At 72.3% G+C, this 56489-nt stretch carries 50 protein-coding genes and 1 tRNA gene (2 of these 51 running past the window's edge); 36 read left to right on the forward strand and 15 right to left on the reverse strand.

What is annotated here, in order from left to right:
- From MQN93_RS38680 to MQN93_RS38730, 11 genes are all read left to right on the forward strand, one after another.
- Positions 1–516 carry the 3' portion of a maleylacetate reductase gene (locus MQN93_RS38680; protein ID WP_242713158.1) on the forward strand. Its footprint begins 567 nt before the window's first position, so the window shows 516 of its 1083 coding nt (coding positions 568–1083); the start codon falls outside the window, past its left edge; its stop codon occupies positions 514–516.
- A 159-nt stretch (positions 517–675) separates the two neighbouring features.
- A complete protein-coding gene (locus MQN93_RS38685) occupies positions 676–1326 on the forward strand; it encodes a GntR family transcriptional regulator (protein ID WP_016431190.1) in 651 nt (216 codons plus the stop codon).
- Between the two features lie 61 nt (positions 1327–1387).
- Entirely contained in the window at positions 1388–2173 is a 786-nt protein-coding gene (locus MQN93_RS38690) for a PIG-L deacetylase family protein (protein ID WP_242713159.1), read from the forward strand.
- Complete coding sequence (locus MQN93_RS38695; protein ID WP_242713160.1) at positions 2170–2874, forward strand: 4-carboxy-4-hydroxy-2-oxoadipate aldolase/oxaloacetate decarboxylase; 705 nt, start codon at positions 2170–2172, stop codon at positions 2872–2874. The genes MQN93_RS38690 and MQN93_RS38695 overlap by 4 nt, the downstream gene beginning before the upstream one ends.
- Complete coding sequence (locus MQN93_RS38700) at positions 2871–3983, forward strand: 4-oxalomesaconate tautomerase (RefSeq protein ID WP_308404514.1); 1113 nt, start codon at positions 2871–2873, stop codon at positions 3981–3983. The genes MQN93_RS38695 and MQN93_RS38700 overlap by 4 nt, the downstream gene beginning before the upstream one ends.
- The gene (locus MQN93_RS38705; RefSeq protein ID WP_242713161.1) at positions 3980–4930 is read left to right on the forward strand and encodes a catechol 2,3-dioxygenase; all 951 of its coding nucleotides are present in this window, start codon (positions 3980–3982) and stop codon (positions 4928–4930) included. The genes MQN93_RS38700 and MQN93_RS38705 overlap by 4 nt, the downstream gene beginning before the upstream one ends.
- Before the next feature lie 153 nt (positions 4931–5083).
- The gene (locus MQN93_RS38710) at positions 5084–6406 is read left to right on the forward strand and encodes an MFS transporter (RefSeq protein WP_016431185.1); all 1323 of its coding nucleotides are present in this window, start codon (positions 5084–5086) and stop codon (positions 6404–6406) included.
- Between the two features lie 120 nt (positions 6407–6526).
- Positions 6527–7270: an ABC transporter ATP-binding protein gene (locus tag MQN93_RS38715; protein WP_016431184.1), complete on the forward strand. Its 744-nt coding sequence runs from the start codon at positions 6527–6529 to the stop codon at positions 7268–7270.
- Positions 7267–8064: an ABC transporter permease gene (locus tag MQN93_RS38720; protein WP_242713162.1), complete on the forward strand. Its 798-nt coding sequence runs from the start codon at positions 7267–7269 to the stop codon at positions 8062–8064. The genes MQN93_RS38715 and MQN93_RS38720 overlap by 4 nt, the downstream gene beginning before the upstream one ends.
- 53 nt (positions 8065–8117) lie before the next feature.
- Positions 8118–9455 carry a sensor histidine kinase gene (locus tag MQN93_RS38725; RefSeq protein WP_242713163.1) on the forward strand — a complete coding sequence of 446 codons (1338 nt, stop codon included), beginning with the start codon at positions 8118–8120 and terminating at the stop codon, positions 9453–9455.
- A gap of 39 nt (positions 9456–9494) precedes the next feature.
- Positions 9495–10139 (forward strand): response regulator transcription factor, encoded by a 645-nt coding sequence (locus MQN93_RS38730; protein ID WP_242713164.1) that lies wholly within the window; start codon positions 9495–9497, stop codon positions 10137–10139.
- A gap of 33 nt (positions 10140–10172) precedes the next feature.
- On the opposite strand, the gene MQN93_RS38735 is transcribed toward MQN93_RS38730, so the two are convergent.
- Entirely contained in the window at positions 10173–10748 is a 576-nt protein-coding gene (locus tag MQN93_RS38735) for a TetR/AcrR family transcriptional regulator (protein WP_016431180.1), read from the reverse strand.
- A 250-nt stretch (positions 10749–10998) separates the two neighbouring features.
- On the opposite strand from MQN93_RS38735, the gene MQN93_RS38740 reads away from it, so the two are divergent.
- The 3 genes from MQN93_RS38740 (at position 10999) to MQN93_RS38750 (ending at position 13700) form a co-directional block, all read left to right on the forward strand.
- Complete coding sequence (locus MQN93_RS38740; RefSeq protein WP_242713165.1) at positions 10999–12450, forward strand: MFS transporter; 1452 nt, start codon at positions 10999–11001, stop codon at positions 12448–12450.
- 125 nt (positions 12451–12575) lie between these two features.
- Positions 12576–12649: transfer RNA gene (locus MQN93_RS38745), tRNA-Pro, on the forward strand.
- 145 nt (positions 12650–12794) lie between these two features.
- Positions 12795–13700 (forward strand): Sco1979 family transcriptional regulator, encoded by a 906-nt coding sequence (locus MQN93_RS38750; RefSeq protein ID WP_016431178.1) that lies wholly within the window; start codon positions 12795–12797, stop codon positions 13698–13700.
- A gap of 42 nt (positions 13701–13742) precedes the next feature.
- On the opposite strand, the gene MQN93_RS38755 is transcribed toward MQN93_RS38750, so the two are convergent.
- Positions 13743–14558, reverse strand: a complete 816-nt coding sequence (locus tag MQN93_RS38755; RefSeq protein ID WP_016431177.1) for an SAM-dependent methyltransferase — start codon at positions 14556–14558, stop codon at positions 13743–13745.
- Positions 14559–14712: 154 nt separating this feature from the next.
- A complete protein-coding gene (locus MQN93_RS38760; protein WP_242713166.1) occupies positions 14713–16434 on the reverse strand; it encodes a PucR family transcriptional regulator in 1722 nt (573 codons plus the stop codon).
- Positions 16435–16588: 154 nt separating this feature from the next.
- Between MQN93_RS38760 and MQN93_RS38765 the strand changes: the two genes are divergently transcribed.
- Both MQN93_RS38765 and MQN93_RS38770 read left to right on the forward strand, forming a co-directional pair.
- Entirely contained in the window at positions 16589–17848 is a 1260-nt protein-coding gene (locus tag MQN93_RS38765; RefSeq protein ID WP_242713167.1) for an aspartate aminotransferase family protein, read from the forward strand.
- 85 nt (positions 17849–17933) lie between these two features.
- Positions 17934–19373: an NAD-dependent succinate-semialdehyde dehydrogenase gene (locus tag MQN93_RS38770; protein ID WP_242713168.1), complete on the forward strand. Its 1440-nt coding sequence runs from the start codon at positions 17934–17936 to the stop codon at positions 19371–19373.
- 34 nt (positions 19374–19407) lie between these two features.
- On the opposite strand, the gene MQN93_RS38775 is transcribed toward MQN93_RS38770, so the two are convergent.
- Positions 19408–20187 carry an SDR family NAD(P)-dependent oxidoreductase gene (locus MQN93_RS38775; protein WP_242713169.1) on the reverse strand — a complete coding sequence of 260 codons (780 nt, stop codon included), beginning with the start codon at positions 20185–20187 and terminating at the stop codon, positions 19408–19410.
- A 141-nt stretch (positions 20188–20328) separates the two neighbouring features.
- Between MQN93_RS38775 and MQN93_RS38780 the strand changes: the two genes are divergently transcribed.
- On the forward strand, positions 20329–21216 hold the full coding sequence (locus MQN93_RS38780; RefSeq protein ID WP_242713170.1) for a fumarylacetoacetate hydrolase family protein: 888 nt from the start codon (positions 20329–20331) through the stop codon (positions 21214–21216).
- Positions 21217–21312: 96 nt separating this feature from the next.
- Here the strand turns inward: MQN93_RS38780 and MQN93_RS38785 are convergent, their stop codons facing one another.
- Positions 21313–22590 (reverse strand): hypothetical protein, encoded by a 1278-nt coding sequence (locus MQN93_RS38785; RefSeq protein ID WP_016431171.1) that lies wholly within the window; start codon positions 22588–22590, stop codon positions 21313–21315.
- A 235-nt stretch (positions 22591–22825) separates the two neighbouring features.
- Here MQN93_RS38785 and MQN93_RS44460 point away from each other — a divergent pair, with 235 nt between their 5' ends.
- The 5 genes from MQN93_RS44460 to MQN93_RS38800 all read left to right on the forward strand — a co-directional run bounded on the left by MQN93_RS44460 (position 22826) and on the right by MQN93_RS38800 (position 26701).
- Positions 22826–22936: a putative leader peptide gene (locus MQN93_RS44460; protein ID WP_324604363.1), complete on the forward strand. Its 111-nt coding sequence runs from the start codon at positions 22826–22828 to the stop codon at positions 22934–22936.
- 57 nt (positions 22937–22993) lie between these two features.
- Positions 22994–23857, forward strand: a complete 864-nt coding sequence (locus MQN93_RS38790; RefSeq protein ID WP_242713171.1) for a glutathione S-transferase C-terminal domain-containing protein — start codon at positions 22994–22996, stop codon at positions 23855–23857.
- A gap of 91 nt (positions 23858–23948) precedes the next feature.
- Positions 23949–24017 carry a putative leader peptide gene (locus MQN93_RS44465; RefSeq protein WP_363183319.1) on the forward strand — a complete coding sequence of 23 codons (69 nt, stop codon included), beginning with the start codon at positions 23949–23951 and terminating at the stop codon, positions 24015–24017.
- 81 nt (positions 24018–24098) lie between these two features.
- Positions 24099–25295 carry an LLM class flavin-dependent oxidoreductase gene (locus MQN93_RS38795; protein WP_242713172.1) on the forward strand — a complete coding sequence of 399 codons (1197 nt, stop codon included), beginning with the start codon at positions 24099–24101 and terminating at the stop codon, positions 25293–25295.
- Between the two features lie 26 nt (positions 25296–25321).
- Complete coding sequence (locus MQN93_RS38800; protein ID WP_242713173.1) at positions 25322–26701, forward strand: NtaA/DmoA family FMN-dependent monooxygenase; 1380 nt, start codon at positions 25322–25324, stop codon at positions 26699–26701.
- A gap of 15 nt (positions 26702–26716) precedes the next feature.
- Here the strand turns inward: MQN93_RS38800 and MQN93_RS38805 are convergent, their stop codons facing one another.
- Positions 26717–28219, reverse strand: a complete 1503-nt coding sequence (locus MQN93_RS38805) for an FAD-binding protein (RefSeq protein ID WP_242713174.1) — start codon at positions 28217–28219, stop codon at positions 26717–26719.
- 138 nt (positions 28220–28357) lie between these two features.
- Positions 28358–29443 (reverse strand): beta-glucuronidase AbsR1, encoded by a 1086-nt coding sequence (gene absR1, locus MQN93_RS38810; RefSeq protein WP_016431166.1) that lies wholly within the window; start codon positions 29441–29443, stop codon positions 28358–28360.
- A 95-nt stretch (positions 29444–29538) separates the two neighbouring features.
- Between absR1 and MQN93_RS38815 the strand changes: the two genes are divergently transcribed.
- The gene (locus MQN93_RS38815) at positions 29539–31476 is read left to right on the forward strand and encodes a helix-turn-helix transcriptional regulator (protein WP_242713175.1); all 1938 of its coding nucleotides are present in this window, start codon (positions 29539–29541) and stop codon (positions 31474–31476) included.
- 195 nt (positions 31477–31671) lie between these two features.
- On the opposite strand, the gene MQN93_RS38820 is transcribed toward MQN93_RS38815, so the two are convergent.
- Entirely contained in the window at positions 31672–34236 is a 2565-nt protein-coding gene (locus MQN93_RS38820; RefSeq protein WP_242713196.1) for a CHAT domain-containing protein, read from the reverse strand.
- A 148-nt stretch (positions 34237–34384) separates the two neighbouring features.
- On the opposite strand from MQN93_RS38820, the gene MQN93_RS38825 reads away from it, so the two are divergent.
- Genes MQN93_RS38825 through MQN93_RS38835 form a run of 3 tightly spaced genes read left to right on the forward strand, consistent with a single transcriptional unit; the run spans position 34385 to position 36965 of the window.
- The gene (locus MQN93_RS38825; RefSeq protein ID WP_242713176.1) at positions 34385–35821 is read left to right on the forward strand and encodes a S8/S53 family peptidase; all 1437 of its coding nucleotides are present in this window, start codon (positions 34385–34387) and stop codon (positions 35819–35821) included.
- A gap of 35 nt (positions 35822–35856) precedes the next feature.
- On the forward strand, positions 35857–36456 hold the full coding sequence (locus MQN93_RS38830; protein WP_242713177.1) for an RNA polymerase sigma factor: 600 nt from the start codon (positions 35857–35859) through the stop codon (positions 36454–36456).
- Positions 36457–36461: 5 nt separating this feature from the next.
- Complete coding sequence (locus MQN93_RS38835) at positions 36462–36965, forward strand: hypothetical protein (RefSeq protein ID WP_242713178.1); 504 nt, start codon at positions 36462–36464, stop codon at positions 36963–36965.
- A gap of 69 nt (positions 36966–37034) precedes the next feature.
- Here the strand turns inward: MQN93_RS38835 and MQN93_RS38840 are convergent, their stop codons facing one another.
- From MQN93_RS38840 to MQN93_RS38860, 5 genes are all read right to left on the reverse strand, one after another.
- Positions 37035–38255 carry a cytochrome P450 gene (locus tag MQN93_RS38840; protein ID WP_242713179.1) on the reverse strand — a complete coding sequence of 407 codons (1221 nt, stop codon included), beginning with the start codon at positions 38253–38255 and terminating at the stop codon, positions 37035–37037.
- Positions 38256–38314: 59 nt separating this feature from the next.
- Positions 38315–39112, reverse strand: coding sequence for an N-formylglutamate amidohydrolase (locus MQN93_RS38845; protein WP_242713180.1), 798 nt, complete (start codon positions 39110–39112; stop codon positions 38315–38317).
- An 85-nt stretch (positions 39113–39197) separates the two neighbouring features.
- Complete coding sequence (locus MQN93_RS38850; protein ID WP_242713181.1) at positions 39198–39518, reverse strand: DUF6191 domain-containing protein; 321 nt, start codon at positions 39516–39518, stop codon at positions 39198–39200.
- Between the two features lie 218 nt (positions 39519–39736).
- A complete protein-coding gene (locus tag MQN93_RS38855; RefSeq protein WP_242713182.1) occupies positions 39737–41956 on the reverse strand; it encodes an NADP-dependent isocitrate dehydrogenase in 2220 nt (739 codons plus the stop codon).
- A 1339-nt stretch (positions 41957–43295) separates the two neighbouring features.
- On the reverse strand, positions 43296–44438 hold the full coding sequence (locus tag MQN93_RS38860; protein WP_242713183.1) for a mechanosensitive ion channel family protein: 1143 nt from the start codon (positions 44436–44438) through the stop codon (positions 43296–43298).
- A gap of 360 nt (positions 44439–44798) precedes the next feature.
- On the opposite strand from MQN93_RS38860, the gene MQN93_RS38865 reads away from it, so the two are divergent.
- From MQN93_RS38865 to MQN93_RS38875, 4 genes are all read left to right on the forward strand, one after another.
- Positions 44799–46229 (forward strand): FGGY family carbohydrate kinase, encoded by a 1431-nt coding sequence (locus tag MQN93_RS38865; protein WP_242713184.1) that lies wholly within the window; start codon positions 44799–44801, stop codon positions 46227–46229.
- 70 nt (positions 46230–46299) lie between these two features.
- On the forward strand, positions 46300–46425 hold the full coding sequence (locus MQN93_RS44075) for a hypothetical protein (protein WP_016431153.1): 126 nt from the start codon (positions 46300–46302) through the stop codon (positions 46423–46425).
- Between the two features lie 70 nt (positions 46426–46495).
- Positions 46496–47914 carry an FAD-dependent oxidoreductase gene (locus MQN93_RS38870; protein ID WP_016431152.1) on the forward strand — a complete coding sequence of 473 codons (1419 nt, stop codon included), beginning with the start codon at positions 46496–46498 and terminating at the stop codon, positions 47912–47914.
- Complete coding sequence (locus MQN93_RS38875; protein WP_242713185.1) at positions 47911–49131, forward strand: NAD(P)/FAD-dependent oxidoreductase; 1221 nt, start codon at positions 47911–47913, stop codon at positions 49129–49131. The genes MQN93_RS38870 and MQN93_RS38875 overlap by 4 nt, the downstream gene beginning before the upstream one ends.
- A 73-nt stretch (positions 49132–49204) precedes the next feature.
- Here the strand turns inward: MQN93_RS38875 and MQN93_RS38880 are convergent, their stop codons facing one another.
- Positions 49205–49969: a crotonase/enoyl-CoA hydratase family protein gene (locus tag MQN93_RS38880; protein WP_242713186.1), complete on the reverse strand. Its 765-nt coding sequence runs from the start codon at positions 49967–49969 to the stop codon at positions 49205–49207.
- A 56-nt stretch (positions 49970–50025) separates the two neighbouring features.
- On the opposite strand from MQN93_RS38880, the gene MQN93_RS38885 reads away from it, so the two are divergent.
- On the forward strand, positions 50026–50739 hold the full coding sequence (locus MQN93_RS38885; RefSeq protein ID WP_242713187.1) for an SDR family oxidoreductase: 714 nt from the start codon (positions 50026–50028) through the stop codon (positions 50737–50739).
- A 74-nt stretch (positions 50740–50813) separates the two neighbouring features.
- On the opposite strand, the gene MQN93_RS38890 is transcribed toward MQN93_RS38885, so the two are convergent.
- A complete protein-coding gene (locus tag MQN93_RS38890; protein WP_242713188.1) occupies positions 50814–51791 on the reverse strand; it encodes a lysylphosphatidylglycerol synthase transmembrane domain-containing protein in 978 nt (325 codons plus the stop codon).
- Between the two features lie 231 nt (positions 51792–52022).
- Here MQN93_RS38890 and MQN93_RS38895 point away from each other — a divergent pair, with 231 nt between their 5' ends.
- The 5 genes from MQN93_RS38895 to MQN93_RS38915 form a co-directional block, all read left to right on the forward strand.
- Complete coding sequence (locus MQN93_RS38895) at positions 52023–53924, forward strand: ABC transporter ATP-binding protein (RefSeq protein ID WP_242713197.1); 1902 nt, start codon at positions 52023–52025, stop codon at positions 53922–53924.
- A gap of 175 nt (positions 53925–54099) precedes the next feature.
- Positions 54100–54519, forward strand: a complete 420-nt coding sequence (panD, locus tag MQN93_RS38900; RefSeq protein WP_242713189.1) for an aspartate 1-decarboxylase — start codon at positions 54100–54102, stop codon at positions 54517–54519.
- Positions 54520–54550: 31 nt separating this feature from the next.
- Positions 54551–54904: a GNAT family N-acetyltransferase gene (locus MQN93_RS38905; protein WP_242713190.1), complete on the forward strand. Its 354-nt coding sequence runs from the start codon at positions 54551–54553 to the stop codon at positions 54902–54904.
- 145 nt (positions 54905–55049) lie between these two features.
- Positions 55050–55508: a universal stress protein gene (locus tag MQN93_RS38910; RefSeq protein ID WP_016431144.1), complete on the forward strand. Its 459-nt coding sequence runs from the start codon at positions 55050–55052 to the stop codon at positions 55506–55508.
- A gap of 236 nt (positions 55509–55744) precedes the next feature.
- Positions 55745–56489, forward strand: the 5' portion of a protein-coding gene (locus MQN93_RS38915) for an NAD(P)-dependent alcohol dehydrogenase (RefSeq protein ID WP_016431143.1). It continues 305 nt past the right edge of the window; the window shows 745 of its 1050 coding nt (coding positions 1–745); its start codon is at positions 55745–55747; its stop codon lies beyond the right edge, outside the window.

Consider the following 56489-nt stretch of genomic DNA (forward strand, 5'->3'; position numbering starts at 1 on the left):
CCGCTGATCGACCTGATCGCCGAGGAGGGCGTACGGGCCATGGCGGGCGCGCTGCCCGCGGTGGCCGCCGACCCGGAGTCCAAGGAGGCCCGCGGTCGCGCCCTGTACGGCGCCTGGCTGTGCGGCTCCTGCCTCGGCGCCACCACCATGGGCCTGCACCACAAGCTGTGCCACGTCCTGGGCGGCACCTTCAATCTGCCGCACGCCGAGACGCACACGGTGGTCCTGCCCTACACCCTCGCCTACAACGCGCTCGCGGCCCCGGACGCGTCCGCCGCCGTGGCCCGTGCCCTGGACGCGACGGACGCCCCACGCGCCCTCAAGGCCCTGGCCGAACGTCTCGGCGCCCCGCGCACACTGGCCGAACTGGGCCTGAAGGAAGCCGACTTGGCGGAGGCGGCCGCCCAGACCGCGGGTCAGGCGTACGCCAATCCACGGTCGGTCACGGCGGCGGACGCACTCGCGGTGCTCCGGGCGGCGTACGAGGGCGGCCCGCCGGAGTTCCCGGCGGCCTGAGCCACTGGAATTCCCGGCGGCCTGCCCTCCGCCCACGCCATCCGTGAACCCTGAGTGCGTCGCGCCCATCAGTGTGCGTGCAATACGGCAGACAAAATTGTTGACAATCTTGTTTGGCTAGATTTACGTTCGACACGCACTCACTCAGGGAGGGCAGCGATGCCGAACCAAGCCCGTCCGAGCACCGGAGAGCAGGCCAAACAGCATGCGTTCACGCAGCTGCGGCAGGCGATCCTGCACGGCGAGATGGCACCGGCGCAGCGGCTGGTGGAGAACGAACTCGCCGAGCAGTTCGGTGTGACACGGGCCAGCATCCGGGCGGCACTCATCGACCTGGAGGCCCAGGGCCTGGTCGAGCGGATCCGCAACCGCGGCTCGCGGGTGCGGGTGGTGACCGTCGAGGAGGCGGTCGCCATCACCGAGTGCCGCATGGTCCTCGAAGGGCTGTGCGCGGCCAAGGCGGCCACGCTGGCCAGTGACGAACAGCTCGCCGAGCTGACCGAACTGGGCACGGCGATGACCAAGGCCGTGGCCGACGGCGAGCCGGTGACCTACTCCGAGCTCAACCAGGAGCTGCACGCCAAGGTCCGGGACCTGTCCGGGCAGCGTACGGCGGTGGATCTGCTGGAGCGGCTCAACGCCCAACTGGTGCGCCACCGCTTCCAGTTGGCGCTTCGGCCGGGCCGCCCGCAGCACTCCCTGAACGAGCATCTGGCGATGATCGAGGCGATCAGGGCCAGGGATCCGCAGGCGGCCGAGGCGGCCGTCCGCGCCCACCTCACCAGCGTGATCGAGGCGCTGCGCGACTGACGCGACCGCGCCGGACGCGGGGGAGGCGGGCGCCCCACCCGTCCACCAAGGAGATTCGAGCATGACCCAGGCCAACGCGCCCGCCTCCCCGCCACCCGACGGCGCCGGCGCGGGGAGAACACCCGCACGCTCCACCCTGGTCGTCACCGCGCACGCCGGGGACTTCGTGTGGCGGGCCGGCGGCGCCATCGCCCTGGCCGCCTCGCGCGGGGAGAAGGTCACCATCGCCTGTCTGACCTTCGGCGAGCGCGGCGAGTCCGCCAAGGCGTGGCGCGAGGGCTGGAAGCTCGACGAGATCAAGGCGATACGCAGGGACGAGGCCGAGCGTGCCGCGGCCACCCTCGGCGCCGAGGTCCGCTTCTTCGACGCCGGTGACTATCCCCTGGTGGAGAGCGCCGAGTTGACGGACCGGCTCGTGACCGCCTACCGCGAGACCCAGCCCGACGTCGTGCTCACCCACCCGGCCGAGGACCCCTACAACGGCGACCACCCGGCCGCCCACCGCATGGCCCTGCAGGCCCGCATCCTCGCCCAGGCGATCGGCTACCCGGGCGAGGGCGACATCATCGGTGCCCCGCCGGTCTTCTACTTCGAGCCGCACCAGCCCGAGATGTGCGGCTTCACGCCCCAGGTGCTGCTCGACATCACCGAGGTCTGGGACACCAAGCGCAAGGCGATGGAGTGCCTCGCGGCCCAGCAGCACCTGTGGGACTACTACACGGACCTCGCCGTGCGCCGGGGCGTCCAGCTCAGGCGCAACGCCGGACCGAACCTCGGTCTGGCCCACAGGACCATGGCCGAGGCGTACATGCGTCCCTACCCCCAGATCGCGAAGGAGCTCGCATGAGCGGCGTCATCGTCACCAACCCCCCGAAGGCCGACGCCAAGGACGTCGAGGCGCTGGCCGGCTTCGGAGTGGCCACGGTCAGCGAGGCGATGGGGCGCACGGGCCTGCTGGGGCCCGGGATCCGGCCCATCCAGCAGGGCGTACGCGTCGCGGGCACCGCGGTGACCGTCCTGAGCTGGCCCGGCGACAACCTCATGATCCACGCGGCCGTGGAGCAGTGCGGCGAGGGCGACTTCCTCGTCGTCACCACCACCTCCCCCTCCACCGACGGCATGTTCGGCGAGCTGTTCGCGACCGCGCTGCACCGGCGGGGAGTGCGGGGACTGATCATCAACGCCGGCATCCGGGACACCCAGGAGCTGCGCGAGATGGGCTTTGCCGCCTGGTCCCGGGCGGTCTCCGCCCAGGGCACCGTCAAGGCCACCGGCGGTTCCGTCAACGTCCCCGTCGCCGTGGACGGTCAGGTGATCCGCCCCGGCGACGTGATCCTCGCCGACGACGACGGCGTGGTGGTCGTACCGCGCGAACGCGCACGGGAGGCGGCCGAGAGGTCGGAGGCCCGCGAGGCCAAGGAGGCCAAGTCCCGCGCCGCCTTCCTCGATGGCCAACTCGGGCTCGACCGCTACGGGTTGCGCGAGAAGCTGAAGGAACTCGGGGTCGAGTACAAGACGTTCGAGGAGTACGAGGGGGAGCGGCCGTGACCGAGGAACTGCCCTGTCTGCTGATGCGCGGCGGCACCTCCAAGGGTGCCTACTTCCTCGCCGACGACCTGCCGGCCGAACCCGCCCTGCGCGACGCCCTGTTGCTGCGCGTGATGGGCAGCCCGGACGAGCGCCAGATCGACGGCCTGGGCGGTGCGCACCCGCTCACCAGCAAGGTGGCCGTGGTCTCGCCGTCGGCCGATCCGCAGGCCGACGTCGACTACCTCTTCCTCCAGGTCGTGGTCGACCGGCCCGAGGTGAGCGACCGTCAGAACTGCGGGAACCTCCTGGCCGGCATCGGGCCGTTCGCCGTCGAGCGCGGACTCGTCCCGGCAGGGCAGGAGCACACCTCCGTCCGTATCCGCATGGTCAACAGCGGTGACTACGCGACGGCGACCTTCCCGACCCCGGGCGGCCGGGTCGACTACACGGGCGACGCCGAGATCTCCGGCGTGCCCGGGACGGCCGCCGCCGTGGTGATCGAGTTCCCGCCGAGCGTGAACCCGCTGCTGCCCACCGGCCGTGTCCGCGACGAGATCCAGGGCGTGCCCGTGACCTGCGTGGACAACGGCATGCCGACCGTGCTCATCGCGGCCTCGTCCCTGAAGGTCACCGGCTACGAGTCGCCCGAGGAACTGGAGAAGGACGGCGCGCTCGCCGACCGGCTGCGCGAGATCCGGCTGGAGGCCGGCCGGCTGATGGGCCTCGGCGACGTCTCCGGCACCACCGTGCCCAAGCTGACACTGCTCGCCCCGCCCCGGGACGGCGGCGCGGTCACCACCCGCACCTTCATCCCGATCCGCTGCCACACGTCGATCGGCGTGCTCGGCGCCGCCAGTGTGGCCGCCGGGCTGCGGATCGAGGGCAGCGTGGGCGCGGACCTCGCGCGCGTCGACCCGGGCGAGGACCGCGTCCGTATCGAACACCCCACGGGATTCCTGGACATCGAGAGCAGCCTCACCGCCCCGCCCGGGGAACTGCCCACCGCCCGCCGCACCGCCGTGGTGCGCACCGCCCGCAAGATCTTCGACGGCACCGTCTTCCCGCGGTCCGCCGACACGGCACCCCTCCCCACTAACGACCCGCAGGACCAAGGAGGTCAGCGATGACACCGCCGCTCGGCGACATCGCCCACGTCGGCCATGCCCAGCTGTTCACCCCCGATCTGGACGCCAGCGTCGCCTTCTTCACCGACTTCCTCGGCCTGACGGTCAACGGCGAGGACGGCGACACGGTCTACCTGCGGACCTTCGACGACTACGAGCACCACAGCCTGGTCCTCACCGCCCGCGAGCAGCCCGGCCTCGGCCGGCTCGCCCTGCGCAGCTCCAGCGAGGAGGCACTGCACCGCCGTGTCGAGGCCGTCGAGGCGGCGGGCGGCAGCGGCAAGTGGGTCGAGGACGAACCCGGCCTCGGCAGGCTGTACCTGACCACGGACCCCGACGGCCACGAGCACGCCCTGTACTGGGAGAGCGAGCACTACCAGGCTCCCGAGGAACTCAGGCCCGCGCTGAAGAACCAGCCGCAGGCCAAGCCCAACCGGGGCGTGGGCGTGCGCCGTCTGGACCACATCAACTTCCTCGCCGCGGACGTGCTCGCCAACGCCGAGTTCCAGCAACAGGTGCTGGGCGCCCGGCCGACCGAGCAGATCCGGCTCGACTCCGGGCGGATCGCGGCGCGTTGGCTGACGTACACGAACAAGTCGTACGACGTCGTCTACACCGAGGACTGGACCGGCTCCGAGGGCCGGCTGCACCACATCGCCTTCGCCACCGACACCCGCGAGGACGTGCTGCGTGCCGCCGATCTCGCCATCGACAGCGGCGTGTTCATCGAGACGGGCCCGCACAAGCACGCCATCCAGCAGACGTTCTTCCTCTACGTCTACGAACCGGGCGGCAACCGCATCGAGCTGTGCAACCCGCTCACCCGGCTCGTCCTCGCGCCGGACTGGCCGCTGATCACCTGGACGGAGGAGGAGCGCAAGAAGGGGCAGGCCTGGGGCCTGAAGACCATCGAGTCCTTCCATACGCACGGGACGCCTCCGGTCGCGTAGCAGGTCGCTGGCGGGACCCGGCCCGGATCGCCCACAGAGCCACGGCTCGACCGTCAGCCGGCTTGATTGTCGATGAGATTGTTGACAAAAACGTTGACTGTTGAGTCGTGGCTCCCTAGCGTCTAGCCACCCCGCACGAGAGGAAGAACAACGATGTCCCGCCTCGCCCCATCCGCCCGCGGCAGCCGGTTGGCCCTTCTGGTCGTCGGACTGTGCTGGCTCGCCGTGCTCTTCGACGGCCTCGACATGTTCATCTACGGCTCGGTGCTGCCGCACCTGCTGGAGACGAAGACCTTCGGCATCACCGCCGACCAGGCGGGCGACCTGGGCAGCTACGCCACCTTCGGCATGCTGGTCGGCGCCCTGACCGCGGGGACCGTCGCGGACCGGATCGGCCGCAAGAGGCTGATGATCGGCTGTGTGACGCTGTTCTCGCTGGCCTCCGGGATCTGCGCCCTCTCCGGCAGCGTCGCCGTCTTCGGCCTCGGCCGGACCCTGGCGGGCGTCGGCCTCGGGGGCCTGCTGCCCACCGCCATCAGCATGGTCTCCGACTACGCGCCGCGCGGCCGCGGCGCCCTCGTCATCGGCCTGCTGATGACCGCGCACCACGCGGGCGGCATCCTCTCGGCGTACGTGGCCAAGTGGCTGGTGGACCCGGTCGGCTGGCGCGCCGCCTTCTGGGTCTGCGTCGTCCCGCTCGCCTTCGCCCCGGTGCTGGTCAAGCTCCTGCCCGAGTCGCTGAGCTTCCTCGTCGCCAAGGGCCGCACCGACGAGGCGCACGCACTGGCCGCCCGCTACGACGTCGAACTGCCCGCCGCCGACGGCAAGAAGAGTGCCGCCGACCGCTGGGACGCGCTGCTCGCCCTCTTCCGCGGCCGCGAGTGGATCCAGACCCTGCTGTACTGGCTGGCCTCCTTCGGCGGCCTGCTCCTGGTCTACGGCGTCGCCACCTGGCTGCCCACCCTGATGCGCACCGAGGGCTACGAACTCGCCAGCGCGCTGACCTTCGTCGTCGTCTTCAACCTCGGCGGCATCGTGGGCATGCTGGTCGCGGGCCGGGCCGCCGACACCTTCGGCGCCCCGCGCATCTCGGCGATCTGGTTCGCGCTCACCGCGGCCGGTGTCTACCTGCTCAGCGTCCACCTGCCGATGGGCGTCACCACCCTGGTCGTCTTCCTCACCGGCGTCTTCCTCAACAGCGCCCAGACGATGATCTACGCCACCGTCTCGATCCGCTCCACCCCGGACAACCGCGCCACCGCCGTCGGCTGGACCTCCGGCATGGGCCGCTTCGGCGCCGTCTTCGGCCCGTGGCTCGGCGGCCAACTGCTCGCCGCGGGCCACGGCGACTGGGGCTTCACCGCCTTCGCACTCGCCGGCCTGTCGTCCATGGTCTTCATCGGCATCGCCGCCCTGCGCACCGCCCGTCCGGGCGCCCGCGCCGGCGTCGACCAGGAACTGGTCACCGCCCACTGACCTGCGCAAGGCGTACGGCTGGGGGAAATCCCCCAGACGAACACGGAGGTCAGCCGCGTTCCGGGGGCCGGGCCGCGCGCATAGCTTCGGTGGCATGAGCACAGCCACCAAGGAGCACCGATGATCGAAGCGCGCGGTCTCAGCAAACGGTACGGCCCGACCCTCGCCGTGGACGGCCTCGGCTTCGACGTCCGGCCGGGCGCCGTCACCGGCTTCCTCGGCCCCAACGGGTCCGGGAAATCCACCACCATGCGCCTGATCATGGGCCTGGACCGCCCCGACGCGGGCACCGTCCGCATCGACGGCCGGGCCTACCACCAGCTGCGCCGACCCCTGTGCGAGGTCGGCGCACTGCTGGAGGCCCGCACCTACCACCCGGGCCGCAGCGCCGAGAAGCACCTGGCGGCACTCGCCGCCGCCAACGGCATCGCCCGCTCCCGGGTGGCCGCCGTCCTGGACACCGTCGGCCTGACCGACGTGGCCCGCAAGCGGGCCGGCGGCTTCTCGCTCGGCATGGCCCAACGGCTCGGCATCGCCGCCGCGTTGCTCGGCGACCCGGCCGTGCTGCTCTTCGACGAGCCGGTCAACGGGCTCGACCCGCAGGGCGTGCGCTGGATCCGCGAACTGATGAAGTCCCTGGCGGCCGAGGGGCGCACCGTCCTGCTCTCCAGCCACCTCATCAGCGAAATGGCCCTGACCGCCGACCACTTGATCGTGATCGGGCAGGGGCGGCTGCTCGCCGACACCAGCGTCGCCGAACTGACCGCGGGCGGGCGGACGTTGGAGGAGGCCTTCTTCGCGATCACCGGGAGCAGTGCCGAGTACCGGGGCGTCGCCCCCGCCGAGCACAGGAGGCAGCCGTGAGCGCCGTACGGACGGGACTTCCCGTGGGCCACCACCGCTTCACGTTCACGCATGCCGCACGCATGGAGTGGATCAAACTGAGCAGCCTGCGCTCGACGCTGTGGGCGCTGCTCGCCACCGTGGCTGGGATGATCGCCATCGGGGTGGTCACGATGGCCAACACCAAGGCGCCGGGCGCGGACCACGTGGACACCTTCGACCCGGTCAACAACGTGCTGGCCGGGATCGCCCTCGGCCAGATGATCGTCGGCGTGCTGGGCGTGCTCGTGATGACGGGCGAGTACGCGTCCGGCGCGATCAGATCCACCCTCGCCGCGGTCCCCGACCGGCCGGTCCTGCTCGCCGCCAAGGCCGGTGTCCTCGGCCTGCTCACGCTGATGGTCGGCGAGATCGTCACCTTCGCCACCTTCCTGGCCGGGCGGCTCGCACTGACCGACGCGGTGCCCCGGCCGGGGATCGGCGATCCCGGGGTGCTGCGGGCACTCGTCCTGTCGGGCGCCTACCTCGCGATGGTCGGCCTGCTCGGCCTCGCGCTGGGCACGGTGGTGCGGCACACCGCCCTGGCCGTCGGACTGCTGGTCGGGGTGCTGTACGTCGTCCCCGCGGTGTTCTCCGGACTGACCGGGATGACCGTCGCGAAGTTCTTCCCGACCATGATCGCGGCGAACTCCCTGGCCGTGAGCAAGTCAGTCGCGGGATGTCTGTCGCCGTGGGCGGGGTTCGCGGTGCTGTGTCTCTACGTGGCGGTCGCGCTCGGGGTGGGCGGACGGCTGCTGGTACGCCGTGACGCGTAGCCACGTCCTGCCTGACCGGCGCGGACGACGAGCGGGAACGGGACACTGGGACCATGCGTGACACACAGACGGGGGCGGCACGGCTGCGGGGCGTGCTGCGGGCTCCGTTCACCCGGCGGGCCTGGTGCGAGGCCGCGTACTGCCTGGCCGGCTTTCCGGTCGCCCTCGTGGGGTTCGTGCTCGTCCTCGTGCTGCTCGCCCTCGGTGCCGGGCTCACCGTCTCGCTCGTCGGCGCCGTACTGGGGCTGCTCTTCGTGGTCGTCGCGACCGCGCTGGGCCGGGCGTTCGCCGGGGTGCACCGCACACTGGCGGTCGGCCTGCTGGGGGAGCGGGTGGCCGCACCGCCGCGACTGCGGCCCACGGGGCGGATGTTCGCGCGGCTCGACACACGGCTGCGGGACGCCGCGGGATGGCGCTCGGTGGCGTACGTCCTCGTCAAGCTGCCCGTCGCCGCCGTCCAGTGGTACGCGCTGACCTGGTGGGTCACCGGCCTGGTCAATCTGTCCGCGCCGCTGCGCTGGGCGGCCTTCGGACAGCGCCCGCACCCCGGCCAGGAGGGCATGGCGACCATCACACCGATCCCGGCCGGCGGCGGCGCCCCGCACAGCACCTCCTTCGCGGGGACCTTCGTGGCCGCCGCGATCGGCGCCGCCACCCTGCTCGCGGCGCCGTGGGTCACCCGCGGCATCGTCGCCGTGGACCGCTGGCTGGTCCGCGCGCTGCTGGGCCCGAGCGAACTCGCCCAGCGCGTACGGAACCTGGAGGAGACCCGGGCGCTCGCCGTCGACGACTCCGCGGCCCTGCTGCGCCGGCTGGAGCGGGATCTGCACGACGGCGCGCAGGTACGGCTCGTCGCGCTGGCGATGAGCCTCGACATGGCGAAGGAGCGACTGGGCGCCGAGGGCGAACCGGTCGCCGACCCCGAGCGGCTGCGCCGGCTGATCGAGACCGCCCACACCAATGCCACCGAGGCCCTCACCGAGCTGCGCGACCTGTCCCGCGGCATCCATCCGCCCGTCCTGGACGACGGTCTGCCCGACGCCCTCGCGACGCTCGCGGCGCGCAGCACCGTACCCGTGGAGCTGGCCGTGGACCTCCCCGAGCGGCCCACCCCGGCGATCGAGACCATCGCGTACTTCTGCGCCGCCGAGCTGCTGACGAACGTCATCAAGCACAGCGGCGCCCGCCGGGTGGTCCTGCGCGTGGACCAGGAGGAGGGACTGCTGCGGCTGCGCGTCACCGACGACGGGCAGGGCGGGGCGACGGTCGGGGCGGGCAGCGGTCTGACGGGGCTGCTGCAGCGGGTGCGCACGGTCGACGGCACCCTGGACATCAGCAGCCCGCAGGGCGGGCCCACGGCGGTGACCGTGTCGCTGCCGCCGCACGCGTGAACGCCGGTCAGGAGCCGAGGTCGTGAGAGAGTGCCCCGTATGCGCGTCGTGATCGCCGAAGATGCTGCGGTGCTGCGGGAGTTGCTGGCACTGATGCTCACCGACCGCGGCCATGAGGTGTGCGCCGCCGTCGGTGACGCGGACGCGCTCACGGCGGCCGTGACCGAGCACCGGCCGGACGTCGCCGTCGTCGACATCCGGATGCCGCCCACCCACACCGACGAGGGCCTGCGCGCCGCCATCGACATCCGGCGGGCGCATCCCGGCACCGGGGTGCTGCTGTTCTCCCAGTACATCGAGACGAAGTACGCGCGCAGGCTGCTGGCCGCGGGCTCGGCGGGCGTCGGCTATCTGCTCAAGGACCGGGTCGCGAACGTCGCCGAGTTCACCGAGGCCCTAAACCGAGTGGCGGACGGCGGCACCGCCCTCGACCCCGAGGTCGTCACCCAGCTCGCGGGCGCGGCCCGCCGCACCGAGGACCTCGACACACTCACCGCACGCGAGCGCCAGGTCCTCGCCCTGATGGCCGAAGGCCGGTCGAACGCCGCGATCGCCCAGGCCCTCGTGGTGTCCGCCGGCACGGTGGAGAAGCATGTGGCCGCCGTCTTCGGCAAGTTGGGCGTGCCGGCGTCGGAGGACGCCAACCGGCGGGTGCTGGCGGTGCTGCGCTACCTGGGGGCGTGAGCCGCGGGGCGCCGGAGCATCAGCGCGTGCGCCTCAGCGGGTGCGGACCCCGTCCAGGGCGATGGACAGCACCCGGTCCCGCTGGGCGTCGTCGGTGAAGACCGTGGCGGTGATGCCCGCGACCATGCGCATGAGGTCGCCGAAGTCCATGTCCGTGCGGGCCACGCCAGCCTGCTGCGCCCGCTCGAACAGCGGGCCGCCCGCGGCGTACATCGACTCGCGGCAGGCGTCGAAGATCTCGGACTGCTCGTCGAGCGCCTCGCGCACCGCCCGCTTGGTCACCATGTAGCCCGCGAAGCGGGCGAACCACGCGGTCAGCGCCTCCCACGGCTCCCGGTCGGCGACCTCCTCGGCGACCCGTACGAGCTCGTTGACGTCGTTCGCGTACACGCTCTCGAACAGCTCGCGGCGGGAGGGGAAGTTGCGGTAGAGGGTGCCGATGCCCACCCCCGCGCGGCGGGCGATGTCCTCCAGGGAGGCATCGGCGCCGTGCTCGGCGAAGGCCTCGCGCGCGGCGTCCAGCAGGGCGTCGTAGTTGCGCGCGGCGTCCTTGCGGTGCGGGCGCCGGGACGCCACGAGCTCACGGACGGGGTACTGCTGGGCCGACACTGCTGCCTCCCGGGCGGGACGAGGTTGAACCGGAGGTGTACCTCCGCTACAGTGGAGGGGTACCTCCACTTTACCAGTGCGGGTGCGATCGCCGTGGATGCGTGCGGCCGCACGCATCACGCCCCTACCTTTCCGCGACCGCTCACCCCGGCCGTCGGCGTGCCCTGCGCGGCTCATCCCGCGCTCCGGGCCCGCACGACCGTGGCCAGAGAACCTCGGCCGCACCCCGTTCGTTCGGAGAGGCACCTTCATGCCCCGCAAGTCCACCCGTCTCACCTTCGCGGTCCTCGCGACCGGCGCCGGTGTGTTCGCCATGCTGCAGTCGCTGATAGCGCCCGCGCTGCCGACCGTGCAGCACGCGCTGCACACCTCGCAGTCCACGGCGACGTGGGTGATGACGGCCTATCTTCTGTCCGCCTCCGTCTTCACCCCGATCCTCGGCCGCGTCGGCGACCTGATCGGCAAGAAGCGCACCCTCGTCGCCGTCCTGCTGGTGGTGCTGCTCGGCTGTCTGCTGGCCGCGCTCGCCCCCAGCATCGGCGTCCTGATCGTCGCCCGGGTCGTCCAGGGCGTCGGCGGCGCGCTCTTCCCGCTCTCCTTCGGGATCATCCGGGACGAGTTCGACCCGTCCCGGGTCCCCGGCAGCATCAGCAACCTGTCCGCGGTGATCGCCGCGGGCGGCGGTGTCGGCATCGTCGCCGCCGGTCCGATCGTGTCCGCACTCGACTACCGCTGGCTGTTCTGGATCCCCGTGGCCGTCGTCGCGGTCACTGTGCTGATCGCCCTGCGCTACGTCCCCGAGTCGCCCAACCGGGCCGAGGGCAGCGTCAGTTGGCTCGGTGCAGGGCTGCTGTCGGCCTGGCTGGTGGCGCTGTTGCTGCCGCTGAGCCAGGCGGGCGTGTGGGGCTGGGGCTCGATCAAGGTGATCGGCCTGTTCGCCGCTGCCGCCGTCCTGTTCACCGCGTGGCTGCTGGCCGAGGCCCGCTCCCGCACCCCGCTGATCGACCTGCGCGTCATGCGGCTGCCCGCCGTGTGGACCACCAACACCGTGGCCCTGCTGTTCGGCGCCGGCATGTACGCCCTGTGGTCCTTCCTGCCCGGCTTCGTGCAGACGCCGAGCTCCGCGGGCTACGGCTTCGGCGCCAGTGTCACGGCGTCCGGACTGCTGATGCTGCCCATGCTGGTGACCATGTTCTTCTCGGGCATCCTCAGCGGCCGGCTGGGACCGGTCGTGGGCGCCAAGCGCCTGCTGACCACCGGGTCCGCGCTCGGCGCCCTGGCCCTCGGCATGCTCGCCGTCTGGCACGACCAGCAGTGGCAAGTCGCCCTGGTCTCCGGGGTGTTCGGCCTCGGCATCGGCCTGGCCTTCGCCTCGATGGCCAACCTGATCGTCGGCAGCGTCCCGGCCTCCCAGACCGGCGCCGCGACCGGCATGAACGCCAACATCCGCACCATCGGCGGCTCCATCGGCGCAGCCGTCACCAGCGTCCTGGTCACCGGCCGGCTCCAGCCCTCGGGCCTGCCCTACGGCTCCGGCTACACGCACGGCTTCGCCCTGCTCGCGGTGCTGTGCCTGGCCGCCGCCCTCGCGGCACTGCTGGTGCCGGTCGCCCGCACCGGACGCATGAACCCCTCGGCGCAGTCCGCGGACGATCCGGCGGGCACCCGGTCCGAGGAGGCCACGGCCGCGGGCCGCGGCTGACCACGAGGCCGGCCCGGACCCCCGGGCCGGCCTCCACAGAGCGCCCACCGGCCCCGGCGAGAACTGCTCTGCACGTGCGGTAAGGTCGACATGCGCGATCGCGCGGTCCACCGCGCGCAACGCACCGGGACGTGGCGCAGCTTGGTAGCGCACTTGACTGGGGGTCAAGGGGTCGCAGGTTCAAATCCTGTCGTCCCGACGGTGCGAAGGGTCTTCGCGGGCGAGAGTCCGCGGGGGCCCTTTTCCATGCTTCTCCTTTCGTGCCCCCGACGGCGCAAAACCCCTACGATGGCTGCCCTCAGCGCTTGTCTGTGTGCAGACTTGGGCCCGGCAAGGAGACCCCTGTGGGACGTGAACAAGAGTTACGAACGCCGTCTCGCGGCGCACTCCTGGACAGGACCGGCGCGGGCCCCGTGGTGCCGCGTCTCGTGCTGGGCGCACGACTGCGCGCCCTGCGGGAGGAGCGGCGGATCACCCGGGAGGCGGCCGGGGAGGCCATCCGCGGCTCCCGGTTCAAGATCAGCCGGCTGGAGGCCGGCCGGCACGGGTTCAAACAGCGTGACGTGTCGGATCTGCTCACGCTCTACGGGGTCACCGACGAGGCCGAGCGCGCCACCTTGCTGGCACTGGCCGAAGAGGCCAACGCCCCCGCCTGGTGGCAGTACTACACCGACGTGGTGCCCGCCTGGATGCAGACCCATCTCGGCGCCGAACAGGCGGCGAGCGTCGTGCGCTGCTTCGAGGTGCAGCGCGTGCCAGAGCTGCTGCAGACCCCCGACTACGCCCGCGCCGCCATCCGGCTCACCCACGCGGGCGCGTCCGCGCAGGAGATCGAGCGGCGCGTGATGCTGCGCACGACCCGGCAGCGGATCCTGCACCGGCGGCCCCCGGCCCAGCTCTGGGCCGTGATCGACGAGGCCGCGCTGCGCCGCGCGGTGGGCGGCGCTGCGACCATGCGCGCCCAGCTGCGGCACCTCATCGAGATGTGCCGGCACCCGCACGTCACCGTCCAGATCCTGCCGTTCACGGCCGGCGGCCATGCCGCGGAGGGCGGGCCCATGACCATCCTGCGGCTGCCCGGAGGGCAGTTGCCCGACGTCGTCTGCCTCCAGCAGCTCACCACGGCCCTGTATCCCGACCGGCCCGCCGAGATCGAGCGCTACTGGGACGTGATGAACCGCCTGGTGGTCGAGGCGGAATCGCCGGACGAGACGCCGACGATCCTCCACCGCATCCTTCAGGAGACCTGAACGAGAGACCTGAACAAGAGATCTGAACCGGGCCCGCGGGCCTCAGCGCTTGAGGGCCACCCCGCCGTACTGGTGCACCTGCTCGGGCAGACCCCACGCCTCGGCGTCGGGACGCCAGCGCGAGCACGAGGCCACGCCCGGTTCGAGCAGCTCCAGGCCGTCGAAGAAGCGGGCGATCTGCTCGGGGCTGCGCAGGATGTAGGGGAGCGAACCGCCCTCGTTGTACTGCCGGATGGCGTCGACGTAGGCCTCGCTGGTGTTCGTGCTGTCGTACTGCACGAGGTAGCTGCCCGACGGCAGTGCGTCCACCAGCCGGCGCACGATGGAGCGCGCCTCGTCGAAGTCCTCGATGTGGCCCAGGATGCCCATCAGCATGAGACCGATCGGCTGGTCGAAGTCCAGCGTCCGCTTCGCCTCCCGCACGATGGCGTCCGGGTCGCGCAGATCGGCGTCGACGTAGTTGGTGACGCCCTCCGGGGTGCTGGTGAGCAGGGCGCGGGCGTGTGCCAGGACCAGCGGGTCGTTGTCGACGTAGACGATGCGGCAGTCGGGAGCCACCCGCTGGGCGATCTCATGGGTGTTGTCCACGTTGGGCAGCCCGGTGCCGATGTCCAGGAACTGGCGGATGCCCTCCTCGGCCGCCAGATGGCGCACGGCGCGGGCGAGGAAGTAGCGCGCGGCGCGGGCTCCGGTCTCGATACCGGGGAAGATCGCGCGGAAGGCGTCACCGGCCACCCGGTCGACCTCGTAGTTGTCCTTCCCTCCCAGCCAGTAGTTCCAGATCCGGGCCGACTGCGGCACGGAGGTGTCGATCTTGGAGAGTTCCTCCTGCGCGGAGTTGTCCGCCTCTTGGGACATGGGCGCTCCCTGCGTCTACGTGGTGCGAGAACACTGAACCGTCGAACACCGGTCGTACACGCCCACGTTATTCCCTCAACTCCGCACACGGGCGGATCATCAGCCCCAACCAGCCTGACTCGGCCGCCGGTTGGCTTGAATGACACCCCTCGTCTCAGCGCGTCCGCAGGACGTCGAGCGCGGTGAGCGCCACATGCAGCTCGGTGCGCCGGGCGCCCGACTCCAGGTCGCAGTCCAGCAGCCGCTCGATGGTCCGCAGCCGCTGGTAGACCGTCTCCCGGGAGAGGTTGCCGCGGCGGGCCGCCACCGTCTTGTTGCCGGCCGCGTCGAGATAGTGGCGCAGGGTCGCGAGCAGATCCGTGCCGTGCCGCAGATCGTGGTCGACGAGCCGGCCGAGCAGGCGCTCGGCGTACTCCTGGACGCGCACGTCCTCGCGCAGCGCGTACAGCAGCCGGCGCAGCCCGATGTCGGACAGCTCGTGGAAGGACCGGCCCTCGGGCGGCGGCTCGCCGGGCAGCGCCGCTTCGGCCACGCGGCCGGCCTCACGGAAGGAACGGGCCACGTCGGACAGGCCGGTGACCTCCGAGCCGACGCTCACCACCGCCTGCGGGTCGAGGGCGAGCGCGGCGCCGCTCAGCCGCTCGACCGCCGGCCGCCAGGGCTGCCCGGCACGCAGGGCGAGGAGGACGCCGAGCCGGCCGGGGGCCAGCACGCCGACGAGGGCCGGGACCCCGGCGGTCCGCAGCTCCTCCGACAGCCGGCTCTCCGCCTCCGCGTCGTCGCCCCCGGCCCGCGGGTCCGCTCGTACGGCGATCCGTACGGCGCGTACGGCCACCTGCACGGCGACGAAGGAGCAGTCCTCGACGGGCAGGCCCAGGGCGGCGATCCGGGCGCGGGCGTCCGCGGGGGAGTGGTGGCGCTGCTCGGCGAGATCGCGCAGGGCGCCCCGGTGCGCGGTGCGTTCCCAGGGCGTGGCATGGATGAGACGGGCGACGGTCAGCGCCGTCGCCGTCCGCTCCAGGACCGTGACGTCCTCGGGCCCGAAGGCGGCGGGACCGGTGCGGGCCGCGGCCGGGAGCATGGCCGCGCGGCCCCAGCGCTCGCCCTGGTACTCCACCGGCACGACGAGCCAGCCCTCGGGACCGCGCACCTCGGCGCGGTCGCCGGACGGCACCGCTCGGGAGCGCCGCTCCCAGCCGCTGAGCGCCTCCTCGACCGTGCAGCCCGAGGGCTCGCAGACCAGCGCCCGGTGCACCAGGTTCTCCAGGACGACCGTACGGCCGCTCATCTCCGCCGCCGCCCGCACCACCTCCTCGGGACCCGCACCCCGCAGCGTCAGCGCGCCGAACGCCTCGTGGATCCGCTGCGTCCGGCGCATCGCGTCCGCCTGACTGCCCAGCAGCAGCGCGTGCACGACCTGGGTGACCTCCAGGAAGTTGACGTCGGCGGCCAGCGTGACCAGCGGCAGACCGCGCGCCCGGCAGGCGTCCACGAGCGCGGACGGCGGGCGGTGGTAGCGCCGTACCAGCTCGATGACCAGGGCCGCCGCTCCGACGTCGGCGAGCTCGTCCACGTATCTGCGCACGCCCGCCGGTTCGTCGGGCAGCGGCATGCCGGTGGTCAGGACGAGTTCACCGCCCTTGAGGAAGGACGCCGGGTCCGTCAGCTCGGTGATGTGCACCCAGCGGACCGGCCGGTCGAGGCGCTCCACCCCGGTGACGACCTGCGGCTGCCCGGCGGCCAGGACGGGCAGCGCCAGTGCGTCGGCGACGGTCAGCGGGCGGGGCGGGGGGTCGATGGTGCGGCGGAGGGGGGACCGGTCCTCGCGCAGGGCGGCGGACCTGTCCTGGCCGGCTGCGGACTCGTTCTCGCGCATAGGGCGTACCTGCCCGCGCAGGGAGGCTGACACAACGTCCGAACACCGCCGTCCGGCTGGACGGTTCAGGCGTTGTCGGCGGCCGCGGGGGCCGGGACGCTCGAAGGGACGAAGCATCCCGTACGAAGTAGCCCGTACGGCCCAGGAGGCCACCATGACCGCACTGTCGCCGCACCTTCGCCAGGCCACGCCCGTACTGGCCGTCCGGGGCGAGGGCGTCCACCTCTACGACGAGGACGGCCGCCGCTATCTCGACTTCACCGCCGGCATCGGTGTCACCAGCACCGGCCACTGCCACCCCAGGGTCGTGGCGGCGGCCCAGGAGCAGGTGGGCACCCTGGTGCACGGGCAGTACACGACCGTGCTGCACCGGCCGCTGCGCCGGCTCGTCGACAAGCTCGGCGAGGTGCTGCCGGCCGGCCTGGACAGCCTGTTCTTCAGCAACTCCGGCAGCGAGGCCGTCGAGGCCGCACTGCGGCTGGCCCGGCAGGCCACCGGCCGGCCCAACGTCCTGGTCTGCCACGGCGGTTTCCACGGCCGTACGGTCGCCGCCGCCTCGATGACCACCTCCGGCGTCCGCTTCCGCTCCGGCTTCTCGCCGCTGATGAGCGGAGTGGTCGTCACGCCGTTCCCCGACGCCTTCCGCTACGGCTGGGACGAGGACACCGCGACCCGGTTCGCCCTCCGGGAACTCGACTACACCCTGCAGACCATCTCCTCGCCCGCCGACACCGCCGCCGTCATCGTGGAACCGGTGCTCGGCGAGGGCGGCTACGTGCCCGCCAACCGCGCCTTCCTCGAAGGCCTGCGCGAACGGGCCGACCGGCACGGCTTCCTGCTGATCCTCGACGAGGTGCAGACCGGCGTCGGCCGCACCGGACGCTTCTGGGGACACGACCACTTCGGCGTCGCCCCCGACATCCTGATCACCGCGAAGGGCCTGGCCAGCGGCTTCCCGCTGTCGGGGATCGCCGCCTCCGAGGAGCTGATGAGCAAGGCCTGGCCGGGCTCGCAGGGCGGCACCTACGGCGCCAACGCCGTCGCCTGCGCGGCCGCCTGCGCCACCCTCGACGTCGTACGCGACGAGAAGCTCGTCGAGAACGCCGACGCCATGGGCGCACGGCTGCGCGCCGGCCTGCGGAAGGTCGCCGACGCCACGCCCGCCATCGGCGACGTCCGCGGCCTCGGCCTCATGCTCGCCAGCGAGTTCGTCACCGAGGACGGCAGCCCCGACCCTGACACCGCCGCCCGCGTCCAACGCGCCGCCGTCGACGAGGGCCTCCTCCTCCTGCTGTGCGGCGCCTGGAACCAGGTCGTACGGATGATCCCGGCCCTGGTGATCGACGAGACGGCGGTGGACGAGGGGTTGGAGGCTTGGGGGAGGGCGGTGGAGGTGGGGGTGGCCGGCCGATGAGGGACCGGCCGGGTGCCGGTCCCGGAGCCGGCACCCGCGCCGCTCAGCCGGTAGATCCCGTCACGCACCGAGCAGGAGGTATCACATGATCACCACGCCTACGCAGCTGTTCATCGGCGGAGCCTGGGTGGACGCCGTGGACGGCGGCACCATGGCCGTCGACGATCCCGCGACCGGTGAGGTCCTCGCGCAGGTCGCCGATGCCGGGCCCAAGGACGGGCGGCTCGCGGAGGACGCGGCCGTCGACGCCCAGGAGCAGTGGGGGCGTACGGCACCCCGGACGCGGAGCGAGATCCTGCGGCGCGCGCACGAGATCATCCTCGACCGCACCGACGAACTCGCCCGTCTGATGACGTCCGAGATGGGCAAACCACTGACGGAGGCGCGCGGTGAAGTCGCCTACGCCGCCGAGTTCTTCCGCTGGTTCTCGGAGGAGGCGGTCCGGGTCGAGGGCGGGTACGGGACGCTGCCCGACGGCCGCAACCGCATGCTGCTCGGCCGCCGCCCGGTGGGGCCCTGTCTGCTGATCACCCCGTGGAACTTCCCCCTCGCCATGGGCACCCGCAAGATCGGCCCGGCGATCGCGGCGGGCTGCACCATGGTCCTCAAGCCCGCCCCGCAGACCCCGCTCTCCAGCCTGGCGCTCGCCGCGATCCTCAAGGAGGCCGGGCTGCCGGACGGCGTGCTGAACGTCGTCACCACCTCCCGGGCCGGAGAGGTGTGCGAACCCCTGCTGCGCGGCGGCAGGATCCGCAAGCTCTCCTTCACCGGCTCCACGGCCGTCGGCCGCCTGCTGCTCGCACAGTGCGCCGACACCGTCGTACGGACCTCGATGGAGCTCGGCGGCAACGCGCCGTTCATCGTCTTCGACGACGCCGACCTCGACGTGGCCCTCGACGGCGCGATGGTCGCCAAGATGCGCAACATGGGCGAGGCCTGCACGGCGGCGAACCGCTTCTTCGTCCACCGGTCCGTGGCCGAGGAGTTCGCCCGGCGCCTCGCCGACCGGATGGGCGCCCTTGTGGTGGGCCCCGGCACCCGCGACGGCGTGGACGTCGGCCCCCTGATCGACGCGGCCGGGCGCGCCAAGGTCGAGGAGCTGGTGTCCGACGCGCTGGAGCGCGGCGCCCGGCTGCTCGTCGGCGGACGCACCCCCGAGGGCCCGGGCTGCTTCTATCCGCCGACCGTGCTGACGGACGTCGACCCCGGCAGCCGGCTGATGGAGACGGAGATCTTCGGCCCCATGGCGGCGATCCTGACCTTCGACGAGGAGGACGAGGTGGTCAGGCGCGCCAATGACACGCCCTGGGGCCTGGTCGGCTACCTCTTCACCGAGAACCTGGACCGCGCCCTGCGCATCAGCGAATGCCTGGAGGTCGGCATGGTCGGCCTCAACACGGGCCTGGTCTCCAACCCGGCCGCACCGTTCGGTGGCGTGAAGCAGTCCGGCCTGGGCCGCGAGGGCGGCCGCGTCGGCATCGAGGAGTTTCTGGAGTACCAGTACCTCGCGATCCCGGTGCGCTGAACGCCGCCCGGCCCGCCGGCTCATCGGGGCGGCGCTACGCCCCGATCATGTTGAAGCCCCCGTCGGCGTTCAGGTACACCCCGGTCATGTGCGCGGCATCCTCCGTCGCCAGGAACAGGGCGGTGCCCGCGACTTCGGCAGGTCCCGGAATCCGCCCCATCGGCGTCTTGGCGATCATGTCCTCCCGTCGCCCCGACCTCCAGTCCGCGCGCTGCAGCAGCGTTTCGGTCTCGATGAAGCCGGGTGCGAACGTGTTGACCCGTACGTGCGGGGCGAAGGCCTGGGCGTAGGACTTGGTGATCCCGAGGATGCCGTACTTCGCGGCGGCGTACTGAGGAGCCCGCGCGCTCCCGTGCACGATCACGGTGGAGCCGATGTTGACGATGGCGCCGTGCCCCTGCTCCAGCATCCGGGAGCCGAACTCGTGCACGCACAGCATGGTTCCCTTGACGTCCACGGCGAGCACATGGTCGATGGACTCCTCGGTCAGCTCCCGCCAGGACATCTGGTCGCCCGCCATGTCCCCGACGTTGTTGACCAGCACGTCGAGGCCGCCGAACCGGCCGAACACCTCCTCGGCCATACGGATCACATCGGCGTGCACGGCGATGTCGCCCCGCACGGTGAACGCCTCGCCGCCGGCGTCCTCGATGCGGGCGACGGTCTTCGCGGCGCCGGCGGCGGAGCTGCGGTAGTGGACGGCGACCCGCGCACCCTCCTGCGCGGCCCGCACGGCTGTCTCGGCGCCGAATCCGGTGCCCGCTCCGGTGACGAGGACGGTCTTGCCGGTGAAGCGCCGGGGCATGGGGGTCATAGCGGCTCCGTTCGTGAAGTCTCTTGGTGTGCAAGGGCGTTCGGGGTGTACTGAGGACGGACGACGTTCGCCAGTTTGCCCCTGTCGCCGTCGAGTGCGGCCATGTCGGGCAGGCTGAATGCCGACAGTCAGGGAGGTCCGATGAAGCTGGTGACGTTCGACGCGCAGCCCGGGCGGCAACTGGTGGGGCGGCTCGACGCCGGGACGGTCGTGGAGTTCGACGTGCCCTCGATGCGGGAGTACTTCGAGCGGGAGGGTCAAGTCCGCGAGACGGGACGGACGTTCGCGCTCGCCGACGTCCGGCTGCGCGCGCCCATCGTGCCGAGGAAGTTCTTCCACACGGCCGGGAACTTCCGTGAACACCACGAGGATCTGGCCCGCGTCGACTGGTCCCACCCCGTCAACAAAGGCATCGTGTTCTTCCAGAACGTCGACGCGATCATCGGCCCCGGCGAGCCGATCGTGTACCCCGCGAACCTCACCCGGGAACTCGACTACGAACTCGAACTCGCCGTCGTCATCGGCACACCGGGCCGCTTCTTCTCCGCGGAGCAGGCCGCCGAGCACATCGCCGGCTACCTCGTCTTCAACGACATCACCGCCCGCGACATCCAGCGCCGCGAGATGGAGTCCGGGGTCTTCTCCTTCTCGAAGGCCATCGAGACGTTCTGCCCGATCGGCCCGTACATCGTCACCGCCGACGAGATCGGCGACCCCCACGACCTGGACATGGAACTGCGCGTCAACGGCGACATCCGGCAGAAGTCCAACACCGCCCGGATGTCGGTGTCGATCCCGCAACTGGTCGCCTACCACTCCCCGCAGACCTACAGCGCCGGAGACCTCATCACCACGGGCACCATCGCCGGAGTCGCCGCAAGCACACAGGACCCCTTCGCCAACTACCTGAAACCGGGTGACGTGGTCGAAGCCGAGATCGAACGGATCGGCGTGCTCCGCAACCCGGTCATCTCCTGGCAGGACGCATACGGCACCGACGAGCCGCCCGCCGAACAGTGGGCGGGGTGACGGTCGGACGCCGCCGTTCGCGGAGTCGTACCGCAAAACCGGCCGAGGACCCTCAAGTCCCCGGCCGGTCCGCGTGGTTCGGTGGCAGCAGTGCGGCTATCGCGTGGCCGCCCGGCGACGTCGCGCCACCACGACGGCCGCCGTGCCCGCGGCGACGGCCGCGGCGGACGCGCCCGCGATCGGCAGGGTCGCGCTGGAACCGGTGCTCGCCAGGTCGCCGTCGGGGGTGGTGGAGCCGGAGCCGCCGCCCGTCGTGGAGTCGCCCCCGGTGGACGCGCCGCCGCCCGTGGAACCGTGCGTCGAGCCGTTACCGGAGCCCGAGCCCGACCCGCCCGTCGAGTCCGAGCCGCCGTCCGACCCCGAGCCGCCCGTCGAACCGCCGCCGCCGGTGGCGTCGAGGGTGATGGCGGCCGTGTCGTCAGCGGTGTTCTTGTCGAACGGGCGGGGCTCGCCGGCCAGTGCCACGGAACCCTTCGCGCCCGGCACCGCCTTGTCGATCCGCAGCTTGAAGGTGTAGTTCTCGCCCTTGCCCTCGTCCTCCCAGGACTGGCTGGTGCCGCACTCGTAGATGCCGGTGGCCACCTTGTCGCAGTAGCCGTGGCCCTTGGTCACGGTCGTGCCGGCCGGCATCTTGATCCTGACCTTCGTCACCGGGGTGCCGCCGTCCCGCAGCACCCAGGCCGGACCCGCGTTGGTGAAGTTCACCTTCAGGTCGACCGTGTCCCCGACGGCGCCCTTCAGGCGATCGCCCGTGACCTTGAAGTCGGCCGTGTTGTCCGCGGTCACCTGCACCTCGGCGTCGTCCCACTCGGGGTGGTCGGCGCCGGGCGTGCCCGGGGTGGCGTCCGGCTGCTCGGCCAGCTCGACCGCGGGGGCGGTGCCGCGCACGGGCTCGCTCGCGTTCTCGTCGACACTGGGCTCGGTGGTCTCCACCACGACCCGCAGCCGGTCGTAGAGGGCGTGGTCGAGCACGTTCAGGGTCAGGGCCTTCTCCGGTGCGTACACGGTTCCGGGCTCGACGGTCTGGTCGAACTCGCAGACCGCCTCGGACCGGCTCGGCGCCTCGTCGTAGGAAGGTATCTCGTAGCGAAGGCAGTTGGAGGGCAGCTCGGTGTGGCTCAGGCCGCGGGTGACGGTGTACGAGAGCCAGACCTTGTCGGCCGCCGCGGTGCCCGTGTTGGCGAACGTGACCGGTACGTCGACGCTGCTGCCGGGCTTCGCGCCGTCGATGGGCGCGATCTTCCCCAGCGTCACGGCGGCCGCCGGGTCGTCGGCGGCGACGGCAGGCGCGGCACCCAGTGCGATCAGGGCGATGGCGCCGACCGCGCCGGCGGTCTGTCGGAGCGGACGGGATCCGGAAGAGCTCAGGAGCATGTGGGGGGTCCTCTGGTGAAGCGTCGGTTGCGGAGGAACGAACTGTGCGGGAACGCGAGTTCCACCACAGGAGACACACGGGCGGGCCGGATGGTTGCAGTGGGAAAGAAGAACGCGGCCGTGAAGAGAGGGGCGTATTCCACGGACGTGTCCGCGATGCGGGACGGTCCTCTTGACGTGCATCCGGGCCCGACCGACACTCCAGAAGGGAATCCTAGTGAATAGGTAGGGAAGCATGAGGCGCCTGGAGCCGGTCACCGTCCGAGTGAGCCGTTCGCCTCTGCTGACATCCCGCCGTCACATCGATCTGCAGCGCACCTGCAGTGCGATCAGCCCCCAGGGCTGAGCCCGCCCGACGTCACTTCCGCCGCGTGCACGTCCGCGCCCACTCCAGGGGAGAGCCATGTCCGTCATACCGCTGACCGCCCACACGCCCACCCGGTCCGAGCCCGCCTTCCGGGGCCGGATCGGCAGCGACGCACGCAGCGGCCACTACGCCGTACCGGGCCGCTACCGCCTGCATCTGTCCACCGCATGTCCCGACGGTCTGCGCATCGCCGTCACCCACAGCCTGCTCGGCCTCGGCGCCGTCTGTCCCGCCTCCCTGCTGCCCGCGCTCCCCGACACCCCCGAGGGCGGCCACGCGGTCCTGCGCCCGCTCTACGAGGCGAGCGCCCACCGCTACACCGGTCCGGCCGCCGCCCCGGTGCTCAGCGACGACTGGTCCGGGCGGATCGTCAGCACGCACGCCCCGGACATCATGCGCGACCTCGCCCACCGCTTCGGCGGCGACGGCCCCTCGCTCTACCCGTGCGGCGCGGAGTCGGAGATCGAGGCCATCGAGCGGATGTGCGCCGAGGGCATCGAGGACGCGGCGCAGCGCGCCGGACGGCCCGGCGGGGGACAGGAGGAGCGCGACGCGGCCCTGGCGAAGCTGCTGGAGACGCTGGGCGCGCTGGACCGGTGGCTGGAGGGGCGTACGTATCTGATCCGCGACGAAGTCACCGCCGCGGACGTCGAGTTGTGGGTCGCGCTGGTGCAGCTCGACACCGTGCACCGGCACCACCTCGACGCCTCGGCGGTGCAGCGGATCGCCGCCTGCCGGGCCCTGTGGTCCTACGCCCGCCGCCTGACCGCCCACCCGGCCTTCGGCCGCCACCTCGACCTCACCGGCATCGCCCGCCGCCATCACGCCCACTGCCGCGGCCTGGAGGCCGCCGGAGCGGCCGTCCAGATACTCGACTGGGCGCAGCACGCCGCCCACTAGCCCTTCCGTTGCTTGGACCAGGAATCGACGCCGGGGCGTAGGCGTTGTGACTCACGACGAGATGCACCCCACGAGGACAGGAGGCAGGGACATGTGCACCCCCTACCTCCGGCTGCACATCGACCTTCAGCGCGTCGCCGGCGCCCTCTGTCGCCCCTGACCCGTTGCCCAGCCGCCGTGCCCTGAGTGCTCGATGCCCGGGCCGGTGATCTCGTACGGACCTTTTCAGGAAGGCACCCCCGTGTCCTCGACTTCCCCTTCCCACCTGCACCTCGCCGTCGCCCTCGACGGCACCGGCTGGCACCCCGCCTCCTGGCGGGAGCAGGCCGCCCGCCCGCACGAACTGTTCACCGCCGCCCACTGGATCGACCAGGTCGCCGAGGCCGAGCGCGGACTGCTCGACTTCGTCACCTTCGAGGACGGCCTGGGCCTGCAGTCCTCCCACCGTTTCCAGCCGGACGACCGCACCGACCAGGTCCGCGGACGCCTCGACGCCGTACTGATCGCCGCCCGTGTCGCCCCGCTGACCCGGCACATCGGCCTGGTCCCGACCGCGGTGGTCACCCACACCGAGCCGTTCCACATCTCCAAGGCGATCGCGACCCTCGACCACGTCAGCACCGGCCGCGCCGGCCTGCGGGTGCAGATCACCGCACGCCCGAACGAGGCCGACCACTTCGGCCGCCGCACCATCGCGCGCGTCGACGACTACGACGGCCCCGTGGTGCGCGAACTCTTCGACGAGGCCGCCGACTACGTCGAGGTCGTGCGCCGGCTGTGGGACAGCTGGGAGGACGACGCCGAGATCCGTGACGTGGCCACCGGCCGCTTCATCGACCGCGACAAACTGCACTACATCGACTTCGAGGGCCCGCACTTCAACGTCAAGGGCCCCTCCATCACGCCGCGTCCACCGCAGGGCCAGCCCCCGGTCACCGCCCTGGCCCACCAGAGCGTTCCCTACCGCCTGGTGGCCCGCCAGGCCGACATCGGCTACGTCACCCCGCACGACGCCGAGCAGGCGCGCGCGATCGTCGCCGAGATCCGCAGCGAACAGGAGGCCGCCGGGCGCGCCGGTGAACTCCTGCATGTCTTCGGCGACTTGGTGGTCCTCCTCGACGACGAGCAGTCCGCCGCCGAGGACCGGCGGGCGCGCCTGGACACCCTCGCGGGAGAGCCGTACGAGAGCGACGCCCGCATCTTCGCCGGGACGCCCGCCCAACTCGCCGACCTGCTGCAGGAGTTGGCGGAAGCGGGGTTGAGCGGCTTCCGGCTGCGGCCCGCCGTCACCGGGCACGACCTGCCGGCGATCTCCCGCCGCCTGGTCCCCGAACTCCAGCGCCGCGGCGCCTTCCGCACCGCCTACGAGGCCGACACCCTGCGCGGTCTGCTGGGCCTGGCCCGCCCCGCCAACCGCTACGCCACCGCCACCGCCTGAGCCAGAGCCGGAAGGACCGCACCACCATGAGCAGCAAGCCGCTGAAGCAGATCCATCTGGCCGCGCACTTCCCGGGCGTCAACAACACCACCGTGTGGAGCGACCCGAAGGCCGGCAGCCACATCGAGTTCGCCTCCTTCGCGCACTTCGCGCGGACCGCCGAACGCGCCCGGTTCGACTTCCTGTTCCTCGCCGAAGGGCTGCGCCTGCGCGAACAGGGCGGAAAAATATACGACTTGGACGTCGTCGGCCGACCCGACACCTTCACCGTCCTCGCCGCGCTCGCCGCCGTCACCGACCACCTCGGCCTGACCGGCACCATCAACTCCACCTTCAACGAGCCCTACGAGGTGGCCCGGCAGTTCGCCAGCCTCGACCACCTCTCCGGCGGCCGCTCCGCCTGGAACGTCGTCACCTCCTGGGACGCCTTCACCGGCGAGAACTTCCGCCGCGGCGGCTTCCTCCCGCAGGACGAGCGCTACTCCCGCGCCAAGGAGTTCCTCGCCACGGCGAACGAGCTCTTCGACTCCTGGCACGGTGACGAGATCCTCGCCGACCAGGCGACGGGCACCTTCCTCAGCGACGCGAAGGCCGGCTCCTTCGTGCACCGCGGCCAACACTTCGACATCCACGGCCGGTTCAACGTCCCGCGCTCCCCGCAGGGCCGCCCCGTCATCTTCCAGGCGGGCGACTCCGAGGAGGGCCGTGAGTTCGCCGCCTCCTCCGCCGATGCGATCTTCAGCCGGTACGCCACCCTGGAGGCGGGCCAGGCCTTCTACCGGGACGTCAAGAACCGGCTCGCCAAGTACGGCCGCCGCCATGACCAGTTGCTCATCCTGCCCGCCGCGAGCTTCGTCCTCGGCGACACCGACGAAGAGGCCGAGGAACTGGCCAAGGAGGTGCGCCGGCAGCAGGTCAGCGGCGCCACCGCCATCAAGCACCTGGAGTTCGTCTGGAACCGGGACCTGTCCTCCTACGATCCCGACGGCCCGCTGCCCGACGTCGACCCGGTGGTGAGCGAGGACCACATCTCCCGCGGGCGCGCCCAGGTGCGGATGTACCGGGACCCGCTGGCCACTGCCCGCGAGTGGCGCGAACTGGCGGCGGCCAACCGGTGGTCCATCCGCGACCTCGTGATCGAGACCGGCAACCGCCAGACCTTCGTCGGCTCCCCGGCGACCGTCGCGAGGACCATCGACGACTTCGTGCAGTCCGACGTGAGCGACGGCTTCATCCTCGTCCCGCACATCACCCCGGGCGGCCTCGACGACTTCGCCGACACGGTCGTACCCCTGCTCCAGGAACGGGGTGTGTTCCGCACCGAGTACGAGGGCCCGACGCTCCGCCACCACCTGGGCCTCGCCCACCCCGACCACGAGGCGCGGGACGAGCGGGCCGCTTCGTGACGATCCCGTCAGGGATCAGAAGATCCCCTGACCGGGCACCAGGATCCCGTTCGGGTCGTAGGTGCGTCTCGCCGATTCCAGCCGCGGCCACGCCGCACCGAAGTGGGTGCGCCAGTCCGCGCGGGTGAAGGGGATGCTGCCGACCGGGTACTGCGTCCCGCCGACCGCCGCGGCCGTCTCGTAGGCCGCGCGGTTGGCGGCCAGCAGACGGTCGACGGTGGCCGTGTCCTCGGGCGGTGTGGTGCGCAGGACGGCGAAGAGATACGGTACCGGATCGCGGGGCACGCGCAGCAGGGGCGTGGTGAGGCGCTCGCGCAGCAGCGGGTAGACGAGGACGATGCCGGCGCCGACGTCGTCGGGGGTGAGGCCGTCCAGCAACTCGCCCGTGACGGCGGCCGCGGACCGTCCCGGCAGCAGCAGGTTGAGCCAGGGGTGGGCGTACGTCCACAGACCGGCCTCTTTGAGCGCCTCGACGGCGGGGGCGAGCCGGTCGAGGAAGTCGTAGTAGGGACGGTCGGTCCGCTCGACCCCGGACGGGTCATGGCGCAGACCGCGCAGCAGCACCGCGTCGTCCGGCTCGGGGCCGGCCGGCGGGCCGTAGGCGGCGGCCTCCAGGGTGCAGACGCGGAAGACGCCGTCGGCGTCCGGTGCGACCTGGCCCTCGACGTAGTCGAACCGGCCCTCCTCGACCAGCGTCCGCTGGTCCTCCAGGAACGTCTCCAGGTCGTCGTACGGCAGCAGGTAGTGCCGTACGGTCTCCGGCGCCGGTACGAGGCGGAGAGTGGCGCCGACGACGACCGCGCACTGGCCGAGACCGGCCAGGACGGCGTGGAAGAGGTCCGGGTGCCGGGTGGGGGAGCAGCGTACGAACTCGCCCGCCCCGGTGACGACCTGGAGTTCGGCGACGTTGTCGACCTGGGCGCCGTGCCGGTGGGTCTGGCCGCCGAGGCCGCCCACGGACAGGGTGCCGCCGACGGAGAGTTCGAGGTAGTCGGTGAAGACGGGCGGGGTGAGCCCGTGGGCGATCGCCGCCCTGGCCACCTCGCTCCAGCGGGCACCGGCGCCGACCGTGACCGTGTCGCCGTGCGGTCCCACGGGACCGATGTCCGCGAGGGTGGCGGTCTCGACGACCAGTCCGCCCTCGACCTGTGCCTGGCCGTTGGTGGCATGCCCCTGGCCGCGCGGTGCGACCGGCAGCCGGTGCCGGTTGCAGAACCGCACCATGGCGACGACGTCACGGACCGAACCCGGGCGCAGGACGGCCGCGGGGCGGCGGTGCACGATGTGGCCGTAGTCCTCGGAAGCGGCGGCGAGCGACGCGTCGTCCATGACGAGCGTGCCGTCCAGCGGGGGGATTCCCACCAGGTTCCGGCCGGACCCGGTCCCGGTCCCGGACCCGGACTTCGACCCGGCTCCTGACGTGGCCCAGCTGCGGGCGCCGGGATCGAAGCCGATCACCGCCGCACCGGTGAGCGTGACTGTGCGCAGGACGGTACGCCGTGACGGTGTGTGGGGCATGTGCACTACCACCTCGCATGCAGGGGGGCGGACATGGGTCGGGGGACGGTTTCCCTCCCCCGAAGGTAACCGTCCCCCGACCGCTCCCCCGGCGCCGGACCGTTGGCCGGCCGACCGCGTGGGCAGCGGCGTGTGCTGTCACCAGCACATGACCGCTGTCTCCCCCGGACCCCACGCGGAGTACAGACGTACGCGGACGAAGTAGCGGCGGCCCTTGACCAGTCGGGCCTTCATGGTGGCGTTGTGCGGCTGCCCGCCGTCGTCGCGGCCCGCGACGTAGCGGGGCTCGCCGTCCCGTTCCTCGAAGAGGACGAGGACGCAGTCGTTGGCACCGAAGGTGCCCACCGTGTACTCACGGGTCTCCGGCGGGTCGATCACGAAGTCGGCCTGCTCACCGGGAGCCAGCCGCAGCGGCACCGACCGGAACGGCTCCAGCGCGGGCGGCTGCGCCCCGTCGGCCGGCGGGTACCAGCGCAGCGCGAACTCCTTGTCGGCGGGCGAGAGCGTACCGGGCGGGTTCAGACCCGCTCGGAACTGCTCCGGCTCCAGGATCAGCCCGCCCGAGAACGCGTACTCCATGATCGACTGCGGGTCCCAGACGGAGCCGTTGACCTCGGACGGGTCGAGCTTGCGCAGGATGTTGACGTACGTCTTGTCCCGGCTCCAGAAGTTCGGCGGGCCCGCCAGCTCGGCGTAGACGGCCTCGTCGTCCCAGTGGATGCCGGCGAACGGGCTCTGGTGCTCGTGCAGCAGGCCCAGCGCGTGCCCGATCTCGTGCAGCGCCGTCGCGCGCTCCCCGGGCACGGTCAGGTCCCAGCCGAAGTTCATGGTGCGTTCGTTCTGCCCGATCTGCAGACAGTCCTTGCCCACGGCCGACCAGGAGCCGTCGCCGAGCTGGAACCCGATGCGCAGTTCGGCCTCGGTACGGTCGCCGACCTCGACGAAGGACAGCCCGATGCCGAGTTCCTGCCACTCGCGGAAGCAGTCGCGGACCACGCTGCGCTGATCCTCGGCGCCGACCCAGGACACCCGGCGCGACTGTGTCGTGCCCGGTACGGCGATGACCGAGCCGTCGTCCTGGCCGTCGAAGAAGTAGTAGTGCAGCACGGTGCCGTTGACCCACATCGAGCGTTGGCCGATGAGCGCACTGAGCCGCTCGGCGGTCAGCCCCGGTGCGAACGCGGGGGCCGACTGCCGCGCGAGCGAGCAGTAGCGTCCGGCCATGCGCACAGGTTGCCGTGGGGAGGGGCCAGGACGCCTGAGTCGGGGGCTACTCAAGTCACCCTGTATCAGGGCTGAGTACTCGCGCTCATACTCCCGTGACGACATTGCGACGCGAGGCGAAGACCCTTGAGCTGCCCTGGCGGTTCACCGGACGTGAGGACGAGCTCGAACTGATCCGCCGCTCCCTGACCGCGGGCCACCACGGCATCGTGGTGACCGGCCCGGCAGGCTGCGGCAAGACCCGGCTGGTCACCGAGGCCGTACGGGGCAGCGACCGCGCCCGGGCCGCCGGGACGCCCGAGACCCGGCACCTCTCCTTCGCCGCGTTCGCCCACCTGCTGCCCGAGCGGGTCTCCCTGCACCGGGCGGTCCAGCTGCTGTCCGGGGTGCGGCTGCTGGTCGTCGACGACGCTCATCTGCTCGACGACGCCTCGGCCGCCCTCGTGCACCAGCTCGCCGTGCACGGCCGCACCCGGCTGATCGTCGTCGCCGCGGACGTCGGCCCGTGCCCCGGCGCGATCTCCCGGCTGTGGACCGGGGAACTGCTCCCGCGCCTCGTTCTGGAACCCCTGCCCGGCGAGGAGACCGAACAGCTGCTCGCGGCAGGCGTCGGCGGCAGCCTGGAGCCCCTCACCCTGAACCGCCTCCGGCACCTGAGCCGCGGCGATCTCAGGCTGCTGCGCGACCTGGTCGACGCGCTGCGCGAGCGCGGCCTGCTCACCTGCCGCGCCGAGACGGACACCTGGGCCTGGCGCGGCCCGGTCCCGGTGACGGCGACCATCCGCGAGCACGCCGCACAGGTCCTCGAAGGCCCCCGCGAGGCACGCGAGACCCTCGAACGGCTCGCCTTCGCCGAACCCCTGCCCCTGCCCATGGGCGACCTCGACCTGCGGCTCCTCGAAGACCTGGAGTCCGACGGCCTGATCCGCATCGACGACCACGGCACCGTCCGTCTCACCCACCCCCTGCACGGCCCGGTGCTGCGCGCCGCGGCCGGCCGGCTCCGGGCGGCGCGGCTGGCCCGTACGCCGGACCGGTGGGAGGCGGCCCTCGCCGCCGAGTCGGCCGCGCTGACGGGGCGGATCGAGCAGGCGGACGTACGGCCGCTGCCGACGCCCGTGGGGGAGTGGCTCGCGCAGGAGGGCGCAGCGGTACCGGCCGGGTACGCCGCCGTCCGCGCACGGTTCTCGCGGCTGAGAGGGGAGCTGCGAGAGGCGGCGGCCTGGGCGAGGGAGGGGCTGCGCGGCGCTCCGCACGACGCGCGCTGCCGCTGCGAACTCGCCCTGGCCGCCGCGCAGTCGGGAGACACGGCCACCGCGCAGGAGGCCATCGACGGCCACCCGGACCTGGACGAGCCGTCCGCATGGCTGGCCGCGGCCCGGGGAGACACCGAGGGGGCCCTGGCGGCGATCGGCGACGCCATGGACGGCATGGTGCAGCGGTACGGCCATGGGGCGGGGGCAGCGGGCGTTGACGGGGCGGGCGACGGTGCGGGCACCGCTCCGGCAGCCGAACCCGCCTGCGCGGACGCCGTGTTCGCGCTCTACGACCTCGTACGGCTCGGCGCCCCGGGGAAGGCCGCCGAACTCCTCCCGGCCGACAGCGTGTTCGCGCTGCACGCGGACGCGCTGGCCCGCGAGGACGGGGCGGCCCTCGACCGGGCGGCCGAGGCGCTGGAGGAGCGCGGGTTCCTGCTGTTCGCCGCCGAGGCGCACGCACAGGCCGCACGGGCACACCGCGACCCGCGCGCCGCACGCACGTCACGCACGCGTGCCGTCGCGCTGGCCCGCCGCTGCCAGGGCGCCCGCACCCCGGCCCTGTCCGGACTGGTCCTGGGCGAACTGACCGCCCGCCAGCGGCAGATCGTCACCCTCGCCGCCGCGGGCCTGAGCAACCGGCAGATCGCGGAACAGCTCACCCTGTCCATCCGCACCGTGGGCAACCACCTCTACAGCGCCTACGCCCGGCTCGGCGCGAGCGACCGGGGAGCACTGCCGTGGCTCGTCGAACTGCCGGAGGTGCAACCGGCCTGAGCCGCCTCCCATGAGCCGGCGGTCTGACCCCCAGTATTCGGGGGAGGGGTCAGGCCGCCGCACCGCGCCGGCCCGCCGTTAGCGGGGGGTGGGTTCGGGTTCGTCGGCGGGTGCGGGTTGTGTGTGGCTGGTCGCGCAGTTCCCCGCGCCCCTGAAAGCCTGCGGGCACCGGCACTGTGGGAGAGCCCTTGGGGTTCATGCCGCGCCGAACGCCGTGAATGCCCACCCCGTCGCCTGGTGCAGTGCGTCCCCCGGCTGTGCGGCGCGCGCGTCCCGCAGGGCCTCCGCCAGCGACAGGCCCGCGCTCAGTCCCTTGTGCAGCGCGAGCATCAACGACACCACGGCCTCGTCGTTGACCGGTGCGCTGCTGGCCACCACTCCCGCCGTGCCCAGCGGCAGCAACGCGGTGACCAGGCCGAGGAGTTCGTCCGCGCCGACCGAGGCGAGCCGTGCGGTGTCGCAGCAGGACAGGATGATGCGGTACGGGCTGCGGTCCAGGCGCTCGAAGTCGTGCACGATGAGCGGCCCGTCGGCCATCCGCAGCGAGGAGAACAGCGGGCTGTCGGCCCGGAACGTACCGTGCGCGGCGATGTGCGCCAGCGCGGCACCGTCGAGCTCCTCCAGTACCCGCGGCACGCGCGCGTGGTCGTCCTCCAGCACGACCGGACGGCCGTAGCGGTCGGCGAGTTCGGGCACTTCCGCGCCGCCGGTGGCCAGCCCGGGCCCGCGGACCAGGACCTGGCGCCCGCCCGGCGGCGGCTCGGTCTCGCGGGCCCGCAGCCAGCTGCTCGCCGACGGCGACACGCTCAGCACCCGTTCGCGCAGCGAGGGCAGCAGCGCCCACGGCACACTGTGCAGTCGGCCCGGGGGTACGACCACGACCGGGCCGGAGCCCAGATGTGCGGCGGCCGGGCCGAGCAGCAGTTCCTCCAGGCGGCGGCCCATGGCCTCGACCACCGGAAGCCGGCCCTCCGCCCCCGGGTGCGCCAGTCGGCGCAGCCCCGCCTGCACATGCTCGGCCTCGACCTCGGCTTCGGCCAGCAGCCCCGCCTCGAACCGCCGCACCCGCCCCTGCCCGCACAGCAGCACCTGCACCCGCCCGTCGAGCACGGCGAGCTCCACCAGCCGCACCTCGCCGAGGCGCTCCAGCAGCGCGCGGGGATCGAAGCGGTTCTCACCCCCGGGCGCGTCGCCGCGCAGATGCAGGGTCCGGGACCGGATCTCCCGCTCCAGCCGCCGCTGTTCACGCTCCAGGGCCGGGATCGGCCGACCCTCCCTGCGTCCTTCCTCCGCGCGGGCGGCGATCTCCCGGAACGCGGTCAGATCGCCGAGCAGCGCCGGGTCGGCGGGCGGCCGGGTCGGCGGTGCGGTCAGGACGGTGGCCCGCCAGCGCTCGCTCCAGGTCAGCAGCCGGCGCGGGCTGCCCGAGTCGAGGCTGACCTGCTGGGCCAGCGCGGCCAGCTCCGCGCCCTGCGCGGTGGCCCGGGCCCGCAACTCCGAGGCGCCCAGCGTCATCCGGTGGTCGTCGAGCACGTCGAGGCCGCGCCGGCACGCCTCCAGGACACCCCGGCCGGAGCCGGCCGCCCGCGCCCGCAGCGCCTGCGCGGCCCAGCCCGTCATCCGCGCCAGCGGCGGCCCGCTGTGCCGGCTGCGGGCGGCCACGGCCAGATGCCGCTCGGCGTCCGCCGTCCAGCCCAGACCGAGCGCGATCCGGCCCGCCAGCAGCGAGGCCTCCGGAGCGGCCGGCGCACCGAAGGAAGCGAGCCGTTCGGCCACCGCCGCCGCGTCCGCCACCAGGCGCCCCGAACGCCGCCCGGCGGCCACCCGCGCCTCGATCAGCACCAGTTGGGCATGCGCCTCCCACCAGGGGCGGCGCTGCCCGGCGAACAGTCGTACCGCGAGCGCCGCACGCGCGATCGCCGTGTGCGGGTCGCCCGCCAGCCGGGCCGCGCGGGCCGCCACCAGCAACAGCTCCGCCTTGCGCGTGGACTGCCCGCCGATGCCGTCGAGCGACGCGATCGCCGTGTCCGCCTCGGTCAGCGCCTCCGGGGCCAGCCCCGCGGCCATCAGGACCTCGCAGCGCCGGATGTAGAGCATGAAGGACGGCGTGCCGAGCTTGGCGTACCGCTCCTCGGCCTCGTCCATCAGCCGGAGCGCGAGCGGGATGTCGCCCTGCCGGAAGGCCGACAGACCCCGGCTCTCCACCACGTCCGCCTTGTCGTGGTCCTGGCCGGTGGTGTCCCACAGCGCCTCGGCCGCGGTGAAGTCGGCGTCCGCGCGGTCCACCGCGCCGAGCGCCAGATGCACGGTCGCCCGCAGGGTCAGCGCCCGCGCCGTCCAGATGACGTCGTCCGCCTGCCGCAGCACCGGTATCGCCCGCCGTACGCCCTCCAGCGCCTCACGGTGCCGGCCCAGCACCCAGGAGGCGTAGGCCCGCCGGAACAGCACCCGCGCGCGGGTGAGGCCGCTGCTGACCGTGACGCCCCGCTCCAGCGCCTCCAGGCCCTGCCGGGTGCGGCCCGCGTGCACCAGCGCCACACCGAGCGCGGCCAGGACGTCCGCCTCCCGGTCGGGTGCCTGGGCGCGCGCCGCGAGGTCACGGGCCTGGCGCAGATGGTGCAGCGCGATCCGCATGTCGCCCCAGTCCCGCTGCCAGATGCCGATGACCTGGTGGGCGACGGAGGCGCGCCAGGCCGACGGATCGGAGTCGAGCACGCCCTGCGCCCGGGCCCGGGCCTCGCCCGGGTCGGCGAACACCATCGGCAGCAGTTCGAGAACCGGTTCGCTTCCCGCTGTCACTCCATGGATGGTAGTGGCCCAGGTGGCGGGCCACACCGGTTTGGTGCTGTATCAACCAACTGCCCCGAGACTCTTGCTGACGACTGTCGCCTCAGTGGGAGGAAACGCCATGGCACCTCAGCGATTCCACGAACAGTTCGATCAGATCCAGCGTTCGTTGCCCGACGTCTCCCTGGCCCTGGGGCCCGACGACGCGGCGGAGTTCATCTACGAGAAGGGGGTGGTCCTCGCCCGGGACGGCGAGGAGGCACGGCTCGTCGAGGACACCGTGCGCACCCACTTCACCGAGGCGACCGGTCTGACCGCCGACCATGTGCAGCGGGTCAGCCCCGAGACCAACCGCTCTGGCATCACCCGCATCCAGGTCGGCGACCCCGGACACGGCGACCGGCGCGGAGACCGTGCGGTCGCGCACGCCCTGCGGTCCATGCGCGCCCACGAGGGACGCGCCGGGCGCCGCCTGGTCAGCCGCAACCACGTGGTGTCGATCGCGGTCAACTCCTGCCCCGGCGACGAGCCGGTGCCCGCGCCGCTCACCCAGGGCACCAACCCGGCCGCCGCCGAGGGCGGTTACGACGCGGACACCGCGGTGGGCGTCCTGGTCATCGACAACGGCCTCACCCACGACCACGGCATGGTCCCGCTGCTCGCCCATGTCCAGGGTGACCTGCACGGCACCGAGACCGACCAGCAGGGCAACCTGCTGCAGTACGTGGGCCACGGCACGTTCATCGCGGGGCTGCTCGCGGCGGTCGCACCGAACACGGACATCACGGTGCGCAACACCCTCACCGACGCGGGCGCGATCCTTGAGGACCAGTTCGGCGAGCGGCTCTTCGACGCGGTCGACGAGCACGGCTGGCCGGACATCATCAGCCTGTCCGCCGGCACCTCCAACGGCCACGTCGACGGCCTGCTCGGCGTCGAGGGCTTCATGCAGGAACTGCGCGGACAGCGCACCCTGATGGTCGCCGCCGCCGGCAACAACTCCAGTGCCACGCCGTTCTGGCCCGCCGCCTACGCCTCCCTGCCCGACTTCTCCGACGTGGTGCTGTCGGTCGGCGCGCTGCGCGGCGACGGCGAGTTCGGCGCCTGTTTCTCCAACCACGGCGGCTGGGTCAACGCCTACGCCCCCGGCGAGCGCCTGACCAGCACCCTCACCGGCTTCGACGCACCCGTGCCGTACGTCTACCAGCACTCCACCTACGACGCCTGCCGGTTCGGCTTCACCTACGCCTGCACCTGCCAGTACCCGCGCCACACCGGCGTACTGAGCGAGGCCGGTACACCCACCGCCGTCAAGGCGGACCAGGTCATGTTCGAGGGCTACGCGCACTGGAGCGGCACCTCGTTCTCCGCCCCCGTCGCCGCGGGCCTGGTCGCCGCCTACATGACGGCCAACAAGGAGAGCGACCCACGCGCCGCCCGCAAGCAACTGCTGGCGGCGAACACCGAGTTCGCCGAAGTGCGCGGGGCGCATGTACCGGCGCTCCTCCCGCCGAGCTGGCGCCCGGGAACGGTCGTGCAGCTGGCTCCCGGGGCATGAGGTCTGGAACGGCTCCCTCCACGGCGTACCATGTCATGCCGTACACGAGGGGTGGGGCCGTGGACCGAGCAGATGTCGGTGCGCTGGTCCAGTCCGCCGCCGACGGCGACGCGGCGGCCTGGAAAGCGCTCGTGGAGGGGCTGAGCCCACTGGTGTGGTCCGTCGTGCGCTCGCACCGGCTCTCCGAGGCGGATGCGCACGAGGTGTACCAGACGGCGTGGTTCCGTTTCGCCCAGCACCTGGGGCGGATCAGGGAACCGGAGAAGGCCGGGTCCTGGCTGGCGAGCACCGCACGGCACGAGTGCCTGAAGGTGCTCAAGAGCTTAAGGCGGCTGACCCCGACGGACGATCCTCAGCTGCTCGACCGGGTCAGTGAGGACCGTACGCCCGAGCAGTCGATTCTCGATCTGGAGGAGGCGGCCGCCGAGACCGAGCGGATCCGCCGGGTGTGGCAGGAGTTCGAGGAACTCGGCGACCGCTGCAGGCAGTTGCTGCGGGTCCTGATGTCCTCGCCGCCGCCCAGCTACCAGGAGGTGTCCGTGGCGCTGGGGATCGCCGTGGGCAGCATCGGGCCGCTGCGCCAGCGCTGCCTGCGGCGGTTGCGGGCACGACTGGAAGCACGGGGGGCGGTGTGAGGGACATGAGCGACATGGACGACATGGACGACGACATGAGCGGGAACAGCGGCGAGGCCGCCTTCGAGGGTGAGGACCTGGGTCTCGACCTGCTGGAGGAGGAACTGCGCCGGGCCGCGGCCATCCTGGACCCGGTGCCGCCCGAGCTGCGTCAGATCGCCGTCGAGGCCTTCGCGTTGCACGACCTCGACGCCCAGATCGCCGAGCTGACCTTCGACTCGATGGTGGACGCGATCCCCGTGCGGGGCGCGACGGACGTGCCGCGCATGCTCACCTTCCACGCGGGCGGGGTGACCGTGGACGTGGAGCTGACCGTACGGGGCCTGATGGGGCAGGTGCTGCCGCCGCAGACGGCCGGGGTCGAGGTGCTCAGCGGACCGGTGTCGGGCTCGCCCCTGGAGACCGACGCCATGGGGCGCTTCACCTACGACCGGCCCCCGGCGGGCCCGTTCGCACTGCGTCTGCGCACCGACGAGGGGGTGCTCGTCACGGACTGGCTGACGGCATGATCGGGGACCCTGCCCTCACCGGGTGATCTGCTCTCGCCGGGTGAGCTTCTTTCATCGGGTGATCTGCGCTCACCAGGTGACGGGCAGGGTCTGCGGGCCTCGGATCATGGTCTTGCGCCGCCAGACGACCTGGTCGGCGGGGACGGCGAGTTCGAGGTCCGGCAGCCGCTTCAGCAGGGTGTCGACGAGCAGTTCGGTCTGCAGTCGGGCGAGCACGGCCCCGGTGCAGTAGTGCGGGCCGTTGCCGAAGGCCAGATGGGGCCGCTGCGCGCGGTCGGGGTCGATGCGGTCCGGGTCGGGAAAGACGTCCGGGTCGTGATTGGCGGCCAGATAGGAGACGTAGACGGGGTCGCCTGCGCTGATGCGATGGCCGTGCAGCACCACGTCCTCCAGGGCGATCCGGGCCAGACCGACCGAGGTGCGGTGCGGGATGAAGCGCAGCAGCTCGTCGATGACCGCACCGCGCCCCTGCGGCTCACGCATGCGCGCCATCAACTCCGGCCGGCTGAGCATCAGGAACAGCATCTGCCCGCAGTTGTGGGTGACCGCCTCGCCGCCGATCTGCAGCGGCCCGGCGAGGCCCACCGCCTCCTCCTCACTGATCTCGCCACGGCCGACGGCGGCCCCGAGCAGCGCGTACACGTCCTCGTCCGTGCTGCCCGCCCGGGCCCGGACGGTCTCGGTGATCCACCCGTACATGCCCTTCTTCGCCCGGTCGGCGGCCTCGGCCCCGCCGGACGTGGAGATGATCTGCCGGGTCCAGGCGTGCACCCGCTCCCGGTCCTCGACGGGCACCCCCATCACCTCGCTGACCACGGTGATCGGGAACGGCTCCAGCACCCGCTCGACCAGATCGGCCGGCGGTCCGTCGTGCACGAGCCCGTCGACCAGCACGTCGAGGATCCGCTGCGCACGGGGCCGCAGCCGCTTCATCGCGGCCACGGTGAACGCACCCGCGACCGGCTTGCGCAGCCGGTTGTGGTCGGGCTGGTCGGCCCAGGCGAGCGAGCCCGGCCGGGGCGCGAAGTTGGGGGCGAGCCGGGTCACCCGGCGGTGAGTGACCTCCGTACGGCTGAACCGGGGATCGTTGGTGATCAGCTTCACGTCCTCGTACCGGGTCGCCAGCCACGCCCAGCCCTCGCCGTGCGGCAGCCGGATCCGGGTCAGCGGCCCCTCGCGCATCAGCTCCGCGAGCACGGGGTCGAACGCGGTCCCGGCGAGGTCGAGTGCGGGCCAGTCCCGCACGGGGGGCGGGGCCTGCTCGGTCAGCGTGCTGGTCTCCTCGGTCATGCCACCCACCCTGGCGCCGCGGGCGGGGGCCTGTCGCGCGGGAGTGCTCCAGCCGGAGGTCAGCCCGTCACGGCGTCGACGAGCGCGGCGAGCGCCGACGCCAGGTGGGTCAGCCCGGGGCCCGCCGGGCCGCCCGGCTCGCTCATGTACGTGTCCCGGCGGATCTCCACCATCAGGGCCTCGACCCGGGCGTCGGTGCCGTAGAACTCCAGCGGTACGTACGCCCCGCCGAACGGGCTGTCCACGCCCGTGCCCCCGCACTGCGCGAACGCGTCCCGCGCGGCGGCCGTCAGTTCGGGCGGCGTATGGAAGGAGTCGGTCCCGAGACAGACCGGCGGCCGGGGGCCCGCGCCGTGCAACTCGTAGGGCAGCGCGACGCTCGGGTACGAGTGCACATCGATGATCACCGCCCGTCCCGTCGCCGCCAGCCGCCCGGCCACCGCCTCCGTCATGGCTCGCGCGTACGGCCGGAAATACCGCTCGATCAGCGGCTCGGGGTCGACGTCCGCGTGCCGCAGCACACCCCGGTGCGTGGTCCGCGTATAGACCGCGCCCATCCCCACCGACAGCATCTCCTCCCGCTCGTCCGGGAACCGCTCGGGATCGACCACCAGCCGCGACAGCCGATTGACGAACCGCCACGGAGCGAGCCCCGACAACCTGGCGGCCCTTTCGGCGAGTTCGGCGGTGTGCGCATCGGTGATGTGATCCAACTCCCGCTCCAGAGCGGCCTCGTCGAGCACGATCCCGCTCCGCACCGCGTCCGGGATCTCCCGCGCCGAGTGCGGCACATGAAGGATGACGGGGGAGTCGGGGGCGCCGGGCAGGAGGGCGTACGAGGGGGTGGTGTGCGTCATCTGCTGCTCCTGGAGCGGGAGTGGTGGACGGGATCGTACGAGGGCTGCTCGGGCCTGCTCGGCGGAACCGTGACGTGATTCCGCCCTACTGCCCGCGCGGGTCCAACCGCACGACCGCGACCCTGCCCGCCAGATCCACCGTCGTGCGATGCGGCGGCGCCCCGTCCTCCTCGTCGTCCCGCATCACCAGCGCCGACTGCCGCTCCTTGAGCTCGCTCTGCTTACCCGGCGAAAAACTCGCGTGCAGCTGCTCGAACCCGGTCGCCGAGACCTGCCCCTGCCGACCCCCCTGACGCCACGGCAACAGCCCCACCCGCCCGGCACGCAACAGCAGCTGATCCGTAAAGGCCACGACGGTCAGCACAATCACCAGCCCGGGCAGGGTCATGAAGACGGCGAACTCCATGCCCCGAGTATCCGCCGGGCATCTGTACGAGCGACAGCCGCCTCCTCGCGTCGCCTGAATGAGCCGGGCTCGCACGAGTCGGCCCGAATCAGGCGCACCGGAGCCGCGGACAAGAGGGGCGGACAGAAGTGCGCCCCGGCAGGCGCGGTGCCTGCCGGGGCGGGGACTCCGAGGATCATCGGGCCACAGGCCCGGTCCTGTACGTCAGCCGAACAACGTCAGCTCAGGGACGCCAGGGCCCCGTTCCAGGTGGCCGACGGGCGCATGACTGCGGCGGCCTTGGCCGGGTCGGGCTGGTAGTAGCCGCCGATGTCGGCCGGCTCGCCCTGGACGGCGAGCAGTTCGTCGACGATCTTCTGCTCGTTCGCGGCGAGCGTCTCGGCGAGCGGGGCGAAGGCCTTGGCCAGGTCCGCGTCGTCGGTCTGCGCGGCCAGCTCCTGCGCCCAGTACAGGGACAGGTAGAAGTGGCTGCCGCGGTTGTCGATGCCGCCGACGCGACGGGTCGGGGACTTGTCCTCGTTCAGGAAGGTCGCCGTGGCGCGGTCGAGCGTGTCGGCGAGCACCTTGGCGCGGGCGTTGCCGGTGGCCGTCGCGTACTGCTCGAAGGCGGGCACGAGCGCGAAGAACTCGCCGAGAGAGTCCCAGCGCAGGTAGTTCTCCTTGATCAGCTGCTGGACGTGCTTCGGCGCGGAGCCGCCGGCGCCCGTCTCGAACAGGCCGCCGCCCGCCATCAGCGGGACCACCGACAGCATCTTGGCGCTGGTGCCCAGCTCCAGGATGGGGAAGAGGTCGGTGAGGTAGTCGCGCAGCACGTTGCCGGTCACCGAGATGGTGTCCTCGCCGCGGCGGATGCGCTCCACCGAGAGCTTGGTCGCCTCCACGGGGGACAGGATGCGGATGTCCAGGCCCTCGGTGTCGTGCTCCGGCAGGTACGCCTTGACCTTGGCGATCAGCTGAGCGTCGTGGGCGCGGGTCTCGTCCAGCCAGAAAACGGCCGGGTTGCCGGTGGCGCGGGCGCGGGTGACGGCCAGCTTCACCCAGTCCTTGATCGGGGCGTCCTTGGTCTGGCAGGCGCGGAAGATGTCGCCCGCCGCGACCGGCTGCTCCAGCACGGCGTTGCCGTTCTGGTCGACCAGACGGACCGTGCCGGCCGCCTTGATCTCGAAGGTCTTGTCGTGGGAGCCGTACTCCTCGGCCTTCTGCGCCATCAGGCCGACGTTCGGCACCGAGCCCATGGTCGAGGGGTCGTAGGCGCCGTTGGCGCGGCAGTCCTCGATCACGGCCTGGTAGACACCCGCGTAGGAGGAGTCCGGCAGGACCGCGAGGGTGTCGGCCTCCGCGCCGTCCGGACCCCACATGTGGCCCGAGGTGCGGATCATGGCCGGCATCGACGCGTCCACGATCACGTCGGACGGCACGTGCAGGTTGGTGATGCCGCGGTCGGAGTCGACCATCGCCAGGGCCGGGCCCTCGGCGAGCTCGGCGTCGAAGGATGCCTTGATGTCGGCGCCCCCCGGCAGGGCCTCCAGGCCCTTGTAGATACCGCCCAGACCGTCGTTCGGGCTCAGACCGGCGGCGGCGAGCGTGCTGCCGTACTTCGCGAAGGTCTTCGGGAAGAAGGCGCGCACCACGTGACCGAAGATGATCGGGTCGGAGACCTTCATCATCGTGGCCTTGAGGTGCACGGAGAACAGCACACCCTCCTGCTTGGCGCGGGCGACCTGCGCGGCGAGGAACTCGTTCAGCGCGGCGGCGCGCATCACGGAGGCGTCGACGACCTCGCCCTCGAGGACGGGGACGGACTCGCGCAGCACGGTGGTGGTGCCGTCCTCGGCGACCAGCTCGATCCGCAGGGAGCCGGCCTCGGAGATCACCGCGGACTTCTCGGTGGAGCGGAAGTCGTCCTCGGCCATGGTCGCGACGTTGGTCTTGGAGTCCGCGCTCCAGGCGCCCATGCGGTGCGGGTGGGTCTTGGCGTAGTTCTTGACCGAGGCGGGGGCGCGCCGGTCGGAGTTGCCCTCACGCAGGACCGGGTTGACCGCGGAGCCCTTGACCTTGTCGTAGCGGGCCTGGATCTCCCGCTCCTCGTCGGTCTTCGGGTCGTCCGGGTAGTTCGGCAGCGCGTAGCCCTGGCTCTGCAGCTCGGCGATGGCGGCCTTCAGCTGCGGGATGGACGCCGAGATGTTCGGCAGCTTGATGATGTTGGCCTCGGGCGTCTTGGCCAGCTCACCCAGCTCGTGCAGGGCGTCCGGAATCCGCTGGTCCTCGGCGAGGTACTCCGGGAACACCGCGATGATGCGCCCGGCCAGCGAGATGTCCCGCGTCGCGACGGTGACACCCGCCTGCGAGGCGTACGCCTGGACCACCGGCAGGAAGGAATACGTCGCCAGGGCCGGGGCCTCGTCAGTGTGCGTATAGAAGATGGTCGAGTCAGTCACCGGGTGCTCCGCTCCACGTCTGCAACATTGCTCGACATCAAGATATCTCGTGATCGAGGCGGGCTCGAAAGGGGTGGGGTGTGCGTCCCGCTCTGCGGGACGTGATCTTCCCGTACGCCGGGGGCTGATCTGGGCGGTGGGAGTGCTCTGGCGGGGGTGGGAGGAGGGGGTGTTTACGGGGGGGCTGCGGGGGGCCTGCCTCGCGAAGGGGCCCGGGGCCGGGTTTCCGAAGAAGCCGGGGGCTGGGTTTCCGGAGACGCTCGGGCGCGGGTTTCCGGAGAAGCCTGGCCCCGGTCCGGGAGAGGCCTGGGCGCGGGTTTCCGGAGAAGCCTGGGCCCCGGTCCCCGAAAAGGCCCGGCTCCGGTCGCCGAAGCAGGTCGGAACCCGGCCGTGCTCCGGGACCCCGGTCTGGGCGATCGGAGTGCCCTGCCGGGGTGGGAGGACGGGGTGTTTCCGGGGCTGCGGGGGGCGCCTCGCGAAGGAGCTCGGGCCCGGATTGCAGAAGAAGCCGGGGTCTGGGTCTCCGGAGAGGCTCGGCTCCGGTCCTGGAGAAGGCCGGCTCCGGTCTCGGGGAAGCCCGGCCCCGGGTTTCCGGAGGAGCCCGGCTCCGGTCGCCGAAGCAGGTCGGACCCCGGCCGTACTCCCGGAGCCGGTCTGCGCGGTCGGAGTGCCCTGGCGGGGTGGGAGGTGGGGGTGCTTCCGGGGCTGCGGGGGCCGCCTCGCGAAGGAGCTCCGGCCCGGGTTGCAGAAGAAGCCCGACCCCCGTCCCTGTAAAGGCCTGGCACCGGGCACCGAAGCAGGTCGGACCCCGGGCCGTGCTCCGGGGCCCGGTCTGCGCGGTCGGAGTGCCCTGCCGGGGTAAGAGGAGGGGGTTTCTGGGGCCTCGGGGAGGCTCGCCTCGCGGCGAAGCCCGGAACCGGGTTGCAGAAGAAACCGGGGCTCGGGTTTCCGGAGAGGACCGGCGCCCGTCCTGGAGAAGTGCGGCCCCGGTCCAGAAGCCAGGCGCGGGTTTCCGGAGAAGCCCGGGCCGCGGTCCCCGAAAGGCCCGGCCCCGGTCGCCGAAAAAGCCCGGACCCCGGTCCTGGAAGGAGCCCGGGCCCGGGCCCCGGCCCGGGAAGAGGATCGGGCGTGTGATCGTCTGCGCCGAAGCCGACCCGCCCTGGCCTCGGGCTCGGGCGGTCGGCGTGCACCACCCCGCTCCGGCCGCCCGGGCCGAGCCCGGCCAGGAGACAGCACGCGGGAGGCGGGCGCGCCGACCGGTCAGTGCCGACCCGTCGGCTCCGTCGGCGGCACCGTCGGTCCCGCAGTCCCCTCCAGCCCCGTCAATCCGGCGATCCCGTCAGTCGCGGGTCGGTCCAGCCGGGTGGGGATATGCCTCACCAGCCTCGGCGGCCGCTTCGGGGCCCGCCTCCACACCCGCCTCCTCGGCCCCGCGCTGGTGCGGAATCATCACCGAGCCCTGCTGCAGTGCCACCGTGCGTGCGGGGGCCGGGATGCGGATGCCCTCCTCGCGGTAGCGCTTGTGCAGGGCCTTGATGAACTCGTGCTTGATCCGGAACTGGTCGCTGAACTCACCCACGCCCAGGATGACCGTGAAGCCGATGCGGGAGTCGCCGAAGGTGTGGAAGCGGATCGCCGGCTCGTGCTCCGGGACGGCACCGCTGACGTCCCGCATCACCTCGCCGATGACGTCCATGGTCACGCGCTCGACATGGTCCAGATCGCTGTCGTAGGCGACACCCACCTGCACCAGGATCGTCATCTGCTGCTCGGGACGCATGTAGTTGGTCATGTTCGAGCGGGCCAGCTCGCCGTTGGGGATGACCACCAGGTTGTTGGAGAGCGCCCGCACCGTCGTCTGCCGCCAGTTGATGTCCTCGACGTAGCCCTCCTCACCGCTGCTCAGCTGGATGTAGTCGCCGGGCTGCACGGTCTTGGAGGCGAGGATGTGGATGCCCGCGAAGAGGTTCGCGAGCGTGTCCTGCAGCGCGAGAGCGACCGCGAGACCGCCCACGCCCAGGGCGGTGAGCAGGGGCGCTATGGAGATGCCCAGGGTCTGCAGCACTACCAGGAAGCCGATCGCCAGAACCAGCACCCGGGTGATGTTGACGAAGATCGTGGCCGATCCCGCGACACCGGAGCGGGAGCTGGTCACCGTACGCACCAGCCCGGCGATCACCCGGGCCGCCGTCACGGTGACGACGAGGATGAACAGTACGGTCAGCACCTGGTTGACATGGTTCTGCACCGTTCTGGTCAGCGGCAGCGCGGCGCCCGCCGAGGCGGCCCCGCCCAGGAACGCCGCCCACGGCACCACCGTGCGCAGCGCGTCGACGATGACGTCGTCGCCGCTCCAGCGGGTGCGGTCGGCGTGCCTGCCCAGCCAGCGCAGCAGCATGCGCAGCAAGAACGCGGCCAACAGGCCCGCCACCACCGCGATACCGGCGATGACCAGATCGTGCACGGTCAGTGCTCGGTTCACCGCTCACCTCCGGGAAGACGATCTGCGGCGTCCCCCGCCGCACCGTGCCGGATGTGAAGTGTCGTCACGTATCCACCTGCTCGAAATCGAATGTACGACCGTCCATCCTGCCGTACTCGGCAGTGTGGCCCGGCACCTGACGGCATCGCACGTTCGACGGGAGTTTCTTGACGCCGGTGCCGCCCGGCGGAAGTTTCTTGACGCAGGTGTCGCCCGACGGCAGGCTGGCCCGCGGTGATCGTCCCGGGCGCCACCGGTGTCCCGGGCGCCGCCGATGCCACGCGTGCCACGGGTGTCATAACCGTCATGGGTGTCACGAGCGTCGAGGGCTGCGACGGGGAGACACGGAGAGAGGCAGAGATGACAGGTCCGGTGCTCGCGGTCGACCAGGGCACCTCCGGCACCAAGGCTCTGGTCGTCTGCCCCGAACGCGGCGTCATCGGCACCGGATTCGCCGAGGTGCACCCCCGCCCGCTGCCCGGCGGCCGGGTGGAGGCCGACCCGGAGGAGCTGTACCGCTCGGTGCTCGACGCCGGCGGCCGGGCCCTGGCCGAGGCGCGCGAACCCGCCGTCGCGCTGGGCCTGGCCAACCAGGGCGAGACCGTGCTCGCCTGGGACCCGGACACCGGCCGCCCGCTGACCGACGCCCTGGTCTGGCAGGACCGCCGCGCCGAGTCCATCTGCGCCGAACTCGCCCCGCACGCCGACGAGTTGCGGGCGCTGACCGGTCTGCCCGTCGACCCGTACTTCGCCGCGCCGAAGATGGCCTGGATCCGCCGGCACCTCACTCGCGAGGGCGTCGTCACCACCAGCGACGCCTGGCTCGTGCACCGCCTCACCGGTGCCTTCGCCACGGATGCCGCGACCGCCGGCCGCACCCAGCTGCTCGACCTCGACCGCACCCAGTGGTCACCACGCGCACTCGAGCTCTACGGCCTGCTCGACGAACGGCTTCCCGAGGTCACCGACAACACCCAACCCGTGGGCACGACAAGGGAGTTCGGCGCCGAGATCCCGCTCACCGGACTGGCCGTCGACCAGCAGGCCGCCCTGCTCGCCCAGCGCATCACCGCCCCCGGCGGCGCCAAGTGCACCTACGGCACCGGTGCGTTCCTCCTCGCCCACACCGGCGACCGCCCTCGGCGCGGTACCTCGGGCCTGGTCAGCTGTGTGGCCTGGCGCCTTGCCGGACAGGCCAGTTACTGCCTGGACGGCCAGGTCTACACGGCCGCCTCCGCCGTGCGCTGGCTCACCGACCTCGGCGTCATCAAGGGCGCCGCCGACCTGGACACCGTCGGCGGCGCCGTACCCGACAGCGGCGGCGTCACCTTCGTACCCGCGCTCGCCGGGCTCGCCGCCCCCTGGTGGCGCGGCGACCTGCGTGGCTCCCTCACCGGCCTCGGCCTCGACACCGGTCCCGGGCATCTGGTGTGCGCCCTGTGCGAGGGCATCGCCGCGCAGGTCGTCCTCCTCGCCGACGCCGCGGCGGCCGACCTGGGCGAGCCGCTGTCCGCGCTCCGGGTCGACGGCGGCCTCACCCGCTCCTCGCTGCTCATGCAGATCCAGGCCGACCTGCTGCAATGCCCCGTCGAGGTGTCCGCCCTGCCCGACGCGACCGCGCTCGGCGTCGGCGCCCTGGCCCGGCTCGGCGCCAGACCCGGCCTGTCCCTCGCCGAGGCACTCCCGGACCGCAGGCCGTCCGCCGTGTACGAGCCGCGCATCACCGCCGACGAGGCGGCCGAACGCCTGTCCGCCTTCCGCACCGCCGTCACCGCCCTCCTCGACGCATGAAGGCCCAACCGAGTCGCATGAAGGCCCCCCAGACGCAGAAGGCCCAGTCCAGACGCATGAAGGCCAACCCATGAACAGCCCCCGCGCGACGGTCACCACGCACGGCCCCTTGTCCGGTCACCCCTATGACGTCGCCGTCGTCGAGCCCCAGGAAAGATCTCGTCAACTCGCCCCCCACGCCCTCCTCGACGCATGAAGGCCCAACCGAGTCGCATGAAGGCCCCCCAGACGCAGACGGCCCAATCCAGCCGCATGAAGGCCAACCCATGAACAGCCCCCGCGCGACGGTCACCACGCACGGCCCCCTGCCCGACCGCCCCTACGACGTCGCCGTCGTCGGCGCCGGAGTCGTCGGCTGCGCGATCGCCCGCGCCCTGGCGCACCGTCCGAAGCTCCGCGTGGCTCTCGTCGAGGCCCAGGACGACGTCGGTCAGGGCACCTCCAAGGCGAACACCGCCATCCTGCACACCGGGTTCGACGCCGTCCCCGGCTCCCTCGAAGCCCGGCTCGTGCGCGAGGGATCCCGTCAACTCGCCGCCTACGCCGCCGAGTCGGGGATCCCTGTCGAAGAGGTCGGTGCGCTGCTCGTCGCCTGGGACGAGGAGCAGTTGGCCGCGCTCCCGCGCCTCGCGCAGAAGGCCGAGCGCAACGCATACCGGGAGACCCGGCTGCTGGATCCCGCCGAACTCTACGAGCGCGAACCCCACTTGGGCCCCGGCGCCCTCGGCGCCCTGCACGTGCCCGGCGAGTCCGTCATCTGCCCCTGGACGACCACGCTGGCGTACGCCACCCAGGCCGTCCGCGGCGGCGTCGACCTGCACCTCAACTCACCGGTGCAGGACGCGAGTCACGACGGCAGCACCCATCGCCTGCGCACCCGCCGCGGCACCCTGCGCGCCCGTCACCTCGTCAACGCCGCCGGGCTGCACGCCGACACCCTCGACCGACGGCTCGGCCACCACGACTTCACCGTGACCCCGCGCCGCGGCCAGCTCATCGTCTACGACCGCTTCGCCCGCGCCCTGGTCCGGCACATCCTGCTGCCCGTCCCGACGGCCCTCGGCAAGGGCGTCCTGGTCGCCCCCACCGTCCACGGCAACGTCCTCCTCGGCCCCACCGCCGAGGACCTGGGCGACAAACGCGCCACCAACTCGACGGCCGACGGACTCGCAACCCTGCGCGAGAAGGGCCGCCGCATCCTGCCGGAGCTGGTCGAGGAGGAGATCACCGCCGTCTACGCAGGTCTGCGCGCCGCGACGGAACACGACGACTACCGCATCACCGCGCACCCGGCGCAGGCGTACATCACCGTCGGCGGCATCCGCTCCACCGGCCTGACCGCCTCGCTCGCCATCGCGGACCACGTCACCGGCCTGCTCGCCGAGAACGGCCTCGACCTCGGCCCGGTGCGCCAACCACCACCCGTCCGCATGCCCGACCTCGGCGAGAGCGCACCGCGCCCCTGCGAACAGCCCCAACTCGTCGCAGCCGACCCGGAGTACGGCACCCTCGTCTGCCACTGTGAGCGCGTCTCGCGCGGCGAGATCCGCGACGCCCTCGCCAGTACGATCCCGCCGCGCACCCTGGACGGGCTGCGCCGCCGCACCCGCGCGCGGGCAGGCCGCTGCCAGGGCTACCACTGCGGGGCGGCGGTCCGGGCGCTGTTCGAGGAGGCCCGCGGATGAGGAACGTCGACGTCCTCGTCGTGGGCGGCGGCCCCGGCGGACTGGCCGCCGCCGCCCGGCTGGCCGCCGCCGGAGCGGGGAGCGTCGAGGTGCTGGAGCGGGAACAGCAGGCCGGCGGAGTGCCTCGGTACTGCGCCCACGGCGGATTCGGCACCTGGTCGCGCTCACTGACCGGGCCCGCGTACGCCCGGCTGCTCACGGACGCCGCGGTCGCGGCCGGGGCGGTCGTACGGACGGGGGTGAGTGCTCTCGACTGGGCGGGCCCGCTCACGCTGACGACCACCGGCCCCGGGGGACCGGAGACCATCACCGCGCGGGCGGTCGTCCTGGCCACCGGCGCCCATGAACGCTCCCGCGCCGCCCGCCTCGTCCCGGGCACCCGCCCCGCCGGCGTCCTCACCACGGGCGAGCTGCAGCAGTCCGTGCACCTGTACGGGCAGCACATCGGCAGCCGGGCCGTGATCGTCGGCGCGCAGGACGTCTCGTACACGGCCGCGCGGACCGTGCGGGCCGCGGGCGCGGACGTCGTCGCCATGGTCACGGAGCTGCCGTACCCCCAGACGTCCCCGGCCCGCGCCCACGACGCCCGCCTCCGCGGCCGCGTCCCGCTGCTGACCGACACCACGGTGACCGAACTCCTGGGCCACGGACGCCTGTCGGGAGTCCGCGTCCGTCACCGTGACGGCCGTACGATCACGCTGCTGTGCGACACGGTGATCTTCACCGGCGACTTCGTACCCGACCACGAACTGGCCCGGCGCGGGGGAGTGGACCTCGACCCCGGCACCCGCGGACCCGCGGTCGACGGCGCCCTGCGCACCTCACGCCCCGGCGTCTTCGCCGTCGGCAGCGTGCTCCACCCCGTCGAGAGCGCGGCCATGGCGGTACGCGAGGGGGCGCACGCGGCGGGGAGGGTCATGGAATGGCTCACCGAAGGGGCCTGGGCCTGGTCGGCCGGAGTTCCCGTAACCGCTGAGCCGCCCCTGCGCTGGATCGCCCCCGGCCGCGTCACCCCGACCGACCGCCTCCCGTACGTCCTGCGCACCACCACCCCGCTGACCCGCCCCGTCCTCGAAGTCGCCCAGGACGGCCGGGTGTTGTACCGCCACCGACTGCGAACAGCCGTCCCGAACCGCACGGTCCGCCTTCCGGCGGGCTGGACGGGCCGGGTGGATCCGCGGGGTGGGGCGGTGCGGGTGAGGGTCACGCGTCGGTGAAGGATCCGTGCCGGCTGTTCGCCAACACGCCTGTGCCGTAGTGGAGTTCACTGTGCATGGCGGATGGCGGCGGTCATACGTCCGTGAAGGACCCGTGCCGCCCGGCCCCCGAGGCGAACCGTGCGGCGCCCTCCAAGCTCTCGGCCAACACGCCCATGCCGTACCGGAGTTCACCGCGCATCGCTTCCGCCTCGTCCAACCCGTCCTGCTCCAGCACCGACGCCCGGTCGCCCCGTAGACAGGCCTGCGGGAAGCGGGCGATCTCGGCGGCGAGTGCCTCCGCCTCGGCGCGCGCCGTGCCGGAGGGGACCACGCGGTTGGCGAGCCCCATCTCGTGGGCCTCCCACGCCGCCACCGGTCGGCCGGTGAGGATCATGTCCATCGCGCGGCTCTGCCCGATCAGCCGGGGCAGCCGTACCGTCCCGCCGTCGATCAACGGCACCCCCCAGCGGCGGCAGAACACGCCGAAGACCGCGTCCTCCTCCGCCACCCGCAGATCGCACCACAGGGCCAGTTCGAGACCGCCGGCCACCGCGTGCCCCGCGACCGCGGCGATCACCGGCTTGGGCAGCCGCAGCCGGGTGGGCCCCATCGGACCGTCGCCGTCCTCCGCCACCCGGTTGCCGCGCTCGGTGCCGATCGCCTTGAGGTCGGCACCCGCGCAGAACGTGCCGCCCTCACCCCACAGCACCGCCACACGCGCCTCCTCGTCCGCCTCGAACTCCCGGAAGGCGGCGACGAGTTCGGCGGCCGTCGGGCCGTCCACGGCGTTGCGGGCCTCGGGGCGGGAGAGGACGACCGTGGTGACGTGTCCCTGGCGCTCGGTACGGACCGGCATGTCGGGTCCCCTTTTCCTGTGCGAGGCTGATGGTTCCTACAGAGGGAGTGTTCCTGATGGCGCTCGAAGGCGTCGCCCCGCCGGTTGCCGTGGTGACCGGTGCCAACCGAGGCATCGGGTACGAGGTCGTACGGCAGCTCGCCGAGCGCGGCCACCGTGTGGTCCTCGGCGCCCGGGACCTCGACCAGGGGCGCACGGCCGCCGCGCGGATCGATCCGAGCGGGGAGCGGGTCATTGCCGTGCAGCTCGACGTCGCCGACGAGGCGAGCGTGCTCGCCATGGCGGACCGGGTCACCCGCGAACTCGGGGGCGCGGACGTGCTCGTCAACAACGCGGCGATCCTCTACGACACCTGGGCCCAGGCCCGCTCCGCCGACCTCGGCGAGGTCCAACGGGCCCTGGACACCAATCTCTTCGGCGCCTGGAGGGTCACCCAGGCACTGCTCCCGCTGCTACGGCGAAGCCCGCACCCGCGGGTGGTCATGGTGAGCAGCGAGGGCGGTTCGCTGGCTTCGATGACCGGCGGCACCCCCGCCTACAGCGTCTCCAAGGCAGCGCTCAACGCCCTGACCCGCCTGCTCGCGGGCGAGCTGCGCAGGGACGGCGTCCTCGTCAACGCGATCTGCCCCGGCTGGGTCGCCACCGACATGGGCGGCCCCGGAGGCCGCCCGGTGAGCGAGGGCGCCGCCGGCATCACCTGGGCAGCCACCCTCCCCGACAACGGCCCGACCGGAGGCTTCTTCCGCGACGGCAAGCCGGTGCCCTGGTGACCCCGGTGGCCGCAAGGCCTGCGCGACGCGAAGCGCATCCCGCGGCGCCCCCGGGGCCCCTACACCCCCCCGACTCAAATGACCTTCAACCGCACCAACGCCCCCAACGTCACCGCCCCCGGCACCAGCGGCAGCCACACCGTGATGATCCGATACGTGAGCACCACGGCCGTCGCCAGGGCGGCCGGGGCCCCGGCCGCCACCAGGGCCACGATCAGGGCCGCCTCCACCGAGCCGATCCCGCCCGGTGTCGGCACCACAGCGACCGCGACCGTCGCCGCCAGATAGGCCACCGCCATGTGTACGGGCGGTACCGGCAGCCCGAGCGAGAGGCCGACCAGGACCAGCCCGGCCGCCTGCAGCGCGGGGAAGGCGAGCGAACCACCCCAGAGGGCGAGTGCACGGGACGGACGGGTGTGCACCGAGCGCAGTTCGCCCAGCGCCGTGCGCAGGAACGACAGTGCGGCCGTACGTACTCGTCGTACGAGAGACAGCAGCACCGCGGCGACGGCCGCGACCGCGACGATCGCCAGCAGCAGCGGCCCCACCGAGCCGGGCGGCAGCAGGCTGCCGAAGTGGAGCGCGTCGGGGAAGGCGAGCAGGAGGGCGATCAAGAGGGTCACCCGGGTGACCGATTCCGCCAGCAGATACAGCGCCAGCGCGGCGGAGGAACGGGCGAGCGGAATGCCGCACACCGTCATGAAGCGCAGATTGACCGCGCCCGCGCCGAGCCCGGTCGGCAGCAGATGGTTGGCGGAACCCGCCGCGAACTGCGTGGCGAGCAGCCGCCTCCTGGGCAGCCGGTCGACGACCGCACCCTGCCGGGTGAAAGCGGCCGCCACCCAGGTCAGACAGGTGGCACCGGCCGCCGCGAGCAGCCAGGGCCACTCGGCCGCCCGCAGCTGGCCGAAGCCCTCGGCGAGAACGGCCCGGTGCTGCACGGCGACGACGGCGACGAGCAGAAGCGGAACCAGGCACAGGATCTGGCGGACCGGGACGCGACGGGGGAACCGTCCCGGCGGGGGGCCTTGGGGGAGTTGAACCGCAGTCACATCTGAAGAGGTTCTCCGCACCCCGCCAACTGCGGGTTGCGGAATCGCGGACAGCGTCTTACGTACGGGAAGCGGGTGGGGAGGCAGTGCCATGGGGTCCTTCGTGCGGGGGACGGAGCGGCGGGAGGAGGTGTTGACCGCAACAACGGTCTCGATCTCAACAGCGGTGTCGACCTCAACAACGGTGTTGACCTCAACAACGCTCGAGGTTCTAGGTTCTCTCCCATGAGCATGGAGACCACAGCGTGGACACAACTGCACAGTGTCATGACCGCCCAGCAGGAACGGCAGCCTGTGGCGCGTGCCACGCTCCGCCGTATCGCCGCCTTCGCCCGCCCGCACCGCGCCCGTATGGCGCAGTTCGTGCTGCTCGGGGTGGCGACGGCACTGCTCGCCGTCGCCACCCCCGTACTGGCCGGCCGCGTCGTCGACGCGATCGTGTCGGGCGACGACGAGGGCAGGGTCGTACGCCTTGCCCTGCTCATCGCGCTGATCGCGGTCGTGGAGGCGGCCCTCGGCATCCTCGGCCGCAGGCTTTCGGCGACGCTCGGCGAGGGGCTCATCCTCGATCTGCGGACAGCTGTGTTCGATCATGTGCAGCGCATGCCGGTCGCGTTCTTCACACGCACACGTACGGGCGCGCTGGTCTCCCGTCTCAACAACGACGTCATCGGCGCCCAGCGTGCCTTCAGCAACACCCTGTCCGGAGTGGTCACCAACCTGGTCACCCTGGTGCTCACGCTCGCCGTGATGCTCACTCTGTCCTGGCAGATCACCCTGCTCGCGCTCGTCCTGCTCCCGGTGTTCGTGGTGCCCGCGCGGCGCATGGGCAGGCGGATGGCCCGGATGCAGCGCGAGGCGGCCGAGCTGAACGCAGCCATGGGCACCCGGATGACCGAGCGGTTCTCCGCGCCCGGAGCCACCCTGGTCAAGCTCTTCGGGCGGCCCGAGGAGGAGTCGGTGGAGTTCGCGGCGCGCGCCCGCCGGGTCGCCGAGATCGGCGTACGGACGGCCACCGCCCAGTCGGTGTTCATCACCGCCCTGACCCTGGTCTCCTCACTGGCCCTCGCCCTGGTCTACGGCCTCGGCGGCTGGTTCGCCCTGCGCGGCAGCCTGGAGCCGGGCGCGGTGGTGTCGCTGGCGCTGCTGCTGACCCGTATGTACGCCCCGCTCACCTCCCTCGCCGGCGCCCGGGTCGAGGTGATGAGCGCCCTGGTCAGCTTCGAACGGGTCTTCGAGGTGCTCGACCTCAAGCCCCTGATCGAGCAGAAACCCGACGCCCGGGCCGTGCCCGAAGGCCCGGTCTCCGTCGAGTTCGACGACGTCCGCTTCGGCTACCCGTCCGCCGACAAGGTCTCCCTCGCCTCCCTGGAGGAGGTCGCCTCCCTCGACACCCGCGGCGGCGCCGAGGTCCTGCACGGCATCTCCTTCCGCGCCGAACCGGGCGAGACGATCGCCCTGGTCGGCTCCTCCGGCGCGGGCAAGTCGACCATCGCGCAACTCCTGCCGCGCCTGTACGACGTGGACGAGGGCGCCGTACGCATCGGCGGGATCGACGTACGCGACCTCACGGCCGACTCGCTGCGGGCCACCCTCGGCATGGTCACCCAGGACGGCCACCTCTTCCACGACACGGTCCGCGCCAACCTGCTGCTGGCCGCCCCCAAGGCGACCGAGGAAGAACTGTGGGAGGCGCTGCGCCGCTCCCGCCTCGACGATCTCGTACGGTCCCTGCCGGACGGCCTGGAGACGGTGGTCGGCGAGCGCGGCTACCGCCTCTCCGGCGGCGAACGCCAGCGCATGACCATCGCCCGCCTGCTGTTGGCCCGCCAGCGCGTCGTCATCCTCGACGAGGCCACCGCCCACCTCGACAACACCTCGGAGGCCGCAGTCCAGGAAGCCCTCGCCGAGGCCCTGGAGGGCCGCACCGCAGTCGTCATCGCCCACCGCCTCTCCACCGTGCGCGCGGCAGACCTGATCCTGGTGATCGAGGCCGGGCTGGTGGTCGAACGGGGAACGCACGAGGAACTGCTCGCGGCCGACGGCCGCTACGCCGAGCTGTACCGGACGCAGTTCGAGGAACGGGCGGAGGGGGCGACGCCGCTCGAATCGGCGGGGGAAGCGGTGGCGTAGGGCCGACGCAGCTCGAATCCGCGGCAGAGCCCGCGGCGCGCGGCCGACGTGATCCAGATCGCGTCGCCCGCGAGCCCGGCGCCATAGGCACGGAACGATCGCCCGCCGTACCCTGTGCGACGTCGGCGCGTACCCGCCCGGGACGCGACCCTCTTCACCACGGGAGCCCCAGCCCATGCTGCGCACCATGTTCAAGTCCAAGATCCACCGCGCCACCGTCACCCAGGCCGACCTGCACTACGTCGGCTCCGTGACCATCGACGCGGACCTGCTCGACGCCGCCGACCTGTTGCCCGGTGAGCTGGTGCACATCGTCGACATCACCAACGGCTCGCGTCTGGAGACGTATGTCATCGAGGGCGAGCGGGGCTCGGGCGTGATCGGGATCAACGGCGCCGCCGCGCATCTCGTGCACCCCGGCGACCTGGTGATCATCATCAGCTACGCCCAGGTGACCGACGCGGAGGCCAGGGCGCTTCAGCCCCGGGTCGTGCACGTGGACCGCGACAACCGCATCGTGGCGCTCGGCGCCGACCCGGCCGAGCCGGTGCCGGGCTCGGACCAGGAGCGCAGCCCGCAGGCCGCCTTGGCCTGACCAGTACCGACCCCGGACCAGGAGCGTGCCCATGAGCGACATCGAGATCCGCGACGACCGGGCGGCGGGCCGCCTGGAGGCGACCGGCGACGGCACGGACGGCGAAGTCGTCGGCCACGTCGAGTACTTCGTCCTCGAATCGCCCGCGCGCGCCCTGGTCCCCGTCCACACCATCGTCGAGCCGGCCCACGAGGGGAAGGGCATCGCGGGCTCCCTCGCCCGTGAGCTCTACGCCATCGCCGAGCGCGAGGGCATCGTCGTCGCCCCGCTGTGCCCCTACGTCGTCAAGTGGGCCCAGCGCCACCCCGACGAGGCACCGGCCGCCGACCCGGAACTGCTGCGGGCGGCGAAGCAGTGGCTGGCGGAGCACCCGGACCGGTTCTGACAGGCCGCCTCGGGCCCAACGGCCGACCGACCGTCGGGCCCGGCACTTCGAGGGGACCGTCCGGCCCCCGTCCGGCCCCGCCCGCACTGCGCGGGTGATGCCGTAGGCAGGACGCTGGAGGCCAGTGCACGGTCGAGGAGGCTGCATGGCTGACCAGCAGGAGAAGTCGGACCGCATCGTGGTCGGGGTGGACGGGTCGGACGCGTCGAAGCAGGCCCTTCGCTGGGCCGCCCGTCAGGCGGAACTCACCAAGGGTGTGGTGGAGGCGGTGGCTGCCTGGAACATCCCGCACCTCTACGGCGCCCGCGCCTGGCTGCCCCCGTCCAGCACGGAGGAAGCGGCTCTGAAGGACCGCGCGCACAAGGAACTGTCGGACGCCGTCGAGGAGACCCTCGGAGCCACACCACCGGTCGAGGTACGCACCGAGGTGCGCTACGGCACCGCCGCCGGTGTGCTCATCGACGCCTCCCGTGACGCGGCCGTGCTCGTGGTGGGCAGCCGGGGCCTCGGAGGCTTCTCCGGGCTGCTGTTGGGATCAGTGGCACAGCACTGCGTTCAGCATGCTGCTTGTCCGGTCCTCGTGGTCCGCGACGCCGGACAATAGGCCCCCGGTGGTCTCAGCCCCCGGTGGATTCAGCACCCCCCGGGTGGTCTCAGCCCCCCGGTGGATTCAGCACCCTCCGAGTGGTCTCAGCCCCCCGGTGGTCCCAGCAACCCCCTGATGGTCTCGGCGGCCCTTTTCACTGGAAAGCACCAAACGCCGCGGCGGCCGGATCGCGGACCGGCACCGTCCCGGGGAGTGTGGGTACCGCAGCGGCGCACTCTCAGGAGGACCAGGGCATGAAAGCATTCGTGATGAAGGAGATCGGGCGGGTGGCCTTCATGGACAAGCCCGTCCCGCAGCCGGGTCCGGCCGACGCCGTCGTACGGACGACCCGGGCCCTGATCTGCACCTCCGACTCCCACACCGTCCAGGGCGGCATCGGGCCCCGGGAGAACCTGACACTGGGGCACGAAGCGGTCGGCATCGTGGACGTCGTCGGCAGCGAGGTGAAGGACTTCCGGCCGGGCGACCGGGTGCTGGTCGGCGCCATCACGCCCGACTGGGGCGACCTGGCCGCCCAGAACGGCTACCCCTCGCAGTCCGGGGGACCTCTCGGGGGCTTCAAGTTCGCGAACTCCAAGGACGGGGTGTTCGCCGAGTACTTCCATGTGAACGACGCCGATGCCAATCTCGCCAAGATCCCCGACGGCATCTCCGACGAGGACGCGGTCTACTGCGCCGACATGCTCTCCACCGGATTCATGGGTGCCGAGCACGGCAACATCCCGATGGGCGGCACCGTGGCCGTTCTCGCGCAGGGTCCGGTCGGGCTCATGGCGACGGCAGGGGCCAGACTGCGCGGCGCCGGCCTGGTCATCGGGGTCGAATCGGTCCCGAGCCGGCAGAAACTCGCGCAGCTCTACGGCGCGGACGTGATCGTCGACTTCACCAGCGAGGACGTCGTCGAGCGCATCCTCGAACTGACCGGGGGACAGGGCGTCGACACCGCCATCGAGGCACTCGGCGCGGAGGTGACGTTCC

Origin of the sequence: Streptomyces spinosisporus (genome assembly GCF_022698145.1) — a bacterium.
GTDB lineage: Bacteria > Actinomycetota > Actinomycetes > Streptomycetales > Streptomycetaceae > Streptomyces > Streptomyces spinosisporus.

Bases quoted from the DNA above. Each gene is read 5' to 3' on its own strand.
- MQN93_RS38875 (WP_242713185.1), top strand. From the start codon at position 47,911: ATGAGGAACGTCGACGTCCTCGTCGTGGGCGGCGGCCCCGGCGGACTG.
- MQN93_RS38755 (WP_016431177.1), bottom strand. From the start codon at position 14,558: ATGTCCCAAGAGGCGGACAACTCCGCGCAGGAGGAACTCTCCAAGATC.
- MQN93_RS38910 (WP_016431144.1), top strand. From the start codon at position 55,050: ATGGCTGACCAGCAGGAGAAGTCGGACCGCATCGTGGTCGGGGTGGAC.
- MQN93_RS38905 (WP_242713190.1), top strand. From the start codon at position 54,551: ATGAGCGACATCGAGATCCGCGACGACCGGGCGGCGGGCCGCCTGGAG.
- MQN93_RS38715 (WP_016431184.1), top strand. From the start codon at position 6,527: ATGATCGAAGCGCGCGGTCTCAGCAAACGGTACGGCCCGACCCTCGCC.
- MQN93_RS44075 (WP_016431153.1), top strand. From the start codon at position 46,300: ATGAACAGCCCCCGCGCGACGGTCACCACGCACGGCCCCTTGTCCGGT.
- MQN93_RS38695 (WP_242713160.1), top strand. From the start codon at position 2,170: ATGAGCGGCGTCATCGTCACCAACCCCCCGAAGGCCGACGCCAAGGAC.
- MQN93_RS38870 (WP_016431152.1), top strand. From the start codon at position 46,496: ATGAACAGCCCCCGCGCGACGGTCACCACGCACGGCCCCCTGCCCGAC.
- MQN93_RS38800 (WP_242713173.1), top strand. From the start codon at position 25,322: ATGAGCAGCAAGCCGCTGAAGCAGATCCATCTGGCCGCGCACTTCCCG.
- MQN93_RS38710 (WP_016431185.1), top strand. From the start codon at position 5,084: ATGTCCCGCCTCGCCCCATCCGCCCGCGGCAGCCGGTTGGCCCTTCTG.
- MQN93_RS38690 (WP_242713159.1), top strand. From the start codon at position 1,388: ATGACCCAGGCCAACGCGCCCGCCTCCCCGCCACCCGACGGCGCCGGC.
- MQN93_RS38740 (WP_242713165.1), top strand. From the start codon at position 10,999: ATGCCCCGCAAGTCCACCCGTCTCACCTTCGCGGTCCTCGCGACCGGC.
- MQN93_RS44460 (WP_324604363.1), top strand. From the start codon at position 22,826: ATGAGGCGCCTGGAGCCGGTCACCGTCCGAGTGAGCCGTTCGCCTCTG.
- MQN93_RS38705 (WP_242713161.1), top strand. From the start codon at position 3,980: ATGACACCGCCGCTCGGCGACATCGCCCACGTCGGCCATGCCCAGCTG.
- MQN93_RS38820 (WP_242713196.1), bottom strand. From the start codon at position 34,236: ATGGTGTTCGCCGACCCGGGCGAGGCCCGGGCCCGGGCGCAGGGCGTG.
- MQN93_RS38830 (WP_242713177.1), top strand. From the start codon at position 35,857: ATGCCGTACACGAGGGGTGGGGCCGTGGACCGAGCAGATGTCGGTGCG.
- MQN93_RS38730 (WP_242713164.1), top strand. From the start codon at position 9,495: ATGCGCGTCGTGATCGCCGAAGATGCTGCGGTGCTGCGGGAGTTGCTG.
- MQN93_RS38840 (WP_242713179.1), bottom strand. From the start codon at position 38,255: ATGACCGAGGAGACCAGCACGCTGACCGAGCAGGCCCCGCCCCCCGTG.
- MQN93_RS38760 (WP_242713166.1), bottom strand. From the start codon at position 16,434: ATGCGCGAGAACGAGTCCGCAGCCGGCCAGGACAGGTCCGCCGCCCTG.
- MQN93_RS38885 (WP_242713187.1), top strand. From the start codon at position 50,026: ATGGCGCTCGAAGGCGTCGCCCCGCCGGTTGCCGTGGTGACCGGTGCC.
- MQN93_RS38780 (WP_242713170.1), top strand. From the start codon at position 20,329: ATGAAGCTGGTGACGTTCGACGCGCAGCCCGGGCGGCAACTGGTGGGG.
- MQN93_RS38765 (WP_242713167.1), top strand. From the start codon at position 16,589: ATGACCGCACTGTCGCCGCACCTTCGCCAGGCCACGCCCGTACTGGCC.
- MQN93_RS38725 (WP_242713163.1), top strand. From the start codon at position 8,118: ATGCGTGACACACAGACGGGGGCGGCACGGCTGCGGGGCGTGCTGCGG.
- MQN93_RS38895 (WP_242713197.1), top strand. From the start codon at position 52,023: ATGGAGACCACAGCGTGGACACAACTGCACAGTGTCATGACCGCCCAG.
- MQN93_RS38785 (WP_016431171.1), bottom strand. From the start codon at position 22,590: ATGCTCCTGAGCTCTTCCGGATCCCGTCCGCTCCGACAGACCGCCGGC.
- absR1 (WP_016431166.1), bottom strand. From the start codon at position 29,443: ATGGCCGGACGCTACTGCTCGCTCGCGCGGCAGTCGGCCCCCGCGTTC.
- MQN93_RS38825 (WP_242713176.1), top strand. From the start codon at position 34,385: ATGGCACCTCAGCGATTCCACGAACAGTTCGATCAGATCCAGCGTTCG.
- panD (WP_242713189.1), top strand. From the start codon at position 54,100: ATGCTGCGCACCATGTTCAAGTCCAAGATCCACCGCGCCACCGTCACC.
- MQN93_RS38865 (WP_242713184.1), top strand. From the start codon at position 44,799: ATGACAGGTCCGGTGCTCGCGGTCGACCAGGGCACCTCCGGCACCAAG.
- MQN93_RS38790 (WP_242713171.1), top strand. From the start codon at position 22,994: ATGTCCGTCATACCGCTGACCGCCCACACGCCCACCCGGTCCGAGCCC.
- MQN93_RS38775 (WP_242713169.1), bottom strand. From the start codon at position 20,187: ATGACCCCCATGCCCCGGCGCTTCACCGGCAAGACCGTCCTCGTCACC.
- MQN93_RS38770 (WP_242713168.1), top strand. From the start codon at position 17,934: ATGATCACCACGCCTACGCAGCTGTTCATCGGCGGAGCCTGGGTGGAC.
- MQN93_RS38685 (WP_016431190.1), top strand. From the start codon at position 676: ATGCCGAACCAAGCCCGTCCGAGCACCGGAGAGCAGGCCAAACAGCAT.
- MQN93_RS38850 (WP_242713181.1), bottom strand. From the start codon at position 39,518: ATGGAGTTCGCCGTCTTCATGACCCTGCCCGGGCTGGTGATTGTGCTG.
- MQN93_RS38845 (WP_242713180.1), bottom strand. From the start codon at position 39,112: ATGACGCACACCACCCCCTCGTACGCCCTCCTGCCCGGCGCCCCCGAC.
- MQN93_RS38805 (WP_242713174.1), bottom strand. From the start codon at position 28,219: ATGCCCCACACACCGTCACGGCGTACCGTCCTGCGCACAGTCACGCTC.
- MQN93_RS38835 (WP_242713178.1), top strand. From the start codon at position 36,462: ATGAGCGACATGGACGACATGGACGACGACATGAGCGGGAACAGCGGC.
- MQN93_RS38880 (WP_242713186.1), bottom strand. From the start codon at position 49,969: ATGCCGGTCCGTACCGAGCGCCAGGGACACGTCACCACGGTCGTCCTC.